62 protein-coding genes and 1 pseudogene (1 of these 63 running past the window's edge) are annotated in these 57,671 nt (G+C 37.5%); 30 read left to right on the forward strand and 33 right to left on the reverse strand.

The window, feature by feature from the left end; translation table 11 throughout:
• Positions 1-190: 190 nt before the first annotated feature.
• A complete protein-coding gene (gene istB, locus EO132_RS07970) occupies positions 191-922 on the forward strand; it encodes an IS21-like element helper ATPase IstB (RefSeq protein WP_127136804.1) in 732 nt (243 codons plus the stop codon).
• 2 nt (positions 923-924) lie between these two features.
• On the opposite strand, the gene EO132_RS07975 is transcribed toward istB, so the two are convergent.
• The 31 genes and pseudogenes from EO132_RS07975 to EO132_RS08130 form a co-directional block, all read right to left on the reverse strand.
• The gene (locus EO132_RS07975) at positions 925-1,197 is read right to left on the reverse strand and encodes an Arm DNA-binding domain-containing protein (protein WP_235856411.1); all 273 of its coding nucleotides are present in this window, start codon (positions 1,195-1,197) and stop codon (positions 925-927) included.
• 637 nt (positions 1,198-1,834) lie between these two features.
• The gene (locus tag EO132_RS07980) at positions 1,835-2,731 is read right to left on the reverse strand and encodes a 3-hydroxyacyl-CoA dehydrogenase (RefSeq protein ID WP_127137388.1); all 897 of its coding nucleotides are present in this window, start codon (positions 2,729-2,731) and stop codon (positions 1,835-1,837) included.
• 1 nt (position 2,732) lies between these two features.
• A complete protein-coding gene (locus EO132_RS07985) occupies positions 2,733-4,667 on the reverse strand; it encodes an oleate hydratase (protein WP_127137389.1) in 1,935 nt (644 codons plus the stop codon).
• A 90-nt stretch (positions 4,668-4,757) separates the two neighbouring features.
• On the reverse strand, positions 4,758-5,372 hold the full coding sequence (locus EO132_RS07990; RefSeq protein ID WP_235856412.1) for a helix-turn-helix domain-containing protein: 615 nt from the start codon (positions 5,370-5,372) through the stop codon (positions 4,758-4,760).
• Positions 5,373-6,148: 776 nt separating this feature from the next.
• Positions 6,149-7,042: pseudogene (locus tag EO132_RS19745) on the reverse strand (efflux RND transporter permease subunit); the annotation flags it as partial.
• Positions 7,043-7,065: 23 nt separating this feature from the next.
• A complete protein-coding gene (locus EO132_RS19560; protein WP_235856413.1) occupies positions 7,066-7,272 on the reverse strand; it encodes a hypothetical protein in 207 nt (68 codons plus the stop codon).
• Positions 7,273-7,438: 166 nt separating this feature from the next.
• On the reverse strand, positions 7,439-8,212 hold the full coding sequence (locus tag EO132_RS08005) for a M90 family metallopeptidase (protein ID WP_110473885.1): 774 nt from the start codon (positions 8,210-8,212) through the stop codon (positions 7,439-7,441).
• A 12-nt stretch (positions 8,213-8,224) separates the two neighbouring features.
• Positions 8,225-8,437, reverse strand: coding sequence for a heavy-metal-associated domain-containing protein (locus EO132_RS08010; RefSeq protein ID WP_008616468.1), 213 nt, complete (start codon positions 8,435-8,437; stop codon positions 8,225-8,227).
• Between the two features lie 20 nt (positions 8,438-8,457).
• Positions 8,458-10,716 carry a heavy metal translocating P-type ATPase gene (locus tag EO132_RS08015; protein ID WP_127137391.1) on the reverse strand — a complete coding sequence of 753 codons (2,259 nt, stop codon included), beginning with the start codon at positions 10,714-10,716 and terminating at the stop codon, positions 8,458-8,460.
• 158 nt (positions 10,717-10,874) lie between these two features.
• Positions 10,875-11,489: a mercuric transport protein MerTP gene (gene merTP / locus EO132_RS08020; RefSeq protein ID WP_127137392.1), complete on the reverse strand. Its 615-nt coding sequence runs from the start codon at positions 11,487-11,489 to the stop codon at positions 10,875-10,877.
• Between the two features lie 2 nt (positions 11,490-11,491).
• The gene (locus EO132_RS08025) at positions 11,492-11,761 is read right to left on the reverse strand and encodes a thioredoxin family protein (protein WP_127137393.1); all 270 of its coding nucleotides are present in this window, start codon (positions 11,759-11,761) and stop codon (positions 11,492-11,494) included.
• 69 nt (positions 11,762-11,830) lie between these two features.
• Positions 11,831-12,217 (reverse strand): metal-sensing transcriptional repressor, encoded by a 387-nt coding sequence (locus tag EO132_RS08030; RefSeq protein WP_127137394.1) that lies wholly within the window; start codon positions 12,215-12,217, stop codon positions 11,831-11,833.
• 9 nt (positions 12,218-12,226) lie between these two features.
• On the reverse strand, positions 12,227-13,933 hold the full coding sequence (gene merA, locus EO132_RS08035; RefSeq protein WP_205780334.1) for a mercury(II) reductase: 1,707 nt from the start codon (positions 13,931-13,933) through the stop codon (positions 12,227-12,229).
• Positions 13,934-13,962: 29 nt separating this feature from the next.
• Positions 13,963-14,304, reverse strand: coding sequence for a heavy-metal-associated domain-containing protein (locus EO132_RS08040; protein ID WP_099543538.1), 342 nt, complete (start codon positions 14,302-14,304; stop codon positions 13,963-13,965).
• Between the two features lie 17 nt (positions 14,305-14,321).
• Positions 14,322-14,936 carry a mercuric transport protein MerTP gene (merTP, locus tag EO132_RS08045; RefSeq protein ID WP_127137395.1) on the reverse strand — a complete coding sequence of 205 codons (615 nt, stop codon included), beginning with the start codon at positions 14,934-14,936 and terminating at the stop codon, positions 14,322-14,324.
• Complete coding sequence (locus EO132_RS08050; RefSeq protein ID WP_008992796.1) at positions 14,933-15,307, reverse strand: ArsR/SmtB family transcription factor; 375 nt, start codon at positions 15,305-15,307, stop codon at positions 14,933-14,935. Before EO132_RS08050 ends, merTP (EO132_RS08045) begins: the two co-directional genes overlap by 4 nt.
• A gap of 142 nt (positions 15,308-15,449) precedes the next feature.
• Positions 15,450-16,097 (reverse strand): class I SAM-dependent methyltransferase, encoded by a 648-nt coding sequence (locus EO132_RS08055; RefSeq protein ID WP_008992797.1) that lies wholly within the window; start codon positions 16,095-16,097, stop codon positions 15,450-15,452.
• Between the two features lie 82 nt (positions 16,098-16,179).
• Positions 16,180-16,746 carry a helix-turn-helix domain-containing protein gene (locus EO132_RS08060; RefSeq protein WP_127137396.1) on the reverse strand — a complete coding sequence of 189 codons (567 nt, stop codon included), beginning with the start codon at positions 16,744-16,746 and terminating at the stop codon, positions 16,180-16,182.
• Positions 16,747-16,989: 243 nt separating this feature from the next.
• Entirely contained in the window at positions 16,990-18,792 is a 1,803-nt protein-coding gene (locus EO132_RS08070) for an efflux RND transporter periplasmic adaptor subunit (RefSeq protein WP_127137397.1), read from the reverse strand.
• Between the two features lie 5 nt (positions 18,793-18,797).
• A complete protein-coding gene (locus tag EO132_RS08075) occupies positions 18,798-19,508 on the reverse strand; it encodes a PepSY domain-containing protein (protein WP_127137398.1) in 711 nt (236 codons plus the stop codon).
• A 1-nt stretch (position 19,509) separates the two neighbouring features.
• Entirely contained in the window at positions 19,510-20,094 is a 585-nt protein-coding gene (locus EO132_RS08080) for a DUF2911 domain-containing protein (RefSeq protein WP_127137399.1), read from the reverse strand.
• 6 nt (positions 20,095-20,100) lie between these two features.
• Positions 20,101-20,583, reverse strand: a complete 483-nt coding sequence (locus EO132_RS08085) for a YybH family protein (RefSeq protein WP_127137400.1) — start codon at positions 20,581-20,583, stop codon at positions 20,101-20,103.
• Positions 20,584-20,654: 71 nt separating this feature from the next.
• The gene (locus EO132_RS08090; RefSeq protein ID WP_127137401.1) at positions 20,655-21,161 is read right to left on the reverse strand and encodes a potassium channel family protein; all 507 of its coding nucleotides are present in this window, start codon (positions 21,159-21,161) and stop codon (positions 20,655-20,657) included.
• Positions 21,162-21,714: 553 nt separating this feature from the next.
• Positions 21,715-22,269, reverse strand: coding sequence for a DUF3347 domain-containing protein (locus EO132_RS08095; protein WP_127137402.1), 555 nt, complete (start codon positions 22,267-22,269; stop codon positions 21,715-21,717).
• Positions 22,270-22,294: 25 nt separating this feature from the next.
• Positions 22,295-22,747, reverse strand: coding sequence for a heme-binding domain-containing protein (locus EO132_RS08100; RefSeq protein ID WP_127137403.1), 453 nt, complete (start codon positions 22,745-22,747; stop codon positions 22,295-22,297).
• Complete coding sequence (locus tag EO132_RS08105) at positions 22,748-23,383, reverse strand: DUF3347 domain-containing protein (RefSeq protein WP_127137404.1); 636 nt, start codon at positions 23,381-23,383, stop codon at positions 22,748-22,750.
• Positions 23,384-23,434: 51 nt separating this feature from the next.
• Positions 23,435-23,821 (reverse strand): DUF302 domain-containing protein, encoded by a 387-nt coding sequence (locus tag EO132_RS08110; RefSeq protein ID WP_127137405.1) that lies wholly within the window; start codon positions 23,819-23,821, stop codon positions 23,435-23,437.
• Positions 23,822-23,842: 21 nt separating this feature from the next.
• A complete protein-coding gene (locus EO132_RS08115; RefSeq protein WP_127137406.1) occupies positions 23,843-26,140 on the reverse strand; it encodes a multicopper oxidase domain-containing protein in 2,298 nt (765 codons plus the stop codon).
• Between the two features lie 2 nt (positions 26,141-26,142).
• On the reverse strand, positions 26,143-27,360 hold the full coding sequence (locus tag EO132_RS08120; protein WP_127137407.1) for a TolC family protein: 1,218 nt from the start codon (positions 27,358-27,360) through the stop codon (positions 26,143-26,145).
• Complete coding sequence (locus EO132_RS08125) at positions 27,357-31,097, reverse strand: efflux RND transporter permease subunit (RefSeq protein ID WP_127137408.1); 3,741 nt, start codon at positions 31,095-31,097, stop codon at positions 27,357-27,359. Before EO132_RS08125 ends, EO132_RS08120 begins: the two co-directional genes overlap by 4 nt.
• Before the next feature lie 135 nt (positions 31,098-31,232).
• Positions 31,233-31,649: an HYC_CC_PP family protein gene (locus EO132_RS08130; RefSeq protein ID WP_008616438.1), complete on the reverse strand. Its 417-nt coding sequence runs from the start codon at positions 31,647-31,649 to the stop codon at positions 31,233-31,235.
• A gap of 286 nt (positions 31,650-31,935) precedes the next feature.
• On the opposite strand from EO132_RS08130, the gene EO132_RS08135 reads away from it, so the two are divergent.
• The 29 genes from EO132_RS08135 to EO132_RS08275 all read left to right on the forward strand — a co-directional run bounded on the left by EO132_RS08135 (position 31,936) and on the right by EO132_RS08275 (position 57,009).
• Entirely contained in the window at positions 31,936-32,358 is a 423-nt protein-coding gene (locus EO132_RS08135; RefSeq protein ID WP_040459986.1) for an HYC_CC_PP family protein, read from the forward strand.
• A 169-nt stretch (positions 32,359-32,527) separates the two neighbouring features.
• A complete protein-coding gene (locus EO132_RS08140; protein ID WP_070237422.1) occupies positions 32,528-33,109 on the forward strand; it encodes a helix-turn-helix domain-containing protein in 582 nt (193 codons plus the stop codon).
• A 69-nt stretch (positions 33,110-33,178) separates the two neighbouring features.
• Complete coding sequence (locus tag EO132_RS08145; protein WP_008991348.1) at positions 33,179-33,778, forward strand: WG repeat-containing protein; 600 nt, start codon at positions 33,179-33,181, stop codon at positions 33,776-33,778.
• Between the two features lie 165 nt (positions 33,779-33,943).
• Entirely contained in the window at positions 33,944-34,423 is a 480-nt protein-coding gene (locus EO132_RS08150) for a hypothetical protein (protein WP_008616430.1), read from the forward strand.
• Positions 34,424-34,447: 24 nt separating this feature from the next.
• A complete protein-coding gene (locus tag EO132_RS08155) occupies positions 34,448-34,717 on the forward strand; it encodes a hypothetical protein (RefSeq protein WP_008616429.1) in 270 nt (89 codons plus the stop codon).
• A gap of 10 nt (positions 34,718-34,727) precedes the next feature.
• Positions 34,728-34,943: a heavy-metal-associated domain-containing protein gene (locus tag EO132_RS08160; protein ID WP_008991346.1), complete on the forward strand. Its 216-nt coding sequence runs from the start codon at positions 34,728-34,730 to the stop codon at positions 34,941-34,943.
• 22 nt (positions 34,944-34,965) lie between these two features.
• Positions 34,966-35,184, forward strand: coding sequence for an SHOCT domain-containing protein (locus tag EO132_RS08165; RefSeq protein WP_127137409.1), 219 nt, complete (start codon positions 34,966-34,968; stop codon positions 35,182-35,184).
• 17 nt (positions 35,185-35,201) lie between these two features.
• A complete protein-coding gene (locus tag EO132_RS08170) occupies positions 35,202-35,480 on the forward strand; it encodes a DUF5676 family membrane protein (protein ID WP_008616426.1) in 279 nt (92 codons plus the stop codon).
• 114 nt (positions 35,481-35,594) lie between these two features.
• Positions 35,595-36,209 carry a lycopene cyclase domain-containing protein gene (locus tag EO132_RS08175; RefSeq protein ID WP_228122685.1) on the forward strand — a complete coding sequence of 205 codons (615 nt, stop codon included), beginning with the start codon at positions 35,595-35,597 and terminating at the stop codon, positions 36,207-36,209.
• Between the two features lie 12 nt (positions 36,210-36,221).
• Positions 36,222-36,683, forward strand: coding sequence for a universal stress protein (locus EO132_RS08180; protein WP_127137410.1), 462 nt, complete (start codon positions 36,222-36,224; stop codon positions 36,681-36,683).
• Complete coding sequence (locus EO132_RS08185; protein ID WP_127137411.1) at positions 36,680-38,035, forward strand: NAD(P)/FAD-dependent oxidoreductase; 1,356 nt, start codon at positions 36,680-36,682, stop codon at positions 38,033-38,035. The genes EO132_RS08180 and EO132_RS08185 overlap by 4 nt, the downstream gene beginning before the upstream one ends.
• 7 nt (positions 38,036-38,042) lie before the next feature.
• Positions 38,043-39,398, forward strand: coding sequence for an APC family permease (locus tag EO132_RS08190; protein WP_127137412.1), 1,356 nt, complete (start codon positions 38,043-38,045; stop codon positions 39,396-39,398).
• A gap of 19 nt (positions 39,399-39,417) precedes the next feature.
• Positions 39,418-40,431 carry a type II glyceraldehyde-3-phosphate dehydrogenase gene (locus EO132_RS08195; RefSeq protein WP_127137413.1) on the forward strand — a complete coding sequence of 338 codons (1,014 nt, stop codon included), beginning with the start codon at positions 39,418-39,420 and terminating at the stop codon, positions 40,429-40,431.
• A gap of 11 nt (positions 40,432-40,442) precedes the next feature.
• Positions 40,443-41,504 carry a class I fructose-bisphosphate aldolase gene (locus EO132_RS08200; protein ID WP_127137414.1) on the forward strand — a complete coding sequence of 354 codons (1,062 nt, stop codon included), beginning with the start codon at positions 40,443-40,445 and terminating at the stop codon, positions 41,502-41,504.
• Positions 41,505-41,512: 8 nt separating this feature from the next.
• On the forward strand, positions 41,513-42,853 hold the full coding sequence (locus EO132_RS08205; RefSeq protein ID WP_127137415.1) for a dicarboxylate/amino acid:cation symporter: 1,341 nt from the start codon (positions 41,513-41,515) through the stop codon (positions 42,851-42,853).
• 2 nt (positions 42,854-42,855) lie between these two features.
• Positions 42,856-43,827, forward strand: a complete 972-nt coding sequence (locus EO132_RS08210) for an ATP-dependent 6-phosphofructokinase (RefSeq protein WP_127137416.1) — start codon at positions 42,856-42,858, stop codon at positions 43,825-43,827.
• 3 nt (positions 43,828-43,830) lie between these two features.
• Positions 43,831-45,099 carry an MgtC/SapB family protein gene (locus EO132_RS08215; RefSeq protein WP_127137417.1) on the forward strand — a complete coding sequence of 423 codons (1,269 nt, stop codon included), beginning with the start codon at positions 43,831-43,833 and terminating at the stop codon, positions 45,097-45,099.
• 10 nt (positions 45,100-45,109) lie between these two features.
• Positions 45,110-46,099, forward strand: a complete 990-nt coding sequence (locus tag EO132_RS08220) for a 2-hydroxyacid dehydrogenase (RefSeq protein ID WP_009778886.1) — start codon at positions 45,110-45,112, stop codon at positions 46,097-46,099.
• A gap of 42 nt (positions 46,100-46,141) precedes the next feature.
• Positions 46,142-46,915: an SDR family oxidoreductase gene (locus EO132_RS08225; RefSeq protein WP_009778885.1), complete on the forward strand. Its 774-nt coding sequence runs from the start codon at positions 46,142-46,144 to the stop codon at positions 46,913-46,915.
• Between the two features lie 22 nt (positions 46,916-46,937).
• Entirely contained in the window at positions 46,938-47,774 is an 837-nt protein-coding gene (locus EO132_RS08230; protein ID WP_117159490.1) for a universal stress protein, read from the forward strand.
• Positions 47,771-48,613 carry an ATP cone domain-containing protein gene (locus EO132_RS08235; protein WP_127137418.1) on the forward strand — a complete coding sequence of 281 codons (843 nt, stop codon included), beginning with the start codon at positions 47,771-47,773 and terminating at the stop codon, positions 48,611-48,613. Before EO132_RS08230 ends, EO132_RS08235 begins: the two co-directional genes overlap by 4 nt.
• A gap of 38 nt (positions 48,614-48,651) precedes the next feature.
• Positions 48,652-48,906, forward strand: a complete 255-nt coding sequence (locus tag EO132_RS08240; RefSeq protein WP_009778882.1) for a hypothetical protein — start codon at positions 48,652-48,654, stop codon at positions 48,904-48,906.
• A gap of 14 nt (positions 48,907-48,920) precedes the next feature.
• Positions 48,921-50,297, forward strand: coding sequence for an MBL fold metallo-hydrolase RNA specificity domain-containing protein (locus EO132_RS08245; RefSeq protein ID WP_127137419.1), 1,377 nt, complete (start codon positions 48,921-48,923; stop codon positions 50,295-50,297).
• Positions 50,298-50,325: 28 nt separating this feature from the next.
• Entirely contained in the window at positions 50,326-51,828 is a 1,503-nt protein-coding gene (locus EO132_RS08250; RefSeq protein ID WP_008616398.1) for a thymidine phosphorylase family protein, read from the forward strand.
• Between the two features lie 10 nt (positions 51,829-51,838).
• Positions 51,839-52,732 carry a ribose-phosphate pyrophosphokinase gene (locus EO132_RS08255; RefSeq protein ID WP_008616396.1) on the forward strand — a complete coding sequence of 298 codons (894 nt, stop codon included), beginning with the start codon at positions 51,839-51,841 and terminating at the stop codon, positions 52,730-52,732.
• Complete coding sequence (locus EO132_RS08260; RefSeq protein WP_127137420.1) at positions 52,729-53,373, forward strand: hypothetical protein; 645 nt, start codon at positions 52,729-52,731, stop codon at positions 53,371-53,373. Before EO132_RS08255 ends, EO132_RS08260 begins: the two co-directional genes overlap by 4 nt.
• A 6-nt stretch (positions 53,374-53,379) precedes the next feature.
• A complete protein-coding gene (locus EO132_RS08265) occupies positions 53,380-53,673 on the forward strand; it encodes a hypothetical protein (RefSeq protein ID WP_009778877.1) in 294 nt (97 codons plus the stop codon).
• A gap of 18 nt (positions 53,674-53,691) precedes the next feature.
• Positions 53,692-55,794, forward strand: a complete 2,103-nt coding sequence (locus EO132_RS08270; protein ID WP_127137421.1) for a copper-translocating P-type ATPase — start codon at positions 53,692-53,694, stop codon at positions 55,792-55,794.
• Positions 55,795-57,009 carry an MFS transporter gene (locus EO132_RS08275; RefSeq protein WP_127137422.1) on the forward strand — a complete coding sequence of 405 codons (1,215 nt, stop codon included), beginning with the start codon at positions 55,795-55,797 and terminating at the stop codon, positions 57,007-57,009. It begins immediately after the preceding gene.
• 26 nt (positions 57,010-57,035) lie between these two features.
• Here the strand turns inward: EO132_RS08275 and EO132_RS08280 are convergent, their stop codons facing one another.
• Together EO132_RS08280 and EO132_RS08285 are read right to left on the reverse strand one after the other, a co-directional pair.
• The gene (locus EO132_RS08280) at positions 57,036-57,581 is read right to left on the reverse strand and encodes a site-specific integrase (RefSeq protein WP_313781226.1); all 546 of its coding nucleotides are present in this window, start codon (positions 57,579-57,581) and stop codon (positions 57,036-57,038) included.
• 30 nt (positions 57,582-57,611) lie between these two features.
• Positions 57,612-57,671, reverse strand: a protein-coding gene (locus EO132_RS08285; RefSeq protein WP_235856414.1) for an IS3 family transposase (it continues 1,079 nt past the right edge of the window). Within the gene, positions 57,612-57,671 belong to an annotated coding region that runs on past the window's edge; the region does not span the whole gene.

Here is a 57,671-nt window from a genome sequence, read left to right on the forward strand (position 1 = left end):
ACCAACGGCTGGACAATGCCTGCAGGCGGGCATCGGACTATGGGGCCTATAATTACAGCATGGTGGAGCGGATACTGAAAAAAGGGTGGGACACCCTGGAGGACGACCCGGAGGATACCTCCGAGGTCCCGGACCACGATAACATCAGGGGAGGAAACTATTATAAATGACAAACATTAAAACAGACAACATGAACACAAAGACATTGGAACAGATGAAACAGCTCAGGCTCCACGGGATGCTCAGGGCCTTTGACACCAGCCTCTCGCCCGAGAGCATGGACTATACCAACGATGAACTGGTGGCCTATCTGGTACAGTCCGAATGGGACGATAGGCACAACCGCAAGATCGAGCGCCTGACAAAGGCCGCAAGGTTCAGGTACGGTGCCGTTATGGAGGCCATCGATTACGGCCCTGGAAGGAACATCGACAGGAACAGGATACAGCGCTACGCCTCCTGTGGATTTATACGCAAGGGTGAAAATATGCTCATTACCGGGAGCACCGGGGTCGGCAAGAGCTATCTGGCCTCCGCCATCGGGCACCAGGCCTGCTCAATGGGGCACAGGACCATGTACTTCAACACGGCCAAACTCTTTACCTTGCTCAAAACCTCAAAGGCGGACGGGTCCTATCTAAAATTCATTGGAAAACTTGAAAAACAGGACCTGCTCATACTGGATGACTTTGGCCTAAAACCATTGGACAACATCAACAGGCACTCTTTGATGGAGATCATAGAGGACAGGCACGGCAAAAGGTCCACCATTATAGCCTCACAACTGCCCGTGGAGGCATGGCACGATGTCATCGGTGAAAAAACGATCGCCGACGCCATCCTTGACCGGCTGGTGCACTCGGCTCACAGGGTGGACATAAAAGGGGAATCAATGAGAAAAAAAATTAAAAATAAACGTTAACTTCAGCACCAAAATGAGTCGATCTCGTGCACTTGATTTGCACTGCTCACTTTCATCCGCCGCAGGTGGTATACATTGACCGCCCTATCCAGTTGGGAACTTCCCTTGACCCGGTTTCTGGCATTGTCCCAATTCTTTGAGGCCACGTTGCGTTTGAGACTGATCTCTGAGCGTTTTCCGTCCACGGTAATACGGACATAAATGGATAATTGATTTGGAACGCTCCTTGATTTTCTGGTAAAGAAGACTACCGCGAAAGTGTTTTTTGCTTTCATGTTAAAATGACTTTGGTTAAACAACAATTGTTCATCGAAAGTCAAATCGTGCCCAAAAGCTCTTTAAAGGTAGGACATTTTAAATAAAAGGCTGTACACCTAATTGCACACCTAATTGCACACCTACTATTTGGTTTCAAATGATATCAAATAAATGCACAAAACGAAAAAAGCACTGAAAATCAATTTATTAACAGTGCTTTTATTTTTATCTATTACTAGATTTGTCGGGGTGGCAGGCCCATCCCTATAAACATAAATAGTTGATTTATAGTATTTTACACCGTTAACTCAGACCAGTTAACCGAACCCTGAACCGTGTTCAAATCGGCACATCCAGAGGCAAAACTTATGGGAGTTTTACACAACTAATTTAGGCATTTTTTTGATAAGCTGGAAACACCGGACATAGTATACCACCTTCGCCGGAAAAGAGTGAGCATAGCAAAAAAACCAATAAAGTATTGACAAACAACCTGCTACAATAAAATATTGGATGGTCCATATTTGCCGTTTTTAGTGGACTCAACCATCCGGCTCATCCAGCCTCTATATCCTTATTATTCTAAATTCCAATTGTTGGTCGACGAACTCCAAGACAACACAATATAACCTCCCTATAATCGATTTATTCTTTCTACTTCAAAAAATCCTCTTTCTGAAAAGCCGGATTTGGGTATGTGTAAAATCCTGCACCAGTGGCCACGCCTAATTTATTCTTATTAATGAAATTTTCTTCTAAATATTTCACCACTTTTATCTTGTCGGCATCCTGTGTTTTCTCGGCTGCCATTTTATTTATGTTGTAAGCTGTTGTAATGCCCACAACATCCAATATGGCACATGGACCTACGGGGGCACCTGTAGCCTTCATCCAGGTTTTATCCACGGTTGGTGGGTCGGCAACTTCATTGACAACTAGATCGAGTGCAGCACCTAAAAGAGGTACAAGTAAAGAATTGAGAATATAACCAGGTTGTTCTTTGTGCAATGGCAAAGGCAACATTCCAATTCTTTTTGCAAACTCCACCATATCGTTGAACACTTTGGGCGAAGTAGTCGGGTGCCCCATAATTTCTGCGGTATTGTGTTTCCAAATTTCGTTGGCGAAATGCAGGGCAACAAATTTCTCCGGTCTTCCAGTAGAGGAAGCGAACTGACTTGGTAAGAGTGTGGAAGAATTAGTGGCAAACACCGTTTTTTCAAGAGCTACTTTTGCCAGTTTTTTATAAAAACCCATTTTAATCTGTGGGTCTTCGGGTACGGCCTCAATGAGCAGGTCGGCATCTTTTACAGCCTCTTCTAAATTGGATGAGTAGCTCAAATTTTGATATGTATCTTCCAATTGTTCCTGACTTGCATTCAAATCATTTTTAAATGCGGAACTCATAATTTCAAACTTGCCTTTTGCTTTTTCCAATACTTCATCATTAATGTCATAAACGGTGACATTAAATCCGTGAAATGCTGTTTGGAAAGCAATTTGATAGCCTAATACGCCACTTCCAGCTATTGTAATATTTTTATAATTCATTTTATTTGTTCTTTATCCATTCTTGAATTTTATGGAACTGTTCTTGAAAGAAAGATTCATGTTCTTCTTCCAAAGTTTCTCCTTTGGGTAGGATGTGCTCGAAATAACTGTCTTTCAAAATTTTCCTCAAGATGCTTTCACCTGGGATCGGTCTATAATCATTTAGTGATTTTGTGGCTTTCAACAATTGTCTAATATCGTATTGCAACGGTATGATATCAGGCACTTGCTTGTTCAGGTTCAACAGTTCGTAAACGGCAATACGGGCAGTTCTAACGGAACTTTCCATGGTAAAGACAATATCGTTGTTGGTCTCTACAAATTGTCCCACCAAACCTAAATTTTTACAACCCTCGGGAACTACATTTGGTCTGTCGCCCTTTGCCCTTGGCATAAACATTGAAGTGATGTAGGGCATAAATGCGGTATGTACAATGGTGTTTTCAATAACATCATCAATTTGGTCAAGAATGCCTAGGTGATAACAAAGTTCAGTCAGTATTTCGTCTCCTGTACATTGAGGCATAGGTTTTTTAATATAATTTCCTTCTTTATCCATATATAATGAATACACCCAAAGAACCAGAACATCATCGGGTTGGTCAGGAAAGTGTGGCTGACGGTTGCAGGTAAAGCTCATTAGCCAATCAGAATCGGTAATGGTAATAATGCCTCCCGTTGCAGTTTTTCCTGAATACGGGTCGTTAATGGTATATTCTTTCAACTTTTCGGTAAAGACAGACGGTTTACACGTTAATGTTGCCGATTCCCAAGAAGATTTTTCAATATCGCCACAGAATTTTTCGGGACGACCAAAAATCTCGGATTTTGACGCTAAATTTTTCCATAATTTCCATCCGGCACTTTGTCCGCTCGAACCGTTGTCCATTTCTATGATCGGTGCGGTTTTGTTTGTTCCATAAAACGTGTCCTCGGTCATGGAACCGGTGGTCACAATGACATAATCGTCTTTCCCTATTGGTATTCTCACTTCCCTTTCATCTTGTTCGGTAACGATGCCTTCCACCACTTTGCCATGGATATTACTGTGAATGTCCAAATCTTTTACCAAAGTATTCAACTGAATTTGTACGCCTTTTGACTCTAAATGTTTTCGCAAAGGCGTAATGAACGTATCGTATTGGTTGTATTTTGGGAAAACCAGACAGGAAAAATCTTTCATTCCATCAATGGCGTGAAGAAAACGGTGCATGTACAGTTTGCATTCCAATAGGCTGTGCCAATTTTCAAAGGCGAACATGGTGCGCCAAAAGAACCAAAAATTACTGTCTAAAAATTCTTGGCTAAAATAATCTTCAATCGTTAAATCGTCTAAATCTTCTTTTTTCTTCAACAATAATTTCACAATGGCCAATTGGTCTTTTCGCTCCAGTCCGAATTTGCTGAAATCCCGAATTTCACCTTGGTTGTGAATCAAACGGGCTTTGGAATAATTGGGGTCATTGTCGTTTACCAATCGGTATTCGTCTAATACGCTGTACGGTTCAGGAAGTTCTTCGGCTGGAATATCCTGAAACATATCCCAAAGATTCTCATAGGTCATATCCATTTCCCTACCCCCTCGGATAATATAACCGTCTTCGGCATTTCCGGCACCATCCAAAGAGCCCCCGTCAACATGCAATTGGTCTAAGAAAATGATGTTTCTGCCAGGAATCTTTCCATCTCGTATAAAATAATATGCTGCCGACATACCCGCAATACCACTACCTACAATGTATACTTTGCTGTTCTCATAGGATTTTGGGGGAATACCGATATTTCTTTGATAATTTCCAATCTGATCCGAAAAAGGCATGGTTTTTTCCTTGGTGTTCAATTGTACTTCCTTACTCGAATCGGGCTCGTGGTTTACATTTCCATATTCTTTTGATTTCGATAGAAACGAACCGAACTTATCTGTTATGTTTTTCATTTTTTTTGGTTTTCAAGATTTTACAACAAAGATAGTTGTATACTTAAATTCGCATGTATCCCGAAATTCCGTATTTGTGTGCTTAATTTTTCAGGAACTTAAATTTTGCCTTGTGCGATAATTTGAAGGAGAAATGGAAGCATGCCTTTTAAAGAATCGACCAAAGGCAGATGTAGAATTGAAATGTAACTGAAATGCGATTTCCGAAATGGTATATTCTGGGTTTCCCAATAGAACATATGCCTCTTTTAGTAGAGTTTCATCAATTACCTCATGTGGTGTCCTGCCGCTTGCTTTTTTTACCACTTCAATCAAATATTTATTGGAAATATGCAATTGTTCGGCATAAAACTGTACCGATCTTTGTTCTAAAATATGTTCTTGTACCAATTCCCGAAACTTTAAATGGACCATAGGGATGGTTTTATCCTTGTTTTGAATCTCGACTACAGACAGATGGGTAATCTCGGCTACTTCGAGCAAAACATTAAAAATGATACTACGGATAATTTCATCGGTGAAATTTCCGTTGGACTTGGTTTTATGCTCTAAATATTCAAGTAGGCCAAGTAAATGTTCAATCGTTTTTGGCTGTGCGCTTAGCATGGAATAATTACCATTTTGGAAGAGCCCGATTTTTTCGATGATAAATGGATTGGAAATGTTCTTGAGCAAGAAATTTTTTTCAAAAAAAAGAAGTTTCATTGTGAAGTCTCTACTGAACTTTCGAAAATGAACAATGGTAGATGGTCCCGAAACAAGAAAACTATTTTGTTCAACATGATAATTGTTACCATCAATTTCCATTGTCATTCTTCCACTTGTACAGATGCATAGTGAATAAAAATCCATGCGGAACGAGTTTTCGGGAAATTGAAAAATCGATTTCCCCGAAGAAATATAGTAAGGCTTATCACAAGCCACACCATAAAACGAAAGTGTCTGGTTAAGATTTTGGTACAAATGATTATTTTTTGGTCAAAAATACACCTAACTGTTGGGTGTAGACGTAGTTCGTAATCGAAAGTACTTTAATTTCCGTTTGTAAATAACTTTTGAAATTCAAAAATGTCAATTTTAGAACTGCAGCCTATATTATTAAGATACAATGTTATAGTGGAAACGCCGGATATGGTATACCACCTTCGCCGGATAGAATTGAGCCACTCAAGACTAACACAAAAGCCTGATTTTAAAATCACTAAATCCAAAAATTAGGTGGCTCTCATTTTCCGTTTTTGGTGGTCTCAACCATCCGGCTCATCCAGTATGCTTCCAAAGATAGTTCGGGATCCTGAAAAGCTCCCGCTTGCGGAATTTTTTCAAGGAAAGCCTCATGCACTAGGCTCTGCGACTTTACGCCGGGATTGTTTTCTATCGCGACCTGTATGTAATGTGATAGTGAATCCTTCCTATGCTCTTGAGCGAAAGCATTCGAAAAGAAACCTAACCCTACAACTAGGATCGTTACTATATATCTGTTATTCGTTTTCATCAGTTATTTGATTTTTATTTTTAGACCTGTTTTCCTTTCTAAGGGCCGATTCTCTCCACCAACATTGGAATACCGGCACTACAAACATGGTCATGGATTGAATTAACATCCCTCCAAAAGTTGGGATCGCCATCGGCACCATAATTTCCGCTCCTTTGCCCGTTGAGGTCAATACAGGCAACAGGGCTATCAAAGCCGTGGCGGTGGTCATCGCGGCAGGCCTCACACGTTTTAATCCTGCATAGACAACGGCCTCCCTGATCTCTTCTTTTGTTCTTGGGTTTCGGGCAACGAAAGTATCGTGGATATATGTACCCATCAATACACCGTCACTTGTCGCCAATCCAAACAGAGCTATAAAACCTACCCAAACAGCTATACTGAGATTAATGCTGTGCATCTGGAACAGGTCCCTCATATTCGTTCCCCCCACAGAGAAGTCCATGAACCAAGGCTGTCCATATAACCATAATAAAATAAAACTTCCTGCAAGCGCTACAAATACGCCGGAGAAATGGATCAAGGAAGCGGTAATTGTCCGGAACTGGAAGTAAAGAATGAGCAAAATAGCCAATAAACTCATCGGTATGATAAGGAGAAGACGTTTTGCCGCACGTTCTTGTTGTTCATAATTACCCGCAAATACATAGGTTACACCATCGGGTAATGTCAATTCCCCGGAAGCTATTTTTTCCTGTAAGAGGTTATCCGCTTCACGCACGACCTCTACCTCAGCCTTACCGCTTATTTTATCAAAGATGACATAGCCCAATAAAAATGTATTTTCGCTTTGGATCATTTGCGCACCTTTTGCATATTCAATGTCAACGACATCACCCAAAGGTATTTGTACGCCGGTAGCTGTAGGGATGATTATTTTTCGTAAGGCATCAGGATCATCCCTTAATTCGCGCGGGTAACGTAGGACCGCTCGCGTCCTTCCACGGTATTCGTCAAGGACATACCCCCGATTGCAGCACTGATTACTTCCTGAAGCTCCGCTACGGTAATTCCATATCGGGCCATCCTGTCCCTGTTCCTGTTCCTGTTCAAATGAATTTCAATATAAGGTGCGCCTACTGCACGGTCGTAAAAGACCGTAGATGGCATGATCGATGGTATGTCTTTCAAGGCAGTTTCCAATGCTTTTCCGCCCGCTTCTATCGATTCAAGGTCAGGCTTTAATAAAGTCCAACCCCCGTTATTTTCAACTTACACACTTTATGAGATAGTCCTGTGTAAACTGAACTCTCTATAGTTTGCCTGATTCATTTTCTCAAGTGCTCGGTTCTTGCCTAAAACATTCCACCAACATCCCATAAAGTTCTGGATGTTTTCTTTTTAGTAAATCCGCTCGTTCAAAAAAATACTCTGAAGCAACCGCAAAGAATTCAGCTTGATTTGTTCCACCATATTTACGAATATCTGAATGGTTATCGTTAATCGCTTCCATTTCTTTATGGATTAAGTTTAACCAAGGTATGGCATATTGATGTTCCATTAGCCGCTCTGGCACACCGTCTGTTCTATCGTCCAACTTATCTATAAGGTGCACAAATTCGTGTATGCCAGTATTGCTTTTATCGGTTGTATTTTTAAAGCCGTGGTACAATGCTTTCTTGGAAAGTATCATCTGTTTCTCGAACCTTCCATTTCCAACTATTCCACCAATATTCCGTGAGTTATCCTTACTGCTAAATTGCATATCCTCATTAAAATTATCAGGATATAAAAGGATGCCACTTAAATTTGTGTAGTGCCATTCCTTGAAGCCAAAAACTGGAATGACGGCACTTGCTGCAATTAAAACCTTATCCAACTCTTCCAGTTCAAACTGCACAGCATCGATATAGACCTCACTTAAAAATAGCATCATTTTTTGCTGAAAAATTAGCTGTGCGTCTTTTGATAGATTTCTATAAAACAGCACATTATCCGTCAATAATTTATGCCAATGTTCTGGAAATGGCTTTACACTATGACGTTTTGCTTTTCTATAAAAATGAACAGCAAAAAGAACAATCACAACCGAAATAAAAATATAAGCCATATTAAAAACGTATTAATCTACAGGTTCGGCCTTAAATCCCACTTTTTGCAAAGTCGCCTTTACATCTTCTTCGGTTACACCATCGCTTTCAATGGTTAGGATTTTATCAGGATTAGAGGTATCTACTTCCCAACTTTCTACACCTTCTTGTTTGTTTAAAAAAGGGGTGACTTTTGATACGCACCCACCACAATTGATATTTGTTTTAAATTTTAAAGTTTTCATAGTATTGAATTTATTTATTATTAAAGTTTTACTCGTTTAAGTCTTAAGCTATTTGCAACTACGGATACACTACTGAATGCCATTGCTGCACCTGCAATCATCGGATCCAACAAAAACCCATTTACAGGATAAAGAACTCCCGCTGCAATTGGAATGCCAATAATGTTGTAAATAAATGCCCAGAATAAGTTCTGACGTATGCCCAACACGGTTCTTTTTGATAGTTCCAATGCTTTTGGGATAGATTGTAAATCTGATGTTATCAAGGTCATTTTTGCTACATCCATTGCGATATCCGAACCTTTGCCCATAGCAATACTCACATTGGCTTGCGCCAGGGCGTGCGAATCGTTGATACCATCGCCCACCATTGCTACTATCTTTCCGTCCGCCTGTAATTTTTCGACAAAAGCCGCTTTGTCCGAAGGCATCACTTCTCCTTGGTAATTTGTTATTCCTACTTGTTTTGCGACAGCAGATGCGGTTTTATTGTTATCTCCAGTAAGCATATAGACCTCAATGCCTCGTTCTTGAAGTGTTGCTATGGCCATTTTTGAAGTTTCCTTAATCTTGTCTGCAATGGCGAGTATCGCCAGCACTTGTTTTTCATTGCCAAAGAAAATGACGGTTTTCGCTTGCTCTTCGAGACTTTCTGCTGTTTGCATCAAGGAAGCATCGATTTGAATATTTTTCTCAAGCATTAGTTTATGGTTTCCAACATAGTATGGTGAACCATTTTCTGTTTGAGCTTTCACACCTTTTCCTGTAATACTTTCAAAAGAAGCAATTTCAGCTTTTTCAATATTTTCATCTTTTAAGTGATTGACTACAGCTTCCGCCAAAGGGTGTTCTGATTGTGCTTCAATAGCTAGAAGAACTTTTTTGTATTCGTTGATATCTTCGAGTTTATCCTTCCAAAATATATCAGTTACTAAAGGTTTTCCTTCTGTAATTGTACCTGTTTTATCAAGAATGACAGCATTCACTTTATGACCGAGTTCTAAACTTTCGGCATCCTTTATAAGGATATTATTTTCTGCGCCTTTACCAATTCCCACCATAATGGCGGTAGGTGTTGCCAATCCCAAAGCACAAGGACAGGCGATTACCAATACTGCTACAGAGGTCAATAAGGCTTGTGAAAAGGCATTATCGCCTCCTAAAGACATCCAGACAATGAAGGTTACAATGGAAATACCCAATACCACAGGAACGAAAATACCGGCAATCTTATCGACCAGTTTTTGAACGGGTGCCTTACTCCCTTGCGCTTGCTGAACCATTTTAATGATTTGGGAAAGCAGGGTTTCTCCACCTACTTTTTCAGCGGTAAATTGAAAACTTCCTTTTTGATTAACGGTACCAGCGAATACCTTTTCCCCTTGGGATTTCTGAACTGGAACGGGTTCTCCAGTAATCATACTTTCATCTACATATGAGCTTCCCTTGGAAACTTCGCCATCCACGGGAATCTTTTCTCCGGGACGCACCAAAATGGTCTGACCAACCTGTACGGATGAAATAGGGATTTCCCTCTCTTCCCCATTCTCAATAATTTTAAGGGTTTTAGGCTGAAGCCCCATTAGTTTTTTAATGGCTGAAGATGTATTTGATTTTGCCTTTTCTTCCAATAGTTTCCCCAAGGAAATAAAGGTGATAATCACGGTAGCCGCTTCGTAATATACGTGAGGCTCGATGCCACGACTTAACCAAAATTCAGGAAAAAAGGTATTGAATACACTAAAGAGGAAGGCGATTCCGGTACTCAACGCCACCAAGGTATCCATATTTGCTTTACCGTGTTTGGCCTGCTTGAAGGCATTGATGAAAAAACTGCGCCCAAACCAAAAAAGAATTGGAAAGGCCAATACCAATGAAATCCATTTGCCTGGTTCCCATTGCATATAGAACATTCCCAACACAAAAATGGGTAGCGTAAGTATCGCCGACCAGATGGTTCGGTTTTTTATGTCCTGATAATGCTTTTGCTGAAGTTCTTGCTGTACTTCCGAAGGGTCTTCGGCATCAATTATAATATCGTAACCGACCTCACGAAGCGCGTTTTGAAGTTGATTTGGACTCAACTCCTTGTCATATTCCACAAGAACGGAACTATTGGCAAAATTAACACTTGCATCAAACACACCTTCTGTGTGTTTTAATACAGATTCAACACTCGCTGCACAAGAGGCACAGGTCATTCCCGTAACTGGAAATGATTCTTTCACACCCTGTTTATGATTCTTCTTTTTGGTTTCAAATATGTTGATTGTCTCCATAAATCCGTTCTTATTTGTATGTTACAAATTTCAGGATTAAAAGACTGTAATGTGTTACGTTATATGCTGAATGATTTGTAGAATTTACTCTTCACGAATTATTACATACTACCCAATTGGAATAATTTATATCTCTTATAATCATAATGGGGACGTGTCTATCGGTCTTTAGTATTTGTAATCAAATACCCTTTTGATTGGATGACCTTTTTTATCTCATCGATATTCGTTTTAGTGGTATCAAATTCAATAATTGAAGTCCCTTCTTCAAAAGACGTAGATACATTTGTAACCCCGTCAATTTTATTTACAGAATGGTTGATATTTTCTTCACAACCAGAGCATACCATCCCTTCAATATTCAACTTTACAGTTTGAATATCGGTATTGTTTGTTGCAACAATTCCTACTTTCTCCGTTGAATGAAATACTTGTGGATAATAAGAAACCAATGTCATTACAACAACAAACACTGTAACCAACCACAAATAGAATTTCGACTTAAAAAATGATGGCTTAGCCATATCACAGTTACCACAATCGTCCACCTTCTTTTTTTTATAAACCTGATAAAAGGCCAGTCCCAATGACAAAAATGCTATAACCAACAGATAAGGTTTCAAGGCAATAAGCCAAGAAAAATACACCGAGCTTCCACCAATACCAGCTACACTTGTAAGTAGCAAAGGACCCCAGCAGCATAGTTTAAGGGAAACTGCAGAAAATACAGCAGTCCCCATAGATGCCTTTTTGTTCAATTTATTAATTGCCATACCTAACAGTTTCCTATTCCAGCATTTACCAAATCATCTTTTGTGATTTCGATGTTGGTGCAGCAATTCAGAAGTTTTCCGTTAACAGCAATGGCAGGAACTCTTGTAACCCCATATTCCTTCATTTTTGAAACACAGATTTTACTTTCGCATTGCTCGGACAGATTATGAAGTGTGATTTCGCAGTCCTTTCCTGCTGTCTCCTTTACTAATTGTACCACAGGCTCGCATACCGGGCAACCTGCTGTAAAAATCTCAATTTGTCGTTTCATCTTATGTTATGTTTAAATTAATAATGGAACAAAGATGAGAACGTTAGGTAGGGGGTCACCAAACTTTTTTTAACCTTTTTTTTCGTTGTAGTTTTTTAATCGAGTTTCAATGGCTTGAATTTCTTTTAACTTGTTAGTTAAATCGGATAATTCTAAGTTTGGGAATTCACTTTTTAAATATTCAATTTTATCTTCATTGCCACAATTGCCTGGGCAAGAGTCCACGGCCTTTACAATTCCAATAGCAAGTGCTTTTCGATAGACTTCATCCAGCAGTAAGTAATGTGCTTTTTGAATCCCCTTATCAATGGATTTGAACTGTATGTTTATTTGTTCGGGGTCCTTTCCTTCATCAAGCATTTTAACAATGCCGTTTAATTGACCACTCAAAGTTTTTAATCTGGATTTAATATCCAAGATTAAATCAGTAGGTAATTTGTACTGTTCTCCTTTCATAACTCAAACTTAACTCGCGCAGCAACTTAATTTGGAAACATCTTTCCCAAAGGTAATCGCTGCCAGTTTAACAGATTCTCCTAAAGTTAAATATGGATAAAAGCTTTCTGCTAAATCTTTTACAGTGATTCCAAATTTAATAGCCATACTCAATTGTTGTATCAGTTCACCACCTTCAGGTGCAACTACTCTTGCGCCTATTAATTTATCGGTTTCAGTGTTGCGTATCAGTTTTATGAACCCTCTGGTATCTTGAGCTGCCAAGGCTCTTGGAACGTGAATTAAATCAAGTTTACTGACTTCAAAAGGAATTTCCTTTTTTTCTGCTTCAATTTCATCTATACCTGCTCCTGCGATTTGAGGGTCTGTAAATACTACCCAAGGTAATGATGAATAATCAATACTTGTTTTTGTTGATGAAAACGCATTGTGCACTGCTGTACTACCTTCGGTTGCTGCTGTATAAACAAATGCCGGTGTAATGGTGACATCTCCTGCTGCATAAATATTGGAAATATTGGTTTCCATTTTTTCATTTACAATAATATGGCCGCTTACTGTTAACTTTAGGCCGATATTCTCAAGCCCTAATTTAGAGGTGTTAGGCTTCGTCCCTGTAGCCACCACAATATGTCCTTTTTCAACAATTTGAGTTGTGGAACCATCAGGACAATTACAATGAATAATTGTATCGTTACCTTTCTTTTCAAATTTAAACGCTCTAAAGTTTGGAAGGATTTCAATCCCTTCACTTTTCATTTGTTCTACCAAAACATCTGTAATATCTTTTGTTTGACTGCGTAATGGCCTGTCGGTAAATTCAATGATACGTACTTTTACACCCAATCTGTTGTAAGCCATCGCAATTTCCAAACCAATATAACCAGCTCCCATAATGGTCAAACTTTCAGGTTTTTCCTCTAAATCGAACAAGGTCACATTGGTTAAATAACCAACCTCATTCAGTCCTTCAATATTTGGAATATTGGTAGTTGCTCCTGTTGCCATTAGAATGTTGGTTGCTGTGTAGGTGTCTTTTCCATCCACAAGGATTGTTTTATTATCAACAAGTTCAGCCCAACCTGTACGCATTATCAGGTTTTCAAAATCACTTACCACATCCATATATTTTTGTTGCTGAAGTGAAGCAACCAATGCTTTTTTATCTTTTATGGTTTGTGTAAAATCAATGTCTGCTCCTTTAGGTTTTATACCCTTAAAATTGGAATGCGTAGCGAGACGTACCGTTTCGGCAGCCCGAATAAGGTTTTTAGACGGTACACAACCCACATTTACGCAAGTGCCACCAAAATCTAATCCTGCATTTACCATAAGTGTTGTGAGCCCTAAACCTTCAGCTTTAATGGCTGCTGAAAATGCAGCTGAACCACCACCAATAATTATTAAATCGAATTGATTTTGGCCTTTGGAATTTACAGCGGAAACCTCTTCCTCGTCGACATTATTTACAACCGAATAATCACCAACGCTGTTTATAGCATCTATTACATTTGCCTTACTCATCTTATCAGCATCAAAATTAAATTCGCCTTTTCCGGTTTCGTGGTTAACTGTGGAACTTAAAACTCCTTCAGTTGCGTTCATATCCTTTTCGATATGTGTTGCACAACCTTCACAGGTCATACCCTCAATTTCCAATGTAATGGTTTCTCTATTTTGAGGCATTTTGATTTTCATTTTAGCTGTATTTTTCATTGAAATCGGTACTGTTTACTTATTAAAAATTAGACCTTCCCTTTAATTACTTCGGCCTTAAACCCTTTCTTTTCTATGATAAGTTTTAGGGCTTTGATACTTGTTTTTGAACCATCAAACTCAATAACAGCAATATCTCCAGGGTATTCAACCGAATGTTCCAAAACACCATCTACTTCCTTTAATGCATTATAAATAGCATTGGAACAACCAGCACAAGTAATGCCTGTAATTTTAAATTTCACCGTGGTTGCATTGTGTTTCTTTGAAGCTACTTCCACAACTTGATTTGTAACCTCCTTGCTTTGTGATTTGGCCTGAAAAGAAAACAGCATTAAAGCCAAAATAGGCACTATTGATAGTTTTTTCATAATGGGTAATTTTGCGTTTATTTATCTTTTATAACTTTGTATCCTGTTGAATTAATTGCCTTTTCAATAGCTACTTTAGAGGTTTTAGACTTATCAAACTCTACGATGGCATTTCCCTTTTCATACGAAGGGGTTACATTTATAATACCGTCCAATTCATTTACAGCGTGTTTTATGCTTTCTTCACAGCCAGCACAAGTCATTCCTTGAACATTAAAGTTTACAGTTTGAATATTTGATTGGTTTACAATGACCACTTCTTTTTTATTATCCGGATAAAAAATGGATGAATAATATGGAAATGCCAGCATTATAATTGCAAATGCTGTTACTATTCCCAAAAAGGTTTTTGACTGTATAAATTTTGATTTTCCTTCCTTACCGGCAGGCAGGTCGTCCGTATCGCATTCACAATCGATTTCTTTTTGAGGTTTTAGTTTTTGATACCAAGCAAAGCCGAGCACTAAAATTGTTAGCCCGATTAGATAAGGTCTAAAAGGCTCAAGCCAAGAAAATGTTGAGGCAATTCCACTTGTTCCCGCGATTAAAGCCAAAACGGGTGTAATACAACATAAAGAGGCTGTAATTGCAGTTAACAAACCTGCACCAATTAATTTGTTTTCACTTTTCATATCGTTTCTAAAACTTTGTTTTTATCGAGTATTTCAAAAAACGGATTTAATAATGTTGAATATTCAGGGGTTAGTGAGTAAAAAATCGTTTGAGCATCTCTTTCGGTTTCCAATAAATTTCTGTCCTTCATTTTTCTCAAATGTTGAGAGATAGCAGAAATATTCATTTCGAGAATATCACTTAAGTCGCAAACGCAAAGTCGTTTCTCCTCAAAGAGTAGGTAAAGAATTTTTAGCCGAACATTATTTCCGACTAAAGAAAGTCCATTTGCCAAATAGTCAAACGATTCATTTAATTCTGAAACTGTCTTTTTACAACGGTTTATCTGTTCAATATCTGCCTGTTGTCTAATGCAAGAATTATTTTTCATAAGGCAAAGTTACAATTATTTCTTATTTAAGCAAATACTTAAACACAAAAAAGAATGATATGTAAATTTTGATCATTATGTTCCTTTTGTTTTGATTTGTGTTTTGCAAAAACTAAAACTACCGAAATGTACATCTGTTCTTTTAGCTTGTAGGTGAAGGTATTGCTGGCTTTACAGTTAATTGTCTTTTAAAACTACAAAACAGAAAATTCTGTATGGTGTTGAATGGTGTTGTGTGGTCCTCTGATACACAGCGAATTTTGTCAAATCCTTTTTTTAATTCCGATGTTAATTCCTCTTCATTGTATTGTTTTATTTCAAGTCCGCTACATTTTTTTGGTCCGTTTTGTGAAAAGGTTCCTATTATTAAATAACCTCTTACAAATATTGTCGCTATGTTAGTATATTTTTTAATCTGGTCATCTGTTGTAAGAAAATGAAAAGTTGCTCTGTCGTGCCAAACATCGAAAGATGTATCTGGTTCAAATTCGGTAATGTCGCTTACAATCCAATTTACTTTACTTGCCTTTTCTCCCAGTCTTTTTTTAGCTTTCGCAATTGCTTTTTCTGAAATATCAAGTACAGTAATGTTATTATACCCTTCCTTAAGTAAATAGTCAACAAGTTTACTGTCGCCACCACCAATGTCTATAATTTTTGCCTTTTTATTTAGTTTGAACGAACGTATAAACTTCAGTGAAGTTTTTGGTATTTCTTGCGTCCAACTTACCTGGTCTGGATTTTTAGTTTCGTGAACTGTTTCCCAATGTTTCTTTCTGTCTAATTTCATTTTGATATCTAAATTCGGTTCATTGGTAAATCAATATATCATCTATTGATTTAAATATCCCTTTAATAGTGGTAAACACACCTTAAATCTCATCCAAGGATTTTCGGTTTTTGTCTACAGATTTCTTGAACTGCGTAGGTGTCATTCCAGTTACTTTTTTGAATTGATTGCTTAAGTACGCAACGCTACTATAATGTAATTGAAAAGCTATCTCACTCAAGGTTAATTCATCATAGACAATAAGTTCTTTTACACGTTCAATTTTTTGGTTGATGATGTATTGCTCGAACGTGATGCTTTCTACCGACGAGAATAGGGAACTTAAATATTTATAATCCAAGTTAAGTTCGCCAGTAACAATATCTGCCCATTTTAATTCGGTCTTTTCATTGGAATAATGTATTTTCTCAATTACCAAATTTTTCATTTGCTCGATAAGCAGACTTTTACGGTCGTCAATCAAACTAAATCCTGCATTTTGTAGCTTTTTTTGCAAAGATTTTTTTTCGAATTCATTGAGCATCGAAACCAATTCTACTTCTCCTAACTTGACAGCTTTGTAATCAATGTTCAATCCTACCAAAATTTGGGAAACTGCCGATATACATCTCGGACAGACCATATTTTTTATGTGGATGGTATTATTCATAGGTTGAACAAATGCCTAATAAAATCTAAATTTAGATATATGATTAGTATTACAGCAGCAATAAATAATCCTATCATCGCTGAAATTCCGATAACCTTATCTTTTTTTGTAATCGGATTTTTCTGTTTATATGTATTTTTCTTGTTTTTTCTTCTATTTCTTCTACTTTCACTCATCATCTTTCTCCTCTTTAAAATATTAAAGGCTGAAGAATCCGCTTTTACCAATTAACTCTAACCCTGATTATTTTAACGTATCTCTAACCTCACCACAGGTTAACATTGCTTCGCCATAATATGGGTTACGGACTTCTTCCTCTAAACTTATCCAGTACGCTCCCTTATTATTGTCTGCCATTGGACAAAACTGGATATAAACATTTTCATTGACCCCAAAGAGCTGTACACTACTTATCATATGCGCAGACAAATGCTTAAAATGCCCTCTTTGTTTTGAAATATCCGTATTACTTGAAATAGCATTTGCCGAAGTATTTAATTCCTTCTGAATGGTCATCCAATGGTTATGTGCTTTTTCATCAGACAACAACTTCATATCTACATTTTTCAGGGATTGTATTATTTGCATTCCTGCTTGTTGTGCATTTTTGGCATCATCATTAACCAAAGCATCTTTCAAAAGAATATAATCCTCAAACACCTGTTTTAACTGGCCTTGAAATTTGTTTGAAACAGCTATCCTTTCTTTCATTTCTGAATGGTCAGTATTCCCCTTACTATCATCAGAATTGTTTCCTTGCATACCTAAATGCCCTTCGTGACCGGTCATTGTTTTGCCACCAGCAGTGTTCATCATAGATTTTTTGCCTTGTAATTGTGCAGCAGCATCTACTGTAAACGTGCCATTAGTTACCACTTCATCACCATTTTGAAGACCTTCAATTATGGTATAGGTGTCTCCATTGGCATTACCGAGTAAGACCTCTCTCATTTCAAAAACAGCTTCGTTAGGATTAGTTTTAATATAAACTACAGAACGTTCACCAGTCCACATCACAGCTGTAGCAGGAACTGTTATTTTACTTGAAGTGCTTTCTTGAGCACCTTCAATTTTACCTTCGACAAACATACCTGGTTTAAATAGGTCGTTCTTATTATTAAGTACTGCTCTAACTACGACGGTACGTGTAGAAGAATTTAATAAAGGGTCAATAAATGAAACTTTTGCATCAAATACTTCATTGCGATACGCATTGGTAGTCACTTTAATGGTTTGACCAACTTTCAAGGAAGCAATCTGATTCTCATAGGCATCAAATTCTGCCCAAACCGTATTGAGGTTGGCTATTTTATATAAGGGCTGTCCTTGTTTTACATAGTCACCTTCTTCTACCATTTTATGGGTCACTGTTCCTGAAACTGTAGCAAAAACCGGAAAATATTCTTGCACTTTTCCAGCAGCTTCTATGGCATTAATTTGCTTTTCTGAAAGTTTCCATAATTTAAGCTTGTTTTTTACAGCCTTATACAATTCTGGTTGCGATTCTTTTATAGATGAGGCTGTAAGTAACTCTTGCTGAGCTGCAACTAAATCTGGTGAATATATGGTGGCCAAGCGTTGACCTGCACCAACACGTTCTCCAGTAGAATTAACATATAATTGTTCTATTCTACCACCAAAATAGGTTACTTGTACAGCATTGGATTCTTCATTGGCTTTTATCTTTCCAGATAACTTTAGAAAATTATTCCCGATTTCACCCTCACCAACAATGGATGTTTGAATGTTGGCCAATGCCATTGCATTATCTGTCATTTTAAACTGATCTGCCATAAGACCATCTGTTCCTGCTTCAGCAGGTATTAAATCCATTCCACAAATTGGGCAGTCACCAGGTTCTGGTTGCATAATCTGTGGATGCATAGAGCAAGTCCACATTTGATTAGAAGCAATTTCTTCTGAATGATTGTGATTCTCCGTAACCTCATTTGTTGCTCTATCAGCAGAATCTCCACCAAAAATTAGAAAGCCACCCAATAGGCCAACAATCAACGCAACACCTATGTAAATGATGTTTTTATTCATAATATTTATTTTTTATTTTTTTTACTAATTTTTCTAATGGTCGGTGATGACGTATACCAGAGCAAAAATCCACTCAAAACAGTAATTAAGCCCAAAAGTGAAAATGCTCTTAAAACAATGGTGTTAAAGTTGTCCCTGCCTTCATAATCCATTGTATGTGTCATCCATAAAAAGTCAAACCAGCGCCACGCCCTGTGCCTCACCGTTTGGAATTTTGCATCTGTTATTGAAACGTAGGCTTTCAACGCTTCATCCGTATCATAAGAGATAACATAGGCTGGCAACAATTTTTCACGATATTCGTGATGGTCACCCACTTCACTTATCCGTTGGATATTGGCCACTTTTAAATTCTCCATCATCTGGTTTTTAGCAATGTACAAGGCTTCATCTTGAGAAATAGTCTTTTTCGCTTCGCCAGTTCTCGCATTATACAATTGCTGATTGTTAATCCAATAGTACGGTTCGTTATTGATATCCCTGATTTCTATATCACGAATGCCTTCATTACCTTTAATAAGTGAAGGACTAATAAGGTTGTCAAAGGTTTTTGGCGCATATTCCATATTACGGAATTGGTCGCCGTGAATGTCATCAATGTTTGTCCAACTGAAGTACATCCCGCTAATCGTCCATATCAAGAACTGAATACCTAAGAAAATACCTAAATAGCGATGAACTCTTCTTATTTTTAATGCTGTATGTCTATTTACCATATTACTGATTTACCTTAAAGTTGAATTTTATAGAGACCTTCTCCCAACTCAATGAAATTGCACCTTCATTGTCATTAATCTTGTTCACTTGATATTCCAAGTGTTCGGTAACTTCATCTGAAATGATGGGTTTAACTTTGAAGCGCAAGACATCATCCTTCTCCTCATACTCGTCCTTGCCATGTTGGTCCCAATTTGAATTAAAAATTATGGTCCATTCTTCTTTTGATGGAATAGTAAAAAACCCATATTTACCGGCAGGTAACATTTTACCATCAATAATTAAATCCTTATTAGTTTCTATCCAGGTAGCCATATGTGCACCCGCTTGCCACAACTGGTCATAAGCCAACAACCCACCAAAAATGATTCTATTTCTTACGCCTGGCGACGAATAATCGATATGAATATGGGCATCGCCTATCATTGCCATCGTTGATGTATGTGGGCTCAAAGGTTTCTTTTTATCTGGTTCTGCAGAAGTTTCTGTGGCTTTTTCCTCAACAACTACCTTTTTCACATCTTGTTTGCAAGAGACGATTAGCAAAACGATTAGTAATACAGAAAGGTGGATATTTTTTTTCATAAGATTTTACTTTGTATTTCTTGACGAAGAATGTGTTTTAATAATCTTCCATTTACCATCCATCTTTTTTAAGATTGACGTTGCCACTCCTTTTTTCTTTATCGTTCTACTTTCGCCTTTTTCATCTGGATTGAGCACGATAGTGTAGATGTAGGTTTCAGTAGTAAATGCATAAGGCAAATCTACTTCCGCATCAATTTCATAATCTGAAAATTCAAATTTCTTAAAATGCCCTAATTCTGGTCCTAAATGATGTTCTATGTAGTTTGCATAGGTACCCTCTATACCACCTGATTCAAATACTTCGGAATCCTTGGCAAATAACTCGAACGTACCTTCTGTCGTTAGGTTTTGCAGGGCATCTTTGTATGATTTCATTACTTTTAGAACAGCTTCTTTCTCTGTTCCTGAATCTGCGTTTTGGCTAAACAGTTGGCCTGTGGCAAACATAATTAGCATTAGGATTGTTGTTAGTTTTAGTGTTTTCATAATTTTGGTTTTATAATGTTTTATTTATTGACGTGTATTCTATTTATGTTGGCTATACCAAATACGAGTACCTAAAAGCTTAAAAAAACTTCCATCATCACTAAAAGTTTTCCCGAAATAGTTAATGGTACTACATCACCAAACCCAACCGATGAAAAAGTAATTAAGCTGAAATATATAAACTCGAAAAATTGAGGTATAAATGATCTGTTGAGTGATGTAGTTGATTTAAAATTTTCCGAACTTAAAATATATAATGCTTGGTAGTCTGCTGAAAACGAAAGAACAATCAAAATAATTAACACAGCAAATAATGTTAGAACGTGTGTAAGTTGATGACTTTCGCCTATTATTTTACTTAGCTGTATAAAAGTGAGCCTGACAATAAAAACCGTTTTCACCAAAGCCATACCAACAATTATAAGCGCAAGAAACTGGTTATCAGAATCTAAATCTGCCCATAAAGTATAACTTAATGATAGTGCAGTGATTACACTTGCAGTAAACAATACCTTTTTAAATAGTTGTTTGTAAAACCCTGTACTTTCAGATATTTCTATTATGTTTTCTTCAGCCATTTTTATTTATTTGCTTAACTAAATAATTGAAGTGCCAATGCACCACTAACTATTATAATAAGTATTGTATAGACTATATAATTAATCCATTTATTAGCAACCGATTTTTCAGTTGTTTGTTTGCAACCATCTTTGCAACAATCTTTCATCGTTTTTTTAAATTAAATTTTTATTTCTTCTTTAAATAGCACTTGACAATGAGAGTTAGACTCTATCCATTAATCAAAAAATTGGCCTCCCTCCCATAATCAAGCACTTTTTTATTAGCCTCTCTTTTTCATTTTCCATTTTTACCTGACTAAGGAAGAGAAGTGCTGTTAATCAATTATTAGGGAGAATTTAGTTCCCTTCCTTCTTCAGGCTGCTATTAATTATATCAAATCTTGCTTTTTAAAATTTGTTGTGCCTGACAAGGGAAGGAGTTAACACTAACCATCAACATTTTTTTCCTTCCCGTGACAGGACTTAATGACTATTAATATTTCCTTAAGACTGGAACCGTTCTGTTAACTAATAAACCAGAAAGATTCCAAAACTTAAGGAAGGGGATTATCTAATTAATAGTCTTTTTTACTTTACCACATTTAAGCATCTTACTGCCATAATATGGGTTTCTCACTTGGTCACTGCTACTCAACCAAGAGCTACCACCATCATACATTGGGCAAAACTGCTCGTACAGCGTGTTTTTTGTACCTGTAATTGCTATCAAATCTGACATATCCTTACTTAAGGTTTTAAAATGCTCTCTTTGATGGCCCATATCACTTTTTGCAATATGTTCGGCGTGCTCTGTGGCATCTTCAATTATGTCAGCTAATTCTTTTTGTTCTTCTGCCGTATACTTTGAAGCATCAAAGGCTTTTAGTGAAGCGGCCAATTTAGAGCCTTCTTGGGCTGCCTTTTTGGTATCATCTGCAACCAAGGCATCCTTTAGGTTGAAGTAATCATTTAATATTGCTTCAGCCTTTGTATCACTATTCATATTCATCATTTTACTATGGTCCATTTTACTATGGTCCATTTTCATTTTTTCCTTTTCCTGTGCATTGGTAAAAGAAACTGCTAACAATAGCATTGTTGCGATACTCATTTTTAAATTTTTCATTTTTATTGTTTTTAATTGTTATTGTTTATATACTATCTTTTAATTGTTCTATCCAACGGATTAGTTCCTGTTTTTCAGCTTCAGAAAAGCTTGCGTCTTTATGAATCAAAGTGTAAGAATATAAAGGCATTTCGTCACTTTCAATCTGTTTGATGATTGACCTTAACTTGCTCTTTTTTCTTCTGTTTGATAACGAATCCCATTCATTAAAATTCAATTCAGCCTTGCCTTCTTTTATATGGTCTTCCAGAAACCAAGCAACAGGCTGAACTTGGTTATACCAAGGGTATTGCGTATTATTGCTGTGACAATCATAGCAGGATACCTGTAACTTTTTTTGAATATTCTCTGGCACATTATTGACCAACATAAAATCGGTGGAAGGAACAGAATCACTTTGGTTGCGCGTTGTGGGCATAAATTGAATCCCCACAAACGCTACCAATAACACAATCGCTATGATTTTTACTACTTTCATTTAGTTAATTTCTCGCTGTACTTTACCGCATTTCAACATTTTGTCACCGAAATAAGGGTTTCTAATTTCTTCGTTCATACTAAGCCAAGCACCACCCTTATTGTTATCATACATTGGGCAAAATTGCTCGTATATTTTCATCTCTGTTCCAGTAATGGCAACCATATCTGTTACATCCTTACTTAAAATTTTAAAGTGCTCTCGTTGGTGTGCTATATCACTTTCTGCAATATGTTCTGCGTGTTCTACAGCATCCTCAACAATGTCCTTTAAATCAGATTGCTGGGCATCGGTATATTTTGAAATGTCAAGCTTGCCTAAGGATGTTGCGAGGATTGCACCCAACTCTTTGGCTTTAGCATTATCATCTGCAACCAACGCATTTTTAAGATTAAAGTAGTCCTTTAATACAGCTTGTGAATTACCATCGCCACTCATTGCCATTTCCTTCTTATCTCCATCGTGGTGTTCATCACTATTATCGTGATTCATTTTTGAATGGTCTTCATCAGCACTCATTTCAGAATGGTTCCCATCTGCATTATTTTGTTCATTTTTGTTGTCTTTGCAAGACATTGCTGTTAAGGTTATAAATGCTATTGCAACTATACCTAATGTTGATTTTAATTTGCTCATTTTGTTTTAATTTATGTTTGTGTTTATTTGTATTACTTTTTGAAATGTATTTTATAGTTTTTCAATTACGTTTTCTAGCATTGCAGTTATTTCATTGGCAACCTCATTCAACTTCTCATTCTCCACTGCCTGCATCGATGCCATTGGGTTTACTGCTGCTACTTCAATGGTGCCTGCTTCAATTTCCTGAACTATGACATTGCAAGGCAACATCGTTCCAATTTTATCTTCTGCTTGCAAAGCTTTGTGAGCATAGGGAGGATTGCAAGCCCCTAGAATCCTATACTTTTTGAAGTTTATATCCAGTTTGTTTTTTAAGGTCTCTTTGACGTCAATTTCTGTGAGTATGCCAAAACCTTCGTCTTTCAATCCTTGTGTCACTTTCTCTATGACCTCTTCGAAGGTTCCATTGATTGTTTTATTAAAATAATAGTTCATCTTTTTTTAATTTTTAGTTGTTTAAAATCTTGCTAATAGTCCACCACCCAATCCATATCGGTTATTGTAGTTAGCTTGGATTGAAAAATTGCGCGAAAGAATGTATGCAACCCCTACCAACCATTGTGTTTCGCTTTCAAATGATTTATTATTCTCTAAATCATTGACCCATCCAAAATCTGCTCTGTATTCGTATTCGCCTTCCAAAAAAATTCTTGGAAAAATCAATAATTCTCTGTCCAAACGTATTCTTGGGCGTAGCTGATGGTCCATACTCACATCTACATTAAATCTATAAGGCGTAAAATACTTTACACCAACCAATCCTACGGTATTAAATGTATCGTAAGAATCTGGTGTTGACGTTTCGGTATTTACTCCTGCATAAACACGTACCCAATCGTTCAGATACCTATTATAACTTATTTCGGCTTCAAGGTTTTGGTCGTAATCGAACTCTGCCCTTAATCCAAATTCGTTACGGATATTGCTCGATGTTAATAAGAGTTCATTAAAGTTTGAACCTATACGAGCCAATCCCCACGAATAATAATGGTCTGTCTCATCAACTAGTTTTTGAACCGGATAATCTGCCATTCTTTTGTCCCTTGGTGTGTCATAACTAAATACGCGTGCCATACCACCCATCATATGATACAGTATGTGACAGTGGAAGAACCAATCGCCATACTCTTCGTTATAAAATTCGATAACAACTTTTTGCATAGGCGGCACATTAACAGTATGTTTCAACGGGGAACGTTCTCCATTTTCGTTAATCACCCTAAAGTAATGCCCGTGAAGGTGCATTGGGTGGTGCATCATTGTCAGGTTATTGAGGGTAATTCTTGTTACCTCGCCACCCTTGATTTTTATTTTATCCGTTTCCGATAAGGGTACACCGTTCATACTCCAGACGTAACGCTGCATATTTCCAGTTAGGTTCAATAAAATGTCATTTACCGGTAAATCTGCTTTATATGTGGTGTTTTCTTTTGCCTTTAAAAAATCATAGTTGAAATAGGTCTTTCGGGTGTTGTAATCAAACGAAGAAGTGTCTTTTTGCATCATTTGGTCATTATGGTTCATATGGTCATCCATATTCATTTTATCATTCATTGCGCCATCCTTCGTAGAACTATTATCGTTCATATTCATTTGCCCATCTTTCATATCCATCTTCATCCCGTACTTCTGCATCAAAACTTCGGGTGTGTTTTTCTTTTTGTTGCCTACCATAGAGGGAGCTCCCATTTTCATATCCATTTTAGCCATTTGCTTCATCATTTCCACTTTATCTGGTCTGTCAATTCTTTCTGCGGGATAAAGTGTTCCTTGTCCTATACGTAAAGAGGTGTCCCCAGAACCATCCTGTGCCGTGGCAGTAATTTCTACTGTACCTTCTGGAATGGTGACAATTACATCATAGGTTTCAGCAATACCAAAAAGGAAGCGACTTTTTGATATAGGTTCCACATCTATACCATCACTTGAAACAACCATTGGGTTACCTCCTCCGAAATCCATCCAATAATAAGTAGATGCCGATGCATTGATAAAACGAAGCCTTACTTTTTCACCTGGTAGAAATTCTGGATAGTCTGCTTGTTTTTTACCATTTGTTAAAAATGCAGGGTAGTAGATATCTGCAATATCTGCGCCTTCCATACGGTCTCGCCAAAATTTGAACTGTGCTCCCAGAGCACCTTCTTTAATTACCCTACTCAACGGTACTGCTGTACCCTTTTTAACTTGATACCACTCGTTACCCCTCTTTAAGTTACGTAGTACATTCATTGGTTTTTCATTGGTCCAATCAGACAATACCACTACCAAATCTTTATCATAATCCAATGTTTTTTCTTTAGGCTGAATGATTATGGAGCCATACACACCCTTTTGCTCTTGTAACATTGTGTGTGAATGATACCAATAGGTTCCAGACTGATTGATTGGAATTCTGTATTGGAATGTCTCCCCTGGTTCAATAGGTGGTGTTGTTAAATATGGAACACCGTCATAGAAATTTGGAAGTATTAATCCGTGCCAATGCACTGATGTTTCCTCATCCATTTTATTAGTCACATTGATTATGGCAAGGTCTCCCTCGGTAAATTCCAAGACTGGACCAGGAATTTGGCCGTTTATGGTCATTGCATTGGCCGTTACGCCTCCAAGGGTCATCTCCTTTTGTTCTAGGGTAAGGTTATACTCTTTGACGGGTCGTCCTTCTTCTTTCCTGTCATCACCATTTGTGCCTACCTGGGCAAAAGTGAATGAGGTAAATAATAATAAGGTGATTGTTTTTAGTGTCTTCATAATTAATTACTTAAGTAGTTTATTATTGCTGACTGGATATAATAACTTTTGACCGATTCAATAAGGTTTATTTGAAACTTCAATTGTAATTCTTGTACGTCTAACACGTCATTAAAATTGATAGTACCTGTCTCATAATTTTTTATCAATATTTCTTCGGCATCATTTGCCTGTTTTAAATTATCGGTTTGCACATTAAATTTAATCCTCGTAGCATTTCTGTTATGTTGGGCTTGTGCCAAAAGCGTTTCAAGTTTGTTCAACCTGTCTTCCTTTTGAGATTTAATTTCCAATTGTCTTAATTCATTTTGCTTTGTGACAGATTTATACTTGTTATTAAATATTGGAATTGAGATAGATACCATCGGCATTACAATGTCTTTTCCGTTGTCAACAAAATTCATATCAGGACGTTCAGAAACTGGCACATAATCCAAACCAAAACCTATATTAGGTGCACTTTCTTTTTGGTTTAACAACTCCGATTGTTCAACCGATTCAAATAGCTTATCATACTTTATGAGTTCTGGGTTTAACTGAAGGTTTTCAGTTAAGATTAAAGCATCCTCATCTGGAATAAACATCTCTTCAACTACGGTTACTGCAATATCCTCATCCCGATTTAAAAGATTGTTGAAAGCTGTTTGTTCTGCCAAATAATCTTGCTCCAATACTTCTTTTTGCTGTACAAGTTCATTTTGCCTTATTTGCAGGCGAAGAACATCTACAGCAGATGCCTTACCAACTTCTACTGAAGTTAACGCCAAACGCTCATAGGTTTCTAAAAGCTCAATGTTCTTATCAAGCACTAATTGTTTTGCTCTGATGGCGTATAGCTCGTAATAAGATTGAGAAACTGCAAGTGCAAGTTTTCGCTTTGCAATCGCAATATCTACATATTGAGTTTCTGCCATTGAACTGGCATAATTTTCCCTTGCGGTAATAGTTCCAAACCAAGGCAGCATTTGTGATACCGAAAAGCGAGCACGTTGTGCACCTGTTCGGGTTTCGGGTTCGCTTACAAAATAACCTACTCCCACAACGGTATTTGGCAACCAATCTGCTTCATTAACTTTTTCTTCAGCTATATTATACCGCAATTCAAAAGCTTGAATCTCTGGATTATTCTTCTCAGCTTCCTGAATGTACGTTGTCAAATCTTGTGCATTCGTTTTGGCTAAAGCAAAAAAAGCAAGTACTATTACAATTACATATCTCATTTTGTAGCTCTTTTTAATTGAAATTCGTGTTTCCAGCTAAATAATACTGGTACAACAAATAGGGTTATAAGCGCAATTAACATTCCTCCAAAGGATGGAATTGCCATCGGAATCATAATATCACTACCTCGACCTGTTGATGTGAGTACAGGTAGTAAAGCAAGAATCGTGGTTGCCGTTGTCATTAAACAAGGTCGAATACGTTTTTCTCCTGCTTCGACTACGGATGCTCTAACCCCAGTTTTATCTGTTGGTTTGTTTTTATCAAATGTTTGAGTGAGATAAGTTGCCATTACCACACCATCATCTGTTGCAATACCAAACAGGGCAATAAAGCCCACCCACACAGCTACACTTAAATTTATAGTGTGCATTTGGAACAGGTCTCGCAGGTTTTCTCCGAAAAAACTAAAATTCAGGAACCAATCCTGTCCATAACCCCAAATCATTAAGAACCCACCTGCAAAGGCTACGGCAATACCAGTAAATACCATTAGCGATGTACTTACCGAACGAAACTGAAAATAAAGAATTAGGAATATGATAATGAGAGCTAATGGTACTACAACACTTAAAGTTTTTTCAGCCCTTAATTGGTTCTCATACGTTCCTGTAAATCGGTAGTTGATTCCTTTTGGCACAATTAACTCGCCGTCATCAATCTTTTGCTGAATTAGGGCTTGGGCATTCTCCACTACATCAACCTCTGCATAACCGTCCAGCTTATCAAAAAGCACATAGCCAACTAAAAAAGTGTCCTCACTTTTAATGACCTGAGGCCCTTGTTCGTATCTTATAGTAGCCAACTCACTTAACGGAACTGGACTTCCTTTTTCTACAGGCACATAAATATCTTTTAAATCGTTTGGATTTGCGCGTAATTCTCTGGGGTAGCGCACACGAATACCATAACGCTCCCTACCTTCTACTGTTTGCGAAAGCACCATACCACCTACAGAAACCTGTATAACTTGCTGTACTTGCTCTATGGTTATGCCATAGCGCGCAAGTCGTTCTCTATCAATATCAATAAGTAAATAAGGTTTCCCCACAATACGGTCGGCAAAGACAGCTTCGTCTTTAACGCCTTCGGCTTGTTTTAAGATATCTTCCAATTGTACCCCAAACGCCTCAATTTCTTTTAAATCCTGTCCTTTCACCTTAATGCCCATAGGTGCTCGCATACCAGTCTGTAGCATCACCAAGCGTGTTTCTATGGGTTGTAGCTTTGGTGCTGAAGTAACACCTGGAAGCTTTGTAACCCTTACGATTTCTTTCCAAATATCGTCTGGCGATTCAATTTCAGGTCGCCAATTTCTAAAGTACTCTCCATCGTCATCTGGAATGAGCTGTGAACTTGTCACAGAGAATGGGTCTGTAATTTTTGAGGCTTTATAGTCATCATCTTCTACTTCAATTTCGCTATTAGGGTTGGTTACTAAACTGCCATCCTTTAAAACAAATAAGCCGTCTTCGTTTACCTTAAAGCGTTGTCTTTTGCGATTTTCATTTAAAATATATTCAGATTTATATTGAATAACATTCTCATACATCGATAACGGTGCAGGGTCTAATGCTGATTCTGTACGCCCAGATTTACCGACTACAGTTTCAATTTCTGGAATGCTCGCAACGGCCATATCGAGTTGCTGTAGGACGCGTTTATTTTCCTCCACACCTGCGTGTGGCATTGAAGTGGGCATTAACAGGAATGAACCCTCATTGAGTGAAGGCATAAACTCTTTACCAGTATTACGCATAATCATCACTCCAAAAATTACAATGGCAGTTGGTATCGAAAGAAATAACAGCTTATTACGCAATGCCCAATTTAAAATTCGAACATAATAATTTCTAAAAAGTGTAAATACACCCAAAAGACCAAAACAGATAAGACCAACGAAGATTAAGTTTATAAGGATACTTCTATCTACTCCCAGTGGTCTCCAATATTCCGCCAATAGGAATATGATAGCAAAAGCCGAAACAAATATATTGATGATGTTGGCGCGTTTTGACGTAATCTTTTCCTTTAGTGAAAGGAAGCCAACAACGCCAAATGCAACTAATATTAATCCAAGCGGATAGCCTAAAATTAAAGATAAAACGCCAAAAACAATCAATGCTCCATTTAGCATATAACTAAAAGAAGTTTTTAAATTTCTCTTTTTAAATAAATAGGCCGCAAATGGTGGAATTAAAAATAGGGCAACAATAAGAGCTGCGGTGAGTGCTGCCGTTTTTGTAAATGCCAATGGCCTAAACAATTTCCCTTCTGCACCAATCATAGTAAATACAGGAATGAAACTAATAATAGTGGTCATTACTGCCGTTAAGATGGCGCCAGAAACTTCGGCAGTCGCATTATAAACTACCGTATTCATAGGTAGCTTTTCTTCATTTTCATCAATATGCCGCAAGACATTTTCCGAAAGGATAACGCCCACATCGACCATAGTTCCAATAGCAATTGCAATACCAGATAAGGCGACAATATTTGCATCTACATTGAACAGTTTCATAGAAATAAAGACCATCAAAACCGCAACAGGCAATAATCCGGAAATCAATACGGAAGCCCTTAAATTGAAGACCATTATGATAATCACAAAAATGGTTATCAATATCTCTAAAGTTAGCGCTTCATCAAGTGTGCCCAAGGTTTCTTGGATTAGTTCTGTTCTGTCATAAAAGGGTACGATGGTTAATTGCGAAGTCCTCCCATCGCTTAATGTTTTTGATGGAAGCCCAGAACTTAACTCGTTTATTTTTTCTTTAACATTGTTGATGACTTCCATAGGATTGGCCCCATAACGAGCCACTACAACACCACCAACAACCTCGGCTCCTTCCTTGTCCAATAAGCCTCTTCTTGTAGCAGGACCGTGTGTTACTTTCGCAATATCCTTTATACGGATGGATGTAAAATCTTTTGAAGTAACTACCGCGTTTTCTAAATCAGATAGTTTCTTAATATAACCCAATCCTCTTATAAGGTATTCAGCTTGGTTGATTTCAAGCGTTTGTGCACCAACATCTTTGTTGCTTTGTTTTACTGCTTTTACAACCTCACTCAAGCCTATGTTGTATTGCCGCATTAATTCGGGATTAACATCCACTTGATATTCCAAAACATATCCGCCGATGGAAGCCACTTCGGAAACACCACTCGCCGAAGACAGTGCGTATTTTACGTAGAAATCCTGAATGCTTCGTAATTCCTGTAAATCCCATCCACCTGTAACATTACCATCTTTATCACGTCCCTCAAGGGTGTACCAATATATTTGCCCTAATCCTGTGGCATCGGGACCTAGAGCTGGATTAACGCCTTCTGGTAGAAGTCCGGCTGGTAATGAGTTTAATTTTTCAAGTATTCGGCTTCTGCTCCAATAAAATTCAATATCTTCTTCGAAAATGATATAAATGCTCGAAAACCCGAACATAGATGAACTACGTATTGTTTTAACCCCTGGAATACCAAGAAGCGATGTGGTTAGAGGATAAGTAATTTGATCCTCAATATCTTGAGGGGAACGACCATCCCATTTAGTAAATACAATTTGTTGGTTTTCGCCAATATCTGGTATGGCATCTACGGCAACAGGGTCTCGAGGAAGTGAGCCTGTATTCCATTCAAACGGGGCGTTTACGACTCCCCAAGCAATAAAAAGTGCAAGTAGTAGAACGGCTACTAGCTTGTTCTCGATTAAAAATTTGATGCTTTTATTCAGCATGTGTATTGATTGTTAAACAGTTAAACATTGAATAAGATTCTGATGCAATCAGAAAATTAAACACAACGAAATGACCCCAGAATGGTTATAACCATTAGGATAATCTTTCCGATAGTTATCGGAAACTGTTTAAAATCAAATTAAATACGTCTCGTGCAGTTTTTGTATATCCCGTATGAGAAAGGGAACCGCATAATCTCTAAATGGTACAATGTGTGAATCAAGAGTCTCAAAGAGATTGATATAAGAATGTACAAAAGAGACAACAAAGACTTGTTGCTCAAAATTTAAGGTGTTAAAAGACATCTTCAGGTCGTCCTGACCTTCAACAACTAATTGCTTATCTGAACAGCAGGAATCATCCTGAACTTCACTTTGACAATCATTTTTGGATAGTTGCTTATCCATTCCGCAAGTTTCAACGTGCCCAAATAAAGAAGAATCCACTAAAGTATCGCCACAGTAATGACTATCAATAGTAAAAGAAACTGTTGACAATAGCACGATAAGTGCCAAACAAACGGATGATATTTTATGAAAAACTTTTTTCATTAATGTTGCAAATTTATAAAAAATTTATCTCAATTTGTTTATTTAACAATTTTTTTTGATTTATCAATGTTTATTTTGCACGAAACCGCTTAAATATTATTTGCAAATAAAATTCTTTTGCAGCTTCCTTTATATGATATAAATCATAGTTCTGTTGAACTTTTAGAATTATATTTGTACTGATTAATTTTGTTGTTTTTTTGTAAAAAACTGATAATAAAATAATTGAACAGTTGAATTTTATTTTCCAAAATCCTTTAATGTTAATCAAAATTTATTAATTTTTGTGAAATCTTTTTTTACTAAAATACTGTCCTTCTTTTTAGCAGTTTTTATACTGTTTTCCACCACATCCTTTACGGTAAATATGCACTTTTGCTGTAATAAAATGGTGGATTTGGCTTTTTTTAGTAAAGCAGAATCTTGTATGGAGACTGCACAGAAAAAAGATAATAATTCCAAGCAATGTACTACAATACAAGAGAAAGACTGTTGCGATAATAAGACCATCTTGAAAGAAGGAGATGACACCTTCAAGAAGGCCAATACAATTTCAGAGATTGAAACTTTAGTTTTCTTAAACAACTTCGTCTATTCTTATATCAACCTTTTTGAAGGTTTAGAGAAAAACACAGTTTCTTTTAAGGCTTATAGGCCACCTTTGCTATCCACAGACCTTGTAATCCTCAACGAGTCCTTTTTAATTTGATTTTCTACTTCGCAGGTTAAAATTAATCTGCATTGCCTCTATAGCCAATATTTCACTTCTGGCTAACATTTGTTGTACCCTATTCTCAACAACGCTACACAATATTAATCCTGTTAGGCTAAACCTATCAGACCATTGAGCTAAACTCAATGACAATACATTATATACTATGAACAAACCAAAAGAATTTTGGATTAAGAATATGGTCTGTAACCGCTGCTTAAAAGTAATTAAACAAGAATTACAAGAACTTGAAGTTACAGTGCTTTCCTTGGAATTAGGAAGGTTGCTGGTAGAAGCACAAAAAAAAACGAACAATGAAATTATCGATACCGTTACAAGTGTACTTCACGCCAATAATTTTGAAATTGTTCAGAATGAAGAAGAAATGCTCACAGAAAGAATCAAGATTATTCTAATAGAACAATTGCAAGAGCTACCGTTACATATTAAGGTAAAAACATCTGAACTATTGGCTTCAAGACTTCATAAAGATTACAAGACATTGAGCAGATTGTTTTCAGCAAATCAACAGACAACCATTGAAAAGTACTTTATCAAATTAAAAATAGAAAAAGTCAAAGAGCTCATTCAGCTTAAACAACATTCCTTTTCAGATATAGGATATTTATTGGACTACAGTAGTGTCAACCACCTGTCTAGACAGTTTAAGGAAGTGGTGGGAATGAGTATGACCGATTACAAAAACACAGGAAATTGGAAACGGAATTTCTATGATGAAATTATATAGATATCAACGAAAGTTATGCAGACAAAAGCTTAAGGCAATGGTTAATTTCATCAAATTAAATTAAACAAAATGAAAAAACTACTTATCACATTAGTATTAATTCCCTTTATAGGAATTGCACAAACCTTTGAAAATTTAGACTACATCTCGCCTTTTAGCAATGGCGTCGCTGCCATTAAAAAAGGGAACGAATGGGGTTTTATTGACCCAGAAGGAAATTTAATCGTTGATTTTCGAAATGATTTGGTGGCAACCAAAACAGACAATGCAAGCTACCCTATATTCAGTAACGGAAAATGCCTGATTGCAAACCAAAAAGATGGCGTGCTCTATTATGGCTATATCGATAAAACTGGAAAAACTGTCATCACTCCACAATTCCTCAATGCCAACAACTTTCAATATGGCAAAGCCTTGGTGTTAAAAGTTGAAAAAGAAACCATTGGCTATAATGACATTTTCAAAAAAGACGTGGTAAACTACCATTATTTTGAGCTTGTTATAGATGAGAATGGTAATACCATTGACCATTTAACGCAATTGGCCATTCACGTCTCGCCAAAAGATAAGAATGATAAAAATCCACCTGCCATCACATCAAAATTGATTTCGGAAAATTTGGTGGCAGTTAAAGGTAATAATAAGAAGTGGCGTATAAAAAAAATCTAATAATATTGAAAATACACATAACATATAAGAAATTCAAAAAGATTATAACCTTTTTAAAATCTGCGAATTAATAGTTGATAATCCATTCCCTCAACTATAAACATTTAGATTGTTGGGAATGGGTTTATAAAAATTAAAATAAATGTTTAACTCAAAAAATAAATTATGAAAACACTACTAATTGTTTTATCGGCAGTTGGGCTTTTAAGCTTAAACAGTTGCAAACAAGAAACAAACACTCAGGCACTAATGGAAAACCCTGAAACTCGCACAGAAGTTTTTAATGCCATTTCCAAAAATCACGACTATATGACCGAATTTATGGAAAGTATGCACGACAACCAACACGCAATGCAAATGATGCAGGGCAACAAAAAAATGATGAGCTCAATGATGCAAGGAGAAGGAATGCAAATGATGATGAAAGACAGTACAATGATGCACTCAATGATGGACGGAATGATGAATGACGGCAAAATGATGGGCACTATGATGAAAATGATGCACGAAAAAGGGATGATGAGCGAAGACTGTATGGAATCCTGCTCAAAGATGATGGGCGAAAAAGGAATGGATATGCAGGGTATGGACAAGATGGACGATATGGATAGTCCAACCAAAGGTGAGCATACCGAGCATCATTAATTTTAACTTTTAAAATAAACAACAATGAAAAATAATCACTGGATATGGATGGTCATCGGTTGTGGATTACCATTACTGTTTATCTTTTTTGCACCATCATTAGGTATAGGAAGCAGTTCGTCTCTATTCATCTTCATCCTCTTTATGTTTGCTTGTCACTTATTTATGCCTCACGGTTCACATCGCCACGGTGGGCACAATCATTCACAGAATAGACAAAGAGAAAACGAACACGGTAAAGATGTTTCAAAAACAGAACCAAAAGATGAACACAAAGGGCATCATCACCATTAAATACTAAATGATGAAACAAAAATTTCAAATAAGCGGAATCAGCTGCGGTGGATGTGTATCAAGAGTAAAAAAGACTTTAGAAGAACATCCCAATATAGAAAAAGCAGAGATCTTTTTGGCACCAAAAGGTGCTGCACTTATCACGATGAATGAAGCACTTTCTGTTGCCGAATTACAAAAGCAACTTGATGGGCTCAATGGTTATACAATTACAGAATTAAATTAACAACAACTTAAAACCAAAAATTATGCATTTTTACGAAGGACATTTTGGAGGTATGCACCTAATATGGTGGATTATATGGATTATTTTATTGGCTTGGATATTCTTTAACCCAGCAGATATCCCTTATCAAAAAACAAAGAAGGACAGCCCACTGGATATTCTTAAAAACCGCTTTGCAAAAGGCGAAATATCCAAGGAAGAATTTGAGGAATCAAAAAAGATATTAAAATCAGACAACTAACTCAAAACTTTAAAATTATGTATCGATTAAACGTAAAAAAACTCGGATTTGCTTTCGGTCTTACGGGGGCACTAATTTACTTAGGCTGTATGATAGTTATGTCAACAGCAGGTCGAGAAGCCACTATCGATTTTTTCAACAGCCTATTGCACGGTTTAGATACCACAAGCATTATCAGGATGGATGTGCCACTATGGGAAGCTGGTTTGGGAATAGTACAGATATTCATTTTAGGATGGCTAATAGGTGCCTGTATTGCGGCTTTTTATAATGCGCAAATAAAAGTCAAAAAATAAGAGAGTAAAATAAAATTTATGCAATATGTCTGGTTCATATGGTCTCTTATAATTCTTGCTCTTTGGGCAATAATCTATTTGTCAAAAAAGGGGTATAGAAAAGAAATGCTCAAAATGAGCCTTATTACGATGCCCTTTGGTTTAACAGAACCATTATTTGTACCAGAATATTGGATGCCACCTTCCTTATTCCATTTAGCGGAAAGAACAGGTTTTGATATTGAGAGCCTTATCTTCTCTTTTGCCATTGGCGGAATAGGGACGGTATTGTATAATCTGATATTCAAAAAAGGCTATATAGATATGCCTCATACCGAACGGAGCCACCAAAGACATAAGCTACATATTTATATACTTTTTGTTCCAGCCATTGTATTCGTCATATTTAGTCTTTTCACCACGCTTAACCACATCTATTGTGGCATCATTGCAATGTTTTTTGGTGGTTTGGCAACATTGTACTGTCGCCCAGATTTAAAAGGAAAGATATGGGTTGGAGGAATCTTGTTTACCATACTGTACTTCATTTATTTCGGAAGCATCCTTCCGTTTTATCCGCAATATGTGGAGCTGTACTGGAATCTGGACAACCTGACCCATATTCTTGTTTTGGGAATCCCAATTGAAGAGTTACTGTTCGCTTTCACCTTTGGTATGTATTGGTCTGGATTATATGAACACTTGTATTGGAGAAAACTTATAAAATCGAAAGAAATGTCAACCAACTAAAACATTCAAATTATGAAAATATTATTGGCCATAGATGGTTCAGATTTCAGTAAAGTAGCCATTCACGAACTTATAAAAATGACCCTATCCTCAAATAGTGAAATTCATATTATAAATGTTTATGAAGTTCCGAAAACAACCGGCCTGGGATTGCATACTATGGGCGGCAGGATAGGAAATTACATAGAAGAAATTAGAAGTAACGCTCAAAAATTGGGAAACAAAATCGTTTCAGAAGCTTTCGATAAAATCAAGGCCGAAAACAAGGCACTTTCCATAACCACAAGTGTTGTTAGTGGCCTGCCCAAAAGTACTATTTATGAAAAAGCAGAAGATTGGGGTGCAGATTTAATCGTAGTAGGCTCTCAGGGTCACGGTGCACTTTCACGCTTAGTATTGGGCTCTGTATCCCAATATTTGACCACAAATGCCAAATGTTCAGTACTCATTGCAAGAGATAGAAATAAAAAATGAAAGAAAAGCAAACACATAGCATTCCGTTGGAATCCACCTGTAAGATAACAGATGAAATCTGTCTTCCAGATACTAAATTACCTCGTGTGGTTATCGTTGGTGGAGGATTTGCAGGTTTGGCATTGGTTGAAAAACTGAAACACAAAGAAGTTCAAGTGGTTTTACTCGATAAAAATAACTTCCATCAATTTCAACCTTTATTATATCAAGTGGCAACGAGTGCGTTGGAACCTGATAGCATAGTATTTCCATTTAGAAAACAATTCAATGGTTACAAAAATGTAGTATTTCGTTTGGTCGAAGTAGAAGAAATTCAGCCCTCATTAAACACATTAATAACTTCTAAAGGAAAAGTTCACTATGACTATCTGGTAATTGCTTCAGGTACAACCACCAATTTTTTTGGGATGGATAAAGTAGCAGAAAACAGCTTGGGAATGAAGGATATCCGAGATTCCCTGAACATTCGCCATATGATGTTGCAAAATTTAGAACAGGCTGCCATTACCTGTGATGATGATGAACGGGATGCCCTAACAAATTTTGTAATTGTAGGTGGTGGTCCTGCCGGTGTAGAGATGGCAGGAGCATTGGCTGAATTCTGTAAATACATTCTACCCAAAGATTATCCAGAGTATCCTGCTTCCATTATGAACATTTATTTAATAGAAGCCATTGATGAGTTGTTAAGTACAATGTCTGATAAAGCATCTTCGAAAACCCTCAAATATTTAGAGGATTTAAATGTAAAGGTATTATTAAATGAAGCTGTAAGCAATTATGATGGAAAGGAAGTCACTACCAAAAGTGATAAGACCATATTGGCTAAAAACCTTATCTGGACGGCTGGCGTAAAAGGACAATTCCCAAATGGTATTGATGGAAAACACGTAGTCAGAGGCAACCGTATTAAAACCAATGCCAATTTAAAAGTAGAAGGCTACGAAAATATTTTTGCCATAGGTGATATCGCAGCACTCATTTCCAAAGAAACCCCAAAAGGACATCCACAAGTAGCACAGACCGCTATTCAACAAGGTAAATACCTGGGCGATTCGATATTAAATATCATAAATAACAAATCCATAAAACCTTTCAAATATAAAGATAAAGGTTCCTTAGCAACCGTAGGTAAACGCAAGGCAGTTGCCGATTTGGGCAAATTTAAATTTGCAGGCTATTTCGCCTGGTTGCTGTGGTCCGTTGTTCACTTGATGTCCATAAGTGGATTTAGAAATAGATTGATGGTTGGTTTTAATTGGGCGGTAAGTTATTTCACTTATGAAAAGAGCAACCGCCTGATTATTAGAAACTTTAAACCGAAATCTTCGATTAAAAACAGGGAAAAATAATTTTGAAATGAAAAACACCACAGATAAAAATAATAAGCTTTCCTTATTAGGTTCCATATCTCTTGGTACAGGCGTAATGATTGGTGCTGGCATATTTGTCCTTATGGGGCAAATAGCAGAGTTGGTGGGTGATCTATTTCCCATTGCATTTATTGCAGGTGCTGTTGTGGTGGGTTTTAGCTCATATTCCTATGTCAAGTTTTCAAATGCTTTTCCATCGTCTGGAGGTGTGGTTAAATTCCTTAACAAATCCTATGGACCTGGAACAACAACAGGGTTTTATTCTTTGCTGATGTACGTATCAATGGTAGTTTCCGAAAGTCTGGTGGCGGGCACTTTTGGAGCATATACGTTGAGACTATTTCCCGAGTCCTATGCAGGTTATGCCTCTACCCTGGGTGTTGGGCTAATTGTTGTTGCTTATATAGTGAACATCCTGGGCAATAAGGTTATTGGTGCCACCGCGACATTTACCGCTATTATAAAGGTAGTGGGAATAGCAATTTTAGCTATTGCCGGCCTTGCAATTTCAGGTTTTGCCGATATTACGGGAAACTATATTCCCAAAAATACTGAGACATTACCACAAGGCTTCGGATTTGTGGCCGCTTTGGCGTTATCTATCCTTGCTTATAAAGGCTTTACCACTATCACGAACCAAGGGGACGATATTAAAAACCCGCATAAAAATCTTGGTAGGTCTATCGTGTTTTCCATACTTATCTGCACACTGATATATGTAGCCTTGGCATTAGCTGTTGCGGGAGGTTTAAGCATTCCTGAAATAATCGAAGCTAAAGATTATGCCCTTGCAGCCGCCGCAAAACCTGTTTTTGGGGAATGGGGTTCCTGGATTACCATTGGCATTGCCATTATTGCCACGGTTTCTGGGGTCATTGCCAGTATCTTTTCCTCTTCACGCTTGTTGGCAATGCTCAGCAATATGAAACAGGTGCCTTCTTTAACCAAACTTGGTAGCTTAAAAAATCCAGCACTCATATTTACCGTTTCCCTTGCCATTTTATTGACAATCCTGTTTGATTTAACAAGAATTGCATCCATTGGGGCTATATTTTACCTCGTTATGGATATCGCAATTCATTGGGGGCTTTTCCGCAATCTTAGAAAAGAAGTGGATTTTAAACCAATTATCCCCGTGATTGCCATTATACTGGATGTTGCAGTACTCTCGGCCTTTATTTATATAAAATATCTGAACGATCCTTTGGTTCTTATTGTCGCGGCAATTGGGATTGTTCTAATACTTGTGGCGGAACGCCTTTTTATGATTTCACATACAGACGATGAAGGTAATATGCCGATGGGAATGAAGAATACAAGTGACAAAAACAATAAAACATAATTAATTAAAAACAATTTATATGAAAAATGTAGCAGTTATAGGTTACGGAGTCATTGGAAAAAGAGTGGCCGATGCCATCAACTTACAAGACGATATGAAGCTTTCAGGTGTTTGCGATATCATCAGCGATTGGCGTATTCAAAATGCAGTAAGAAAGAATTACAACATATACGCAGCAACTCAAGATGCAGCTGATAATATGAAATCTGAAGGGATTTCTGTTAAAGGCAATATGCAGGAACTTTTAAAGAAATCAGACCTTGTTGTGGACTGTACGCCTAAAAAGATTGCTGCTCAAAATGTAGCGATTTATAAAGAACAGAATATAAAGTTTATTTTGCACGGTGGCGAAAAACACGAAACCACAGGGCATTCCTTTAGTGCAGAAAATAATTACAAATCCGCTCTAAACTTGAATGCGACAAGAGTAGTTTCGTGTAATACTACGTCTATTTTAAGAACCTTGACCGCTTTAAAAAGAGCCGATTTATTGGATTATGCCAGAGGTACACTTTTAAGAAGAGCTACAGACCCTTGGGAAAGTCATTTAGGTGGTATTATGAATACGATGGTTCCCGAAAAAGATATCCCAAGCCATCAAGGTCCAGATGCTAAAAGTGTTGACCCAGAATTGGATGTCATCACCGCAGCGGTAAAAGTACCCGAAACATTGAGCCATATGCACTACTGGAATGTGAAATTGAAAAAGCAGGCGACAAAGGAAGAAGTGCTAAATGCTTTCAAAACTTCAAGTCGTATTAAACTAATTCGGTATGACCAAGGCTTGGTTTCTAACAACACCATTAAGGAAATGTTTCTGGATATGGGAAGACCTTGGGGCGATATGTATGAAGTTGCTCTTTGGGAAGATATGCTGAAAGTAGATGGCGACGAACTTTTCTATGCTTATATAGTCGATAATCAAGCTATTGTAATCCCGGAAACAATTGATGCTATTAGGGCATTAACTGGAATTGAAACAGATGGTACAAAATCCATAGCCAAAACAAATGAAAGTTTAGGAATCCATTAAATACTATCAAGATGAAAACAGACAAGAATATAGTAGAACTTTTAGGAGAAAAAGCAGACTTCTATTTAGAACACGTTTGTGAAAAAATAACAAAAGATGAGTTACAAACACCAAGCACAAATAGTATAGACAAGGTGTTTGGCAATAGCAACAGAAATTCACAGGTACTTCGTAGCCTTTCCCAATTATACAATCACGGAAATCTGGCAGGAACTGGTTATTTAAGTATCCTTCCTGTTGACCAAGGTATTGAGCATAGCGCGGCCTTTTCATTCTATAAAAACCCAGATTATTTCGACCCAGAGAACATTATAAAACTCGCCCTTGAGGCCGGTTGTAATGGGGTGGCTTCCACGTTTGGGGTTTTGGGTTTGAATGCCCGAAAATATGCCCATAAAATCCCTTTTATCGTTAAGATTAACCACAATGAACTGCTTACCTACCCGAACAAATATGACCAAACACTCTTTGGTAAGGTAAAAACCGCTTGGGATATGGGAGCAATTGCCGTAGGAGCTACGATTTATTTTGGTTCAGCGGAAAGTAACAGACAACTCAAAGAAATAGCAGAGGCTTTTGAAGAAGCTCATAATCTTGGTATGGCTACCATTTTATGGTGCTATACACGAAATGAAGCTTTTAAAACCGATAAAGAAGATTATCACGCATCGGCCGATGTAACCGGACAAGCCAATCATATTGGAGTAACGATACAGGCAGACATCATCAAACAAAAATTACCTACCAATAATTTTGGTTTCAAAGAGATAGGATTTGGAAAATATGATGATGAAATGTATAAAACCCTTACCACAGACCACCCTATTGACCTTTGCAGGTTGCAAGTAGCCAATTGCTATATGGGTAAAATAGGGCTGATTAATTCAGGTGGTGGTTCCAAAGGCAAATCAGATTTGTCCGAAGCTGTAACAACTGCCGTTATCAATAAAAGGGCTGGTGGTTCTGGGCTGATAATGGGAAGAAAAGCATTTCAAAAACCCTTTAGCGAAGGCGTAAGAGTATTACAATCCGTTCAGGAAGTGTATCTGGATAATAAAATTAATATAGCATAATCAACAGAATGTTTGACACAGAGATAAAATCATTAAAATCACTTAACCACTACCTCCTTAAACTGGTAGAAAGCCGTCTATGGCTTAAAGTAATCATTGCCTTGTTTTTAGGTGTTGGATTTGGTCTGCTATTGAGCCCACAAAATGGATGGATTTCTAAAGAAACAGCAGATATCGCGGGGAATTGGCTGGCATTGCCTGGTGTCCTGTTTCTGAAACTGGTTCAAATGATTATGATTCCGTTGATTGTGGCTTCCATCATTACTGGAATAGCAAGTAATGATAAGGACAATCTAAAAAAATTAGGTGGTGGGGTTTTGTTATATTTTCTAGGTACTACGATAGTTTCGGTAAGTTTGGGTGTCATACTATCTCAACTTTTTAGACCTGGTCGCTTTTTACATCAACAGGCTCTAGCTGAACATAATGAAATTACAGCTGTTCCAACGGAAAATCCAGAGCTTTCCTTCGGAATTGAAACGATTCCTGATGCCATCTCAAACTTACTTCCCGAAAACCCGTTGGCATCTATGGTAAGTGGTGAAATGTTAAGCATTGTAATTTTCACAATCATTATTGGTGTAGCTGTGCTATCACTTGAAAATGCCTTACTGCGCCCAGTGAAGCTGCTTCTAAGTGCCATTCAGGAAGTCTGTATGACAGTAGTAAAATGGTCAATGCTTCTAGTGCCTATTGCTGTTTTCGGACTTATGGCGCAGCTCACCTCTAGCGTTGGTTTGAGTTCTCTATCTGGCCTCACCTACTATGTGGGTGTCGTCTTGCTCGGTCTGTTACTCTTAGTGATTTTCTATTTAGGGCTAATTGTGCTTCTTGGAAAATCAAACCCTATGCATTTCCTGAAAAAAATAAGGGATGTTCAGCTATTGGCTTTTTCAACCACAAGCTCTGCCGCTGTGATGCCACTTTCTCTTCAAACAGCCGAAGAAAAACTAAAGGTGGACAAGACCATTAGCAATTTTATCATTCCCATTGGCGCAACCGTCAATATGGATGGTACTGCACTCTATCAAACGATAACAACCCTTTTTATAGCCCAAGCCTATGGACTGGAAATGAGTTTGCTCAATATTATTGTGGTCATTGTAACTATCGTTGCTGCTTCAATCGGCACACCTGCCATTCCCGGAGGTGGTGTGGTGATACTCGCTTCTGTTTTGGGAAGTGTCGGTATTCCAGCCGAAGGCATCATCATTATCATTGGTGTAGAAAGATTGTTGGGAATGTTCAGGACTGCTGTAAACGTAACGGGTGACCTTACAGCTTGTATGGTTTTTAATAGGTTGTATGGTATAAAAAATACTGAAATTCTTAAAAAAGAAGCTTTATAACTATGGATAGTACTATAAAACATATAGGTGTATTTACCTCTGGAGGTGATAGTCCAGGGATGAATGCAGCCTTGTACGCCATTACAAAAACGGCTGAAGTAAATGGTATAAACGTAAGCGGCTTTCGAAAAGGATATGAAGGATTGATAGACGGTGACTTGGTTCAATTAAAATCACACGAATTACAAAAACTGACCCAAAAGGGTGGCACTATCCTTAAGACAGCCCGAAGCAAACGTTTTCTCGAACTGGAAGGTCGAAAAAAAGCCTTGCAAACTCTAAATGTAAACAAAATAGACGCTTTAATTGCCATTGGTGGTGATGGTACATTTAAAGGATTACTTGCTTTTTCAGAGATATGCGATATCCCATTCATAGGGATTCCCGGAACTATTGATAACGATATTTCGGGTACGGATTACACCCTTGGTTTTGATTCCGCAGTTAACACAGCCATTGAAAATATTGATAAAATAAGGGATACTGCCGAATCCCATAACCGTGTGTTCATTGTTGAAGTAATGGGAAGGGATTCGGGTTACATCGGTATTCATTCTGGATTGATGGTTGGTGCGGACGCCATATTAATTCCGGAGAGCGGTACGGACTTTATTAACCTTTTGGGTAAGGTGAAAAATTACGATAGCGAGGATGCTTTTCTAATCGTAGTTTCTGAAGGTGACGAAATTGGTGCCGAACTTGTTTCTTCAAAAATAAAGGAAGTCAACCCCAATGTCGATTTACGAATTACAAAACTTGGGCACGTACAGCGTGGTGGAAATTCTTCTGCTTTGGATAGAATGTTGGGCATTAGACTTGGAGTGGCGGCTGTGAAAACACTTTTACAAGGTAAAAAAAATGTAATGGTAGGAGTCTTAAATAATCAATTGCATCTAACCCCTTTTGAAGTGGTGGTCAAGCAACATCAAGTAGATAATGAATTGTATGAACTTTTAGAATTATTTGGAAAGTAAGAAATGATAGAAGCCTTTAAAAATATCAACCCTTTCATCCTTGGATTGCTCATCAGTCTGGGCATTGGCCTTATTCTTGGGCTGGAACGTGAATATGATAAATTGAAGGAAGAACAAGGCTTTGCAGGTATAAGAACCTTCCCAATTGTTGCCATTATTGGTTTTATATTGGGAAATCTTTCCCCAACCTATACACCTTGGTTGGTCATTATCATTGCGGCAGCATTTCTTTTGTTTCTGTCTTTGAGTCATCTTTCCATAGTACAAAAGCATATTATGACTGGTATTACCACCAATATGGCCTTGTTCGCTACGCTAATTTTGGGTGTTATGGTTGCCAATCATTTGCATAAGGAAGCAGTTGCGACCGCAGTAGTCGTGGTTACGCTGTTATCATTGAAAACGACCTTTAATACATTCATTAAGAATATTACTTCTGAAGAGCTCTTTGCTTTTATTAAGTTTTCAATTATTGCGCTTCTTATTTTGCCTTTCTTACCAAATCAAGATTATGGTCCAGAGGGATTACTTAACCCTTTTGAGATTGGAGCGATAATAGTGATAGTGTCATTTCTGAATTTCATTGGTTACTTTCTTGTAAAATATGTAGGTTCTAAACGTGGTATTCTGCTCACTGCTATTTTAGGCGGATTGATTTCAAGTACCGCAGTAGCTTGGATATATGCTTCGCGAAGTAAGGAATCGCCAGAACTTTCAAAAGAATATGCTGCGGGTATCATTATAGCTTCCGCAATTATGTTTCCCAGACTTGCGATTCTGGCCTATATTTTCAATAGTGCCATACTTTTAAATTTAGTCATTCCATTTACTATTCTTACCCTTATCTGCTTGATAAGCGCACTCTTATTCATCAAAAAGAATACAGATGTCACAAAAACAGCTATCAATCTGGGTAATCCGCTCAATATTTGGAACGCCCTTGGGTTTGGTGGTATTTATGTGGTCATCCTGTTTGCAGTTTTTTATGGAAATCAATTTTTTGGCGAAAGCGGTTTATACTATTCAGCCCTAATTGCAGGATTGGCAGATACGGATGCAATAACTATTAGTATGGCAAAATTTGGGTCATTGGAAGAAAAACTCACGCTGGCCACCAATGTCATTATAACAGCAACCATAAGCAATATGATTGTAAAACTTGGTATTACCTATTTCAAAGGTTCTAAAAAGACCGGGAAACTCGTGATGCTAATTTTTGGAACTGTTGTCATCGTAGGGTTAGTATATATTTTAATACAGTTAGGAAATTAAAAAAAGTGAAATGAAAACAACAGTATTCAGCACGCATAAGTTTGAAGAGCCGTATCTCGTAAAAGCGAATGATGGCAAGCATCAATTAAAGCTGCTTGAGAGTCGTTTAACTCAAGAAACTGCTATTCTCGCAACGGGTTCTAAAGCAGTAAGTCTATTTACGGGCGATGATGCCTCGGCACACATTCTTGAAAAATTCAATGCTTTTGGCATAAAATATATTGCTCTGCGTTCAGCAGGATTCAATCACGTGGATTTAGCAAAAGCAGCTGAACTGGATATGAAGGTGGCACGTGTTCCAGCCTATTCCCCTTATGCCATTGCAGAGCATACAATGGCGCTCATACTTGCATTAAACCGAAAATTGATTAAAGCACACAACAGGGTTCGTGACCAGAATTTCTCATTGAACGGTCTTACCGGTTTCGACCTCAATGGAAAAACCGTCGGCGTTATCGGGACTGGAAAAATTGGGTCTGTATTGGTAAAAATACTACACGGTTTTGGTTGTAAAATACTTGTTCAGGATGTCATTGAGGATGAAAATTTAATCAAGTTTTACAATGTAATCTATACCAATTGTGAAACTATTTGTAAGCAGTCCGATATCATAAGCTTACACGTACCACTAACGTCTTCAACGAAACACTTGATTGATGCAAAACATATTTCATTAATGAAGCAAGGCGTAATGCTTATCAATACAAGTCGTGGTGGATTGGTCGATACCAAAGCTGTTATCGAAGGATTGAAAACTAAAAAAATTGGGTATTTCGGAATAGATGTGTATGAGGAAGAAGAAGGATTGTTCTTTGAAGACCATTCCGATGACATTTTGCAAGACGATGTCATTGCACGCTTAATGACTTTTAATAATGTTTTAATTACCAGTCATCAGGCCTTTTTAACCGAAACTGCATTGACAAATATTGCTGAAACCACAATATATAATCTGGATTGTTTTGAAAAAGGCAAAGTTTCAGGAAACGAAGTTTCTTGATTAAGAAGCAAAAAATAGTAGTAACACTTAAATCTTAAAATTATGAAACGAGTAAAAAATAAAGTAGCCATTGTCACAGGAGGAGCATCTGGTTTGGGAAAATCAAGTGCTAAACTATTGGCACGAGAAGGAGCAAAAATAGTCGTGTCCGATATAGACGAAGAAGGTGGTAAAAAAGTAGTTCAACAAATAAAAGAAGACGGTGGTGAGGCCATATTCATTAAACAAGATGTTGCCAAAGAAGATGAATGGAAAAACGTTATTGAAACTACCCTTGAAACTTATGGGAAATTACACATTTTAGCAAATTCTGCTGGAATAGGGCTCGGAGGAACAGTTGAAGATGTAACCCTTGAAGATTGGAAAAACCTTATAGATATAAACCTAAATGGCACTTTTTTAGGCACCAAATATGGTATAAAAGGTATGAGGAAAACAGATGAAGGTGGTTCCATCATTAACTTCTCTTCCATTGAAGGACTTATCGGTGACCCCAATTTACCTGCGTATAACGCAAGTAAAGGCGGTGTTACCATTTTCACTAAATCTGCCGCCCTACATTGTGCTAAACAAGGCTATGGCATCCGTATCAATTCTATCCATCCTGCTTATATCTGGACCCCAATGGTAGAGAATTTTCTCAAGGCTCAAGGTGACGTAGAAGAAGGCAAAAAACAATTGGAAAGTTTACATCCAATTGGTCATTTGGGAGAACCTGACGATATAGGGTACGGAGTTGTATATCTGGCCTCTGATGAATCCAAATTTATGACCGGTTCCGAACTGGTTATCGATGGTGGCTATACCGCCCAATAAGAAAAACAATAAAACTAAAATTATGAAAAACATACTCGTACCTACCGATTTCTCGAAAAACTGCACTAAAGCAGCAAATCTTGGTATCGAAATAGCCAAACTATACGATGCAGAGATACACTTTTTACATCAAATGACTACCCCTGTTGATTGGGTAAAACTGGATAAACAAAAAGAAAAAAGGTATCCCGAAACTTTAAAGGAAATTGGAGTCGTTAAATCAAAATTGCGGGAACTGGAAAAAAAGGCTGAGCACGAAGGTCTTAAATGTCGAACTTTTCTTCAATTTGATTCGGGACAGAAAGATATTTTAGAACATTCTGGTCATTTCCATCACGATTTCATCGTTACCGGCAGCAGTGGAACCAAAGGTGTCATTAGAGAAATTACGGGTAGTAATGTTGAAAAAATAGTTCGAAAAGCCAATGCACCCATTATCGTTGTCAAAGAAGAGGATGTAACGTTTCCCTTCAAGGACATTCTATTTGTTTCTTCTTTTGAAGAGGATGTCACGCATCCATTTCAAGAAATCTTGTCAATAGCCAAAAAATGCGATGCTAAAATCCATTTGTTACGAGTAAACACAGAAACTGACTTTAATAGCATAGAGCTTGGCTTAAATCCTGTAAAGGAATTTCTTGAAAAATTCCCCAATCTGAAGAACTTCTCAATGAGCGTCCATAATGAGTCTTCCGTAGAGGCAGGCATCAATACATTTTTAAAACATCAGCCCGCAGATTTAATTGCAATGAGCACCCACGGAAAAACGGGATTTTTGAGCCTATTTTCAAAAAGTATTGCCGAAGGTGTTACAAACCATTCTTCTCTACCTGTAATGACCATACATATTAAAAAATGAAAAATCCAATCAACATAGTAAAGTATTCAGGTGATGTGGTAGCCTTTGATGTAGATAAGCTTATCAATTCCTTAAGGCGTTCACAAGCGAGCGAAGAATTAATTCAGCAAATAGTTGAACAAGTCGAAGGTCAACTCTATGATGGAATTACCACAAAAAAAATCTATCAGATGGCATTTAAAATGCTTAAGCGTAAATCTCGTGTAAGTGCCTCAAAATACAAGCTAAAAAAAGCGATAATGGAATTAGGGCCATCAGGATTTCCTTTTGAAAAATTTGTTGGTAAGATTTTAGAGATGGAAGGCTTTAGCACAAATGTGGGAGTTATTGTTCAAGGTAATTGTGTACAGCACGAAGTTGATGTTATCGCCCAAAAAGAAAACAAACACTATATGATTGAATGCAAATACCATAGCGACCAAGGCAGATTTTGTAATGTAAAAATCCCATTATATATCCATTCACGGTTTTTGGACGTAGAAAAGCAATGGGAACACCAAAAAGGTCACGAGGCTAAACTTCATAAAGGAGCTGTGTACACCAATACGCGTTTCACAACCGATGCCATTCAGTACGGGAAATGTGTTGGAATGCTTTTAAGCAGTTGGGATTATCCAAGAGGAAATGGTCTCAAGGACAGAATAGATAAATCTGGGCTACATCCCTTAACCGCTTTAACAACACTTACTAAAGCTGAAAAAACAAAATTATTAGATGAAGGCATCGTACTCTGTAAAGAGCTTCACGAAACCCCAAAAATTTTAGAACAAGTAGGAGTGCCAAAATCAAGACACAAAAAGGTTCTCGAAGATTCAAGAGAATTATGTGGAATTCATTAGAGCACTACTTAAATTTTTAATCTAAATAAATAGGACAAATGAAAACAGAAGAACTGAAAGAACAGAACCGTATAGATTTAGAGCCATTTTACCAAGCATTGGAAGATGATTCTAAACTACTTGAAGAAGCCCTCGAAATATTATTGGGTATGGTACACTTCGAGCCTAAATCCGTAAAGAAGTTGGCACTCGTAATAAAAGAGGATTCCCGCAATCTATATAACGAAATAGCGGAATTGAGCAAATCGAACCAAGACAAAGGAAATACGCCTTCCTGTTGTGGTGGACATTAATAAATACTATAACGATGAAAAACAAAAAAATAAACATCCACTTTTTGGGAGCGGCAGGCACCGTGACTGGCTCAAAATATTTGGTGGATACAGGAGATAGAAAGATACTTATAGACTGTGGCCTCTTCCAAGGGTTAAAGGAATTACGCCTTAAAAACTGGGAGTACCCACCTGTTAATGTAGGTGATATTGATGCTGTTTTGCTTACCCACGGTCATATGGACCATACAGGTTATTTACCCAGATTGGTAAAACAAGGCTTCAATGGTCCCATTTATGGTACGAATCCTACTTTGGACATTGCAAAAATCATTTTGAATGATAGTGCAAAAATACAGGAGCAAGAAGCCGAACGTGCCAATAAGGAAGGCTATTCCAAACATAGTCCCGCAGAACCATTATACGATTTAAAGGATGTAGAAAAAACTATCCCACACTTTAAAGGAATTCCACAATCACAATGGATTCCGTTATTTGATGGTATTAGGGCTCGCTTCCAATACAACGGACATATTCTGGGTGCAACCTATATTGAGTTGGATGTGCACGGAAAACGTTTTGTCTTTTCAGGAGACATTGGTAGAACCAATGATTTATTGCTCTATCCACCCCTTAAACCAAAAAAAGCGGATGTGCTTTTCATTGAATCCACTTATGGTGGAAGGTTTCATCCCGATGAAATAGAAGCACTTCCACATATTGAAAAATTAGTAAATGATACCATCAACAGAGATGGTAGCTTATTTGTCCCAAGCTTTTCGGTAGAACGTGCCCAGCTAATGATGCTCATCTTTTGGAAATTATTGAAAGAAAAGAAAATCCCCAGAGTACAAATGATTATGGACAGCCCGATGGGTGCCAACGTATTGGAACTGTTTCATAGAACTCGGGATTGGCACAGATTGGAAGACAACGAATGTGACGAAATGTGCTCACACTTTACAGTTGTTAGCAGTTATCGTGAAACAATGGAATTAAGAACAGATTACAAACCAAAAATCGTGATTGCAGGAAGCGGAATGCTCACAGGGGGAAGAATGCTAAACTATCTTGAAACACAGGCACAAAATCCAAATAACACCTTACTTTTTGTAGGCTATCAAGCTGAAGGCACTCGTGGCAGAAAATTATTGGAAGGTGAAAAAGAACTAAAAGTATATGGAAAATGGGTGCCGTTTAAAATGCAAGTAGTAGAAATTGAAGGGCTTTCGGCACACGCAGACCACGCAGAACTTATGGACTGGATGGATAAGATAAAAAACAAACCCGAACGTATTTTCATTGTACACGGTGAAAAAGAGAGTGCAGAAGCATTGCAAAAAGGCATCAAGGAAACCTATGGGTGGGATGCAGAAATTCCGCAATTATACACCATCGAAGAAATAGAATAAATCGAAAAATCACAACAACCAATAAAATATGGACACACACTCAAACATATTAAAATATAAACATCTCGGAATCTATACCCAAAACGAAAATGTAGTGTATATGCGCGAAGATTGCCACGTCTGTATTTCAGAAGGGTTTGAGGCACTTACCCGAATAAGAATATCCAATGCAAATACATCAATCGTAGCAAGTCTTAATGTCCTGAATTCTGATATTCTGTTGCCTAATGAAATCGGACTATCAGATGCTGCCGCGAAAAAACTCAATGTTTCCCCAAACGATACATTATATGTTTCCCATTTAGAGCCTATTGAATCCTTAAGCCACGTCAGGGCAAAAATCTATAACAAAAAACTGGATTATAAGGCCTATAACAACATCATAACCGATATCGTGGAAGGCGATTATTCCAACATCCACCTTTCGGCATTTATTACTGCCTGTGCTGGCGACCGAATGGATATTGATGAAATATCCGACCTAACGAAAGCAATGATTGCTTCCGGAAAGCAACTGAACTGGAACAAGGATATCGTGGTCGACAAACATTGTATTGGCGGATTGCCTGGCAATAGGACAACACCATTGGTAGTTGCCATTGTTGCCGCGTATGGGCTTACTATGCCAAAAACATCCTCACGGGCAATCACTTCGCCAGCAGGCACAGCAGATACAATGGAAGTACTGACCAATGTTACGCTCTCTTCCGAGGAAATAAAGACCGTAGTAGAAAAAGAAGGCGGATGTTTTGTTTGGGGCGGTACAGCGCAGTTAAGTCCTGCCGATGATGTGCTCATTAAAATTGAAAAAGCCTTGGATATTGATAGCGAAGGTCAGCTCATCGCTTCAGTACTCTCTAAAAAGGCAGCAGCTGGTTCTACTCACGTGGTCATTGATATTCCCGTGGGAGAAACCGCCAAGGTTCGCAGTACCGAAATGGCAGAAAAACTAAAAAATCATATGGAAACCGTTGGAACTGCTGTTGGGTTGAATGTAAAAGTTGTAGTTACGGATGGCACGCAGCCTGTTGGAAGGGGTATCGGTCCAACTTTAGAAGCCATAGATATATTAAAAGTTTTGAAAAATGAGGAAGATGCACCTAAAGACTTAACAGAAAGAGCATTGCTTTTAGCTACTGAACTATTAGAACTTTCTGGAAAAGTAGAAAAAGGAAAGGGACAGGAAACCGCACATAAAATTCTCAAATCTGGAAAAGCATATGAAAAATTCGTAGCCATTTGTAAGGCGCAAGGTCAATTTTCAAAACCAGTTTTAGCACCTTATAAAATTGAAATTAAAGCTGAAAAGTCAGGCGTTTTGCAACGAATTGATAACCGTAAAATTGCAAAACTGGCCAAGCTTTCTGGAGCACCACAATCTAAATCGGCAGGGATTCTTCTAAATGTGCATTTGGGAGAACAAATCGAAGAGAACCAACTGCTTTATACCATATATGCTGAATCCAAAGGTGAACTTAATTATGCCTTGGAATATGAAAACAACCATAACGACATCATAACTATAAATTAAAGAACATACTATGAAAACAATATTATTCAGTCTTCCCGGAAATGAAGAACTCACAGAACTAATGGCTACAAAAATGGATGCTGAAGTGGGTCAAGCCACATTAAGGAAATTCCCTGACGGGGAATCATACACGCGCATATTGTCTGATGTTAAAGATAAATGTGTGGTACTGGTATGCACCTTGCACGAACCGGACGAAAAACTGTTGTCACTATATTTTTTAAGCCACACAGCCAAATCATTAGGAGCTATGTGTACCTGTTTGGTAGCACCCTATTTGGCGTATATGCGGCAGGACAAAGTATTTAATGAAGGAGAAGGAGTGACTTCCGGTTTCTTCGGAAAATTGATTTCTGGTTTCGCCGATAGCATTACCACAGTTGACCCTCACTTGCACAGAATTAGTTCGTTGGGAGAAGTGTATCAAATTCCAAATAAAGTGATTCACGCTGCCGACGCAATTTCAGAATGGATTAAAGAAAATATCGAAAACCCGGTACTTATCGGACCTGATTCTGAAAGTGAACAATGGGTATCAGAAGTCGCCAAAAATGCAGGAGCACCATTTACGGTATTACAAAAGGTGCGTCACGGTGACCGTGATGTAGAAGTCTCTGTTCCCGATGTGGATATATATAAAGATGCTACACCCATTTTGGTAGATGATATTATTTCCACAGCCCGAACAATGATTGAAACCGTACAACATCTTAAAAAAGCAGGAATGAAACCACCTATTTGTGTAGGCATTCACGCCGTTTTTTCAGGAAATGCCTATCAAGATTTATTGGATTCCGGAGTAGAAAAAATAGTGACTTGTAATACCATCCCACACTCTTCAAATGGAATAGATTTAAGTGATATTATGGCAAAAGAGGTAAAAAAATTAATGCACCATATATGAAAAAACAAGGCTTTATAGTACTAATCACTTTATTCAGCATCACAATGACTGGACAAACTGAAATGCTTATTGGGCAGATTTCAGGTAGAGTTGTTGTTCGAGAAAATTTTGATGAAGAAGGCTCTTTTTTAAACAAACAAACTTTTGAAGCTGGTGAAACAATAAAGAAAAATGGATACTATGAAATTGAGGTGGTTACGGAATTGTTCGATGAAGACAAAAAATCGACCGATAAATACACCACAACTTATCGTTGCAAGCCTGATGAAGCAAGTATAATGGTAATGGCTTTCCCGTTTTCCAGCCCAAAATCAAAGGAGACCGAAATTAATACCACCTCTAAAAAATTTAAAGACCTCTATGATTTGGACAATCTTGAAGATATAGAATTAGAAATGAGTTTTGATTCGGGCTTGTTGAATTTTTTTGGCTCAAAAAGTACCATAAAAATTTACGACCGAAAATTTAATAATAGCGAAAATAATATTAATTCAAAAATTAACATTAAGGCCTATGCCTTGGGAATTCGCATTAAGCAACTCAATTATACTGTTAACGAGAAATTAAATGCACAAGGTCTATTGACCTTTCAAAAATTTACCGAAGAAGACAACAGTTATTTTACAATGACTTATAAATAAAAATAAATGAAAAATTATAACACCCTTTCAGAAGCTATTAACGATTTGCAGACAAACGAATACCCTTATGATTTCAACTTAAAACCTGAATGTCTGGAATGTGCTTCCCTGAAAATTGAGATTCGACCAGAAGATTTTAAAGTGGATAAAATATATCGCTTTGAAGGAATGAGCAGTACCGATGATAACAGCATTTTATATGCAATATCTTCCAAAAAAGAGCTTAAAGGTCTTTTAGTAGATGCTTATGGCGTCTATGCCGAAAACATATCGGAAGCAATGAGAAAAAAATTACGATAACACTTAAACAAGACAATAATGGAAAATCACGAACACCACAATCACGAAGAAATGGACCATTCAAAAATGGACCACTCTAAGAAAAAACAAAAAAAAGCAGACCATTCTAAAATGAATCATGGAGATGGAGACCATTCAGGTCACAATCCGGGACACGGTCAAATGGGTCACGACCATCATAAAATGATGATTGCAGACTTTAGAAAACGGTTTTGGGTAACACTTGTGCTTACCATTCCCATATTGTTTTTCTCGCCAATGATTCAGGAATTTTTTGGTTATGAATTTTTACTTCCAGGAAATCCATATATCCTTTTTGCACTTTCCACTGTTGTATATTTTTATGGTGGTTGGCCATTTTTAAAAGGGTTTTGGTCTGAAGTCAAAAAAGGTGCACCAGGAATGATGACTTTGATTTCTATGGCAATTTCTGTAGCATATTTTTATAGTACTGCTACCGTTTTTGGTTTAAGAGGTGAAGACTTTTTCTGGGAACTATCAACACTTATATCCATAATGTTGCTTGGCCATTGGATAGAAATGAAAAGTGTGTTAGGTGCGTCAAAAGCCTTACAGTTGTTGGTGAGTATGATGCCTGCAGAAGCGCATAGGGTAAAAGGCGACACCATAGAAGACATCCCTCTCGAAGATTTACTGAAGGATGATGTGATTTTGGTAAAACCAGGTGAAAAAGTTCCGGCTGACGGAATAATAGTAGACGGTTCCAGTTACCTAAATGAATCTATGCTCACAGGTGAATCTAAACCTGTAAAAAAAGATGAAAACGATAAGGTTATTGGTGGTTCGGTAAATGGCAATAGTACCTTAAAAGTAAAAGTTGAACATACTGGAAAGGATAGCTATCTCAACAAGGTTATCAAAATGGTTGAAGAAGCACAAAAAACCAAATCCAAGATGCAAAACCTTTCAGATAGGGCTGCAAAATGGTTAACCTATATCGCTTTGGCTATTGGTTTTGGAACATTAGCAGTATGGTTGATTTTAGGCTTTCCGTTTGTCTATGCTTTAGAAAGAATGGTTACCGTTATGGTTATTGCTTGTCCACACGCATTAGGGCTTGCTATTCCATTGGTGGTTGCGATTTCTACGGCAGTATCTGCTCAAAATGGATTGCTTATTCGAAATAGAACTGCGTTTGAAGAGTCCAGAAAAATTTCAGCTTTGCTTTTTGATAAAACAGGAACACTAACCAAAGGTGATTTTGGTGTCACTCGAATCGAGTCTGTTAACGAGACTTATTCAACAGAGGAAATTTTAAGACTTTCAAGTGCATTGGAACAAAGTTCTGAACATCCAATAGCTGTTGGGATTATTAAAAAAGTAAAAGAAGATAACATAACCATTCCAAAACCTGAAAACTTTAATGCAATTACAGGTAAGGGTGTAGAGGCAAATGTTGAAGGCAAAGAAGTTAAGGTAGTAAGTCCTGGCTATTTAAGAGATGAAAAAATAGACATCCCAAAAGACGCTTATAGTGATGCCGCTGAAACTGTCGTGTTTGTATTAATTGATGGGAAACTGGCAGGTTACATTGCGCTTGCTGATGAAATAAGACCGGAATCTGCCGAGGCAATCAAAATATTTAAAAAGAATAACATTAAAGTTCTAATGGCAACTGGCGATAATGAAAAAACCGCTAAGGCTGTGAGTGAAAAACTTGGATTGGATGGTTACTACGCCGAGGTATTGCCACATCAAAAAGTTGAAATTGTAGAAGAGTTACAGAACAAAGGTGATTTTGTAGCTATGACGGGTGATGGTGTTAATGATGCGCCCGCTCTCGCAAAAGCCGATGTAGGAATTGCAGTAGGCTCAGGTACAGATGTAGCAGCTGAAACTGCCGATATTATTCTGGTCAACAGTAATCCACAGGATATTGCCAATTTAATTCTCTTTGGGAAAGCCACCTACAATAAAATGATTCAGAATTTGATTTGGGCTACAGGATATAATGTCGTGGCTATTCCTTTAGCAGCCGGTGTATTATATTCTTCAGGTTTTGTTTTAGGTCCTGCGGTTGGTGCGGTATTTATGAGCTTAAGTACTATTATAGTAGCTATTAATGCGCAATTATTAAAGCGAAAAATCGGTAAAAAATAAATGGACAAAAAAGAAAAACTCAACAGGATATCTTTAATCCTGTTGAGTTTATTTGTAGTGATGTTGGGTTATGGTATTTTATTGCCAACCCTTCCCTACTATACCGAAAGATTAGCTTTAGGAGATAACCTAGATACTGATTCGATTAACTTTCATATTGGTTTTTTGACCAGTATTTATCCGCTCTTCCAGCTTCTTTTCGTTGTACTCTGGGGCAGGCTATCCGATAAATACGGCCGTAAACCCATTATCATTGTTGGGCTAATCGGCTTTGTAATTATGCAATTACTTACCGGTCTTGCTACATCATTGACGATGCTATATGTTGCTCGCATCTTTGGTGGTATTTTCACGTCATCAGTTATTCCAGTTAGCAACGCATATTTGAGCGACATTACTTCTGAAAAACGAAGAACAAAAATAATGGGTTGGTCGGGTGTTGCCATTAGCTCTGGTGTTATTTTTGGCCCTGTCATTGGTGGCTTTCTGTCTCAAACTGACCTTCATTTAAAATATACGATAGGTCTGCTGCATTTAGACCGATTTTCAGTACCCTTTTTGTTTGCCGCTCTTCTAGGACTTATAGTCTTATTTGTAGTAGCAAAATGGTTAAAAAACACCACTCGCGTACATACGTTCACAACACAAAAAGCGAGCTTGCGATTCACATTTACCAAATATTTTGTCGTATTACTGGGTCTGTCGTTTGTCATCCAATTTGTAGTAACGCTGTTTGAAACTGTCTTTTCAATATATGGGAAAGATGAATTAGGATTTAACAGTAACCAAATAGGTATTGGTTTTATGCTATGTGGTTCAATAATGGCTGTTTTACAACCTTTGTTCGCTACTTACGGAGAGAAGTTTTTATCCACAAAGAAACAAATTGCATTAGGGTTGTTTATATCTGGATTATCCTTAATTGTCTTTCCCTTTTTTAAGAATGAATACTTGGTATATGTGTTAATCGTTGTTTTCGCTGCTGGAGGTGCTATGGTAACCCCAAATTTACTTTCTGCGGTCTCATTAATATCAAAGCAAAATACTGGCAGGAACATTTCTATTCAGAGCTCTACTAATAGCGTTGGTCAAATTCTAGGGCCTGTTTTAGGGACTTGGTTACTCGCAGGTGGTTTTTACTACCCTTTTATAATTGCTGGCAGCATTGTCTTGGCTGTTATTGGTTTTTTATTCTTTTTCAAAAATCCACCATAAGAAAATAAGCACATAAGCTATTAAATTTATCTGACGATCCGTAGGTTGGCCAAAGGCTGCCCGCCATTTACAACTTCTTTCTTTTCGTTTGTTTCCAGAACAGATTTTAACTGGGCCATATCCTTGCTTATCTTCTTCTCCACTACCCTTGCATACTTTTGGGTCGTCGAAAGTTTGGTATGCCCCAATAGCTTGGATACCGTTTCCAAGGGGACATTGTTCATCAGGGTAATAGTGGTCGCAAAAGTGTGTCTGGCCACATGAAAGGTCAGGTGCTTTTTGATTCCGGCATTGCTTGCAATAATCTTTAGGTATTTGTTTACTTTTTGATTGGAATAGACCGGTAAAAGGGTATGCCCATTTTTGACATCGGGAAAATCCGAATACTTATCCAATATCCCCTTGGCCTGGGATAGAAGTGGAACCCTCACCGGGGTCTTGGTCTTTTTCCGTTTGACATTGATCCACTCCTCCCCATCGATACCCGTTACAATATCGCCCCGTTTGAGGAGCTTGACCTCAATATAGCTGAGACCTGTATAACATGCAAAAAGAAAAATATCCTTTACAATGCCCTTGCCGCTATTGTAGCCTTACCCCTTTTAGGACATCGCTAAATTCATAAAATTATCATTAATGTCGTCCGTTTCGGGGAAGAATTC

Origin of the sequence: Flagellimonas oceanensis, assembly GCF_003992595.1 — a bacterium.
Taxonomy (GTDB): Bacteria; Bacteroidota; Bacteroidia; order Flavobacteriales; family Flavobacteriaceae; genus Flagellimonas; species Flagellimonas oceanensis.

Bases quoted from the DNA above. Each gene is read 5' to 3' on its own strand.
- EO132_RS08075 (WP_127137398.1), bottom strand. From the start codon at position 19,508: ATGGTAAATAGACATACAGCATTAAAAATAAGAAGAGTTCATCGCTAT.
- EO132_RS08115 (WP_127137406.1), bottom strand. From the start codon at position 26,140: ATGAAGACACTAAAAACAATCACCTTATTATTATTTACCTCATTCACT.
- merA (WP_205780334.1), bottom strand. From the start codon at position 13,933: ATGAAAAATACAGCTAAAATGAAAATCAAAATGCCTCAAAATAGAGAA.
- EO132_RS08145 (WP_008991348.1), top strand. From the start codon at position 33,179: ATGAAAAAACTACTTATCACATTAGTATTAATTCCCTTTATAGGAATT.
- EO132_RS08175 (WP_228122685.1), top strand. From the start codon at position 35,595: ATGAGCCTTATTACGATGCCCTTTGGTTTAACAGAACCATTATTTGTA.
- EO132_RS08190 (WP_127137412.1), top strand. From the start codon at position 38,043: ATGAAAAACACCACAGATAAAAATAATAAGCTTTCCTTATTAGGTTCC.
- EO132_RS08250 (WP_008616398.1), top strand. From the start codon at position 50,326: ATGGACACACACTCAAACATATTAAAATATAAACATCTCGGAATCTAT.
- EO132_RS08110 (WP_127137405.1), bottom strand. From the start codon at position 23,821: ATGAACTATTATTTTAATAAAACAATCAATGGAACCTTCGAAGAGGTC.
- EO132_RS08090 (WP_127137401.1), bottom strand. From the start codon at position 21,161: ATGGCTGAAGAAAACATAATAGAAATATCTGAAAGTACAGGGTTTTAC.
- EO132_RS08170 (WP_008616426.1), top strand. From the start codon at position 35,202: ATGTATCGATTAAACGTAAAAAAACTCGGATTTGCTTTCGGTCTTACG.
- EO132_RS08095 (WP_127137402.1), bottom strand. From the start codon at position 22,269: ATGAAAAATTTAAAAATGAGTATCGCAACAATGCTATTGTTAGCAGTT.
- EO132_RS08060 (WP_127137396.1), bottom strand. From the start codon at position 16,746: ATGAATAATACCATCCACATAAAAAATATGGTCTGTCCGAGATGTATA.
- EO132_RS08265 (WP_009778877.1), top strand. From the start codon at position 53,380: ATGAAAAATTATAACACCCTTTCAGAAGCTATTAACGATTTGCAGACA.
- EO132_RS08270 (WP_127137421.1), top strand. From the start codon at position 53,692: ATGGAAAATCACGAACACCACAATCACGAAGAAATGGACCATTCAAAA.
- EO132_RS08210 (WP_127137416.1), top strand. From the start codon at position 42,856: ATGGATAGTACTATAAAACATATAGGTGTATTTACCTCTGGAGGTGAT.
- EO132_RS08235 (WP_127137418.1), top strand. From the start codon at position 47,771: ATGAAAAATCCAATCAACATAGTAAAGTATTCAGGTGATGTGGTAGCC.
- EO132_RS08245 (WP_127137419.1), top strand. From the start codon at position 48,921: ATGAAAAACAAAAAAATAAACATCCACTTTTTGGGAGCGGCAGGCACC.
- EO132_RS08155 (WP_008616429.1), top strand. From the start codon at position 34,448: ATGAAAAATAATCACTGGATATGGATGGTCATCGGTTGTGGATTACCA.
- EO132_RS08275 (WP_127137422.1), top strand. From the start codon at position 55,795: ATGGACAAAAAAGAAAAACTCAACAGGATATCTTTAATCCTGTTGAGT.
- EO132_RS08195 (WP_127137413.1), top strand. From the start codon at position 39,418: ATGAAAAATGTAGCAGTTATAGGTTACGGAGTCATTGGAAAAAGAGTG.
- EO132_RS08255 (WP_008616396.1), top strand. From the start codon at position 51,839: ATGAAAACAATATTATTCAGTCTTCCCGGAAATGAAGAACTCACAGAA.
- istB (WP_127136804.1), top strand. From the start codon at position 191: ATGAACACAAAGACATTGGAACAGATGAAACAGCTCAGGCTCCACGGG.
- EO132_RS07975 (WP_235856411.1), bottom strand. From the start codon at position 1,197: ATGAAAGCAAAAAACACTTTCGCGGTAGTCTTCTTTACCAGAAAATCA.
- EO132_RS08125 (WP_127137408.1), bottom strand. From the start codon at position 31,097: ATGCTGAATAAAAGCATCAAATTTTTAATCGAGAACAAGCTAGTAGCC.
- EO132_RS08030 (WP_127137394.1), bottom strand. From the start codon at position 12,217: ATGAAAGGAGAACAGTACAAATTACCTACTGATTTAATCTTGGATATT.
- merTP (WP_127137392.1), bottom strand. From the start codon at position 11,489: ATGGCAATTAATAAATTGAACAAAAAGGCATCTATGGGGACTGCTGTA.
- EO132_RS08040 (WP_099543538.1), bottom strand. From the start codon at position 14,304: ATGAAAAAACTATCAATAGTGCCTATTTTGGCTTTAATGCTGTTTTCT.
- EO132_RS08050 (WP_008992796.1), bottom strand. From the start codon at position 15,307: ATGAAAAATAATTCTTGCATTAGACAACAGGCAGATATTGAACAGATA.
- EO132_RS19560 (WP_235856413.1), bottom strand. From the start codon at position 7,272: ATGCCATCTACGGTCTTTTACGACCGTGCAGTAGGCGCACCTTATATT.
- EO132_RS08150 (WP_008616430.1), top strand. From the start codon at position 33,944: ATGAAAACACTACTAATTGTTTTATCGGCAGTTGGGCTTTTAAGCTTA.
- EO132_RS08100 (WP_127137403.1), bottom strand. From the start codon at position 22,747: ATGAAAGTAGTAAAAATCATAGCGATTGTGTTATTGGTAGCGTTTGTG.
- EO132_RS08085 (WP_127137400.1), bottom strand. From the start codon at position 20,583: ATGAAAACACTAAAACTAACAACAATCCTAATGCTAATTATGTTTGCC.
- EO132_RS08120 (WP_127137407.1), bottom strand. From the start codon at position 27,360: ATGAGATATGTAATTGTAATAGTACTTGCTTTTTTTGCTTTAGCCAAA.
- EO132_RS08225 (WP_009778885.1), top strand. From the start codon at position 46,142: ATGAAACGAGTAAAAAATAAAGTAGCCATTGTCACAGGAGGAGCATCT.
- EO132_RS08055 (WP_008992797.1), bottom strand. From the start codon at position 16,097: ATGAAATTAGACAGAAAGAAACATTGGGAAACAGTTCACGAAACTAAA.
- EO132_RS07980 (WP_127137388.1), bottom strand. From the start codon at position 2,731: ATGAATTATAAAAATATTACAATAGCTGGAAGTGGCGTATTAGGCTAT.
- EO132_RS08025 (WP_127137393.1), bottom strand. From the start codon at position 11,761: ATGAAACGACAAATTGAGATTTTTACAGCAGGTTGCCCGGTATGCGAG.
- EO132_RS08130 (WP_008616438.1), bottom strand. From the start codon at position 31,649: ATGAAAAAAGTTTTTCATAAAATATCATCCGTTTGTTTGGCACTTATC.
- EO132_RS07990 (WP_235856412.1), bottom strand. From the start codon at position 5,372: ATGAAACTTCTTTTTTTTGAAAAAAATTTCTTGCTCAAGAACATTTCC.
- EO132_RS08010 (WP_008616468.1), bottom strand. From the start codon at position 8,437: ATGAAAACTTTAAAATTTAAAACAAATATCAATTGTGGTGGGTGCGTA.
- EO132_RS08230 (WP_117159490.1), top strand. From the start codon at position 46,938: ATGAAAAACATACTCGTACCTACCGATTTCTCGAAAAACTGCACTAAA.
- EO132_RS08240 (WP_009778882.1), top strand. From the start codon at position 48,652: ATGAAAACAGAAGAACTGAAAGAACAGAACCGTATAGATTTAGAGCCA.
- EO132_RS08140 (WP_070237422.1), top strand. From the start codon at position 32,528: ATGAACAAACCAAAAGAATTTTGGATTAAGAATATGGTCTGTAACCGC.
- EO132_RS07985 (WP_127137389.1), bottom strand. From the start codon at position 4,667: ATGAAAAACATAACAGATAAGTTCGGTTCGTTTCTATCGAAATCAAAA.
- EO132_RS08005 (WP_110473885.1), bottom strand. From the start codon at position 8,212: ATGGCTTATATTTTTATTTCGGTTGTGATTGTTCTTTTTGCTGTTCAT.
- EO132_RS08165 (WP_127137409.1), top strand. From the start codon at position 34,966: ATGCATTTTTACGAAGGACATTTTGGAGGTATGCACCTAATATGGTGG.
- EO132_RS08180 (WP_127137410.1), top strand. From the start codon at position 36,222: ATGAAAATATTATTGGCCATAGATGGTTCAGATTTCAGTAAAGTAGCC.
- EO132_RS08080 (WP_127137399.1), bottom strand. From the start codon at position 20,094: ATGAAAAAAAATATCCACCTTTCTGTATTACTAATCGTTTTGCTAATC.
- EO132_RS08070 (WP_127137397.1), bottom strand. From the start codon at position 18,792: ATGAATAAAAACATCATTTACATAGGTGTTGCGTTGATTGTTGGCCTA.
- EO132_RS08220 (WP_009778886.1), top strand. From the start codon at position 45,110: ATGAAAACAACAGTATTCAGCACGCATAAGTTTGAAGAGCCGTATCTC.
- EO132_RS08105 (WP_127137404.1), bottom strand. From the start codon at position 23,383: ATGAGCAAATTAAAATCAACATTAGGTATAGTTGCAATAGCATTTATA.
- EO132_RS08185 (WP_127137411.1), top strand. From the start codon at position 36,680: ATGAAAGAAAAGCAAACACATAGCATTCCGTTGGAATCCACCTGTAAG.
- EO132_RS08200 (WP_127137414.1), top strand. From the start codon at position 40,443: ATGAAAACAGACAAGAATATAGTAGAACTTTTAGGAGAAAAAGCAGAC.
- merTP (WP_127137395.1), bottom strand. From the start codon at position 14,936: ATGAAAAGTGAAAACAAATTAATTGGTGCAGGTTTGTTAACTGCAATT.
- EO132_RS08160 (WP_008991346.1), top strand. From the start codon at position 34,728: ATGAAACAAAAATTTCAAATAAGCGGAATCAGCTGCGGTGGATGTGTA.
- EO132_RS08215 (WP_127137417.1), top strand. From the start codon at position 43,831: ATGATAGAAGCCTTTAAAAATATCAACCCTTTCATCCTTGGATTGCTC.
- EO132_RS08015 (WP_127137391.1), bottom strand. From the start codon at position 10,716: ATGGAGACAATCAACATATTTGAAACCAAAAAGAAGAATCATAAACAG.
- EO132_RS08205 (WP_127137415.1), top strand. From the start codon at position 41,513: ATGTTTGACACAGAGATAAAATCATTAAAATCACTTAACCACTACCTC.
- EO132_RS08260 (WP_127137420.1), top strand. From the start codon at position 52,729: ATGAAAAAACAAGGCTTTATAGTACTAATCACTTTATTCAGCATCACA.